The 57,671-nt window shown below is 61.4% G+C and carries 55 protein-coding genes (1 of these 55 running past the window's edge); 45 read left to right on the top strand and 10 right to left on the bottom strand.

From position 1 onward, the window contains the following. The 10 genes from DW171_RS00985 to DW171_RS00940 form a co-directional block, all read left to right on the top strand. Positions 1-999: the 3' portion of an MFS transporter gene (locus tag DW171_RS00985; RefSeq protein WP_118270180.1), read on the top strand. Its footprint begins 201 nt before the window's first position; only the last 999 of its 1,200 coding nucleotides appear in the window; the start codon falls outside the window, past its left edge; its stop codon occupies positions 997-999. Between the two features lie 114 nt (positions 1,000-1,113). Then, positions 1,114-1,968, top strand: a complete 855-nt coding sequence (locus tag DW171_RS00980) for a class II fructose-bisphosphate aldolase (RefSeq protein ID WP_117635577.1) — start codon at positions 1,114-1,116, stop codon at positions 1,966-1,968. Between the two features lie 10 nt (positions 1,969-1,978). Then, complete coding sequence (locus DW171_RS00975) at positions 1,979-2,407, top strand: PTS sugar transporter subunit IIA (RefSeq protein WP_117635576.1); 429 nt, start codon at positions 1,979-1,981, stop codon at positions 2,405-2,407. Between the two features lie 29 nt (positions 2,408-2,436). Then, positions 2,437-2,940: a PTS sugar transporter subunit IIB gene (locus tag DW171_RS00970; protein ID WP_117635575.1), complete on the top strand. Its 504-nt coding sequence runs from the start codon at positions 2,437-2,439 to the stop codon at positions 2,938-2,940. Between the two features lie 64 nt (positions 2,941-3,004). After that, the gene (locus DW171_RS00965) at positions 3,005-3,799 is read left to right on the top strand and encodes a PTS sugar transporter subunit IIC (RefSeq protein ID WP_199408662.1); all 795 of its coding nucleotides are present in this window, start codon (positions 3,005-3,007) and stop codon (positions 3,797-3,799) included. Next, entirely contained in the window at positions 3,796-4,632 is an 837-nt protein-coding gene (locus DW171_RS00960) for a PTS system mannose/fructose/sorbose family transporter subunit IID (RefSeq protein ID WP_117635573.1), read from the top strand. The genes DW171_RS00965 and DW171_RS00960 overlap by 4 nt, the downstream gene beginning before the upstream one ends. 97 nt (positions 4,633-4,729) lie before the next feature. After that, positions 4,730-5,674, top strand: coding sequence for an aldo/keto reductase (locus DW171_RS00955; RefSeq protein WP_117635572.1), 945 nt, complete (start codon positions 4,730-4,732; stop codon positions 5,672-5,674). 71 nt (positions 5,675-5,745) lie between these two features. Then, the gene (locus DW171_RS00950) at positions 5,746-6,756 is read left to right on the top strand and encodes an alpha/beta hydrolase (protein ID WP_158558711.1); all 1,011 of its coding nucleotides are present in this window, start codon (positions 5,746-5,748) and stop codon (positions 6,754-6,756) included. Positions 6,757-6,869: 113 nt separating this feature from the next. Further along, complete coding sequence (locus DW171_RS00945; protein WP_233539062.1) at positions 6,870-7,178, top strand: HAD family hydrolase; 309 nt, start codon at positions 6,870-6,872, stop codon at positions 7,176-7,178. A 211-nt stretch (positions 7,179-7,389) separates the two neighbouring features. After that, positions 7,390-8,094, top strand: coding sequence for a transaldolase (locus tag DW171_RS00940; protein ID WP_199586769.1), 705 nt, complete (start codon positions 7,390-7,392; stop codon positions 8,092-8,094). A 381-nt stretch (positions 8,095-8,475) separates the two neighbouring features. Here DW171_RS00940 and DW171_RS00935 read toward each other — a convergent pair whose 3' ends face one another. The 4 genes from DW171_RS00935 to DW171_RS00920 all read right to left on the bottom strand — a co-directional run bounded on the left by DW171_RS00935 (position 8,476) and on the right by DW171_RS00920 (position 14,354). Next, complete coding sequence (locus DW171_RS00935) at positions 8,476-10,623, bottom strand: Tex family protein (RefSeq protein WP_118270177.1); 2,148 nt, start codon at positions 10,621-10,623, stop codon at positions 8,476-8,478. A gap of 420 nt (positions 10,624-11,043) precedes the next feature. Next, positions 11,044-12,084 carry a Gfo/Idh/MocA family protein gene (locus DW171_RS00930; protein ID WP_118270176.1) on the bottom strand — a complete coding sequence of 347 codons (1,041 nt, stop codon included), beginning with the start codon at positions 12,082-12,084 and terminating at the stop codon, positions 11,044-11,046. 67 nt (positions 12,085-12,151) lie between these two features. After that, the gene (locus DW171_RS00925; RefSeq protein ID WP_117840335.1) at positions 12,152-13,408 is read right to left on the bottom strand and encodes an MFS transporter; all 1,257 of its coding nucleotides are present in this window, start codon (positions 13,406-13,408) and stop codon (positions 12,152-12,154) included. A gap of 64 nt (positions 13,409-13,472) precedes the next feature. Beyond that, positions 13,473-14,354, bottom strand: coding sequence for an SDR family NAD(P)-dependent oxidoreductase (locus DW171_RS00920; protein WP_117635565.1), 882 nt, complete (start codon positions 14,352-14,354; stop codon positions 13,473-13,475). 233 nt (positions 14,355-14,587) lie between these two features. Here DW171_RS00920 and DW171_RS00915 point away from each other — a divergent pair, with 233 nt between their 5' ends. After that, positions 14,588-15,466 carry a LysR family transcriptional regulator gene (locus DW171_RS00915; RefSeq protein WP_233503035.1) on the top strand — a complete coding sequence of 293 codons (879 nt, stop codon included), beginning with the start codon at positions 14,588-14,590 and terminating at the stop codon, positions 15,464-15,466. 309 nt (positions 15,467-15,775) lie between these two features. Here DW171_RS00915 and DW171_RS00910 read toward each other — a convergent pair whose 3' ends face one another. Genes DW171_RS00910 through DW171_RS00900 form a run of 3 tightly spaced genes read right to left on the bottom strand, consistent with a single transcriptional unit; the run spans position 15,776 to position 20,028 of the window. Then, positions 15,776-17,695: an ABC transporter ATP-binding protein gene (locus tag DW171_RS00910; protein ID WP_117716362.1), complete on the bottom strand. Its 1,920-nt coding sequence runs from the start codon at positions 17,693-17,695 to the stop codon at positions 15,776-15,778. Beyond that, the gene (locus DW171_RS00905) at positions 17,688-19,532 is read right to left on the bottom strand and encodes an ABC transporter ATP-binding protein (RefSeq protein WP_233539061.1); all 1,845 of its coding nucleotides are present in this window, start codon (positions 19,530-19,532) and stop codon (positions 17,688-17,690) included. Before DW171_RS00905 ends, DW171_RS00910 begins: the two co-directional genes overlap by 8 nt. Then, on the bottom strand, positions 19,525-20,028 hold the full coding sequence (locus DW171_RS00900) for a MarR family winged helix-turn-helix transcriptional regulator (RefSeq protein WP_118270175.1): 504 nt from the start codon (positions 20,026-20,028) through the stop codon (positions 19,525-19,527). The genes DW171_RS00905 and DW171_RS00900 overlap by 8 nt, the downstream gene beginning before the upstream one ends. A gap of 326 nt (positions 20,029-20,354) precedes the next feature. Here DW171_RS00900 and DW171_RS00895 point away from each other — a divergent pair, with 326 nt between their 5' ends. Together DW171_RS00895 and DW171_RS00890 are read left to right on the top strand one after the other, a co-directional pair. Next, complete coding sequence (locus DW171_RS00895) at positions 20,355-21,179, top strand: PfkB family carbohydrate kinase (RefSeq protein WP_117797594.1); 825 nt, start codon at positions 20,355-20,357, stop codon at positions 21,177-21,179. Next, entirely contained in the window at positions 21,172-21,501 is a 330-nt protein-coding gene (locus DW171_RS00890) for a TIGR04076 family protein (RefSeq protein ID WP_192934641.1), read from the top strand. The genes DW171_RS00895 and DW171_RS00890 overlap by 8 nt, the downstream gene beginning before the upstream one ends. Positions 21,502-21,728: 227 nt before the next feature. Here the strand turns inward: DW171_RS00890 and DW171_RS00885 are convergent, their stop codons facing one another. Together DW171_RS00885 and DW171_RS00880 are read right to left on the bottom strand one after the other, a co-directional pair. Beyond that, on the bottom strand, positions 21,729-22,175 hold the full coding sequence (locus tag DW171_RS00885; protein WP_195404543.1) for a low molecular weight protein-tyrosine-phosphatase: 447 nt from the start codon (positions 22,173-22,175) through the stop codon (positions 21,729-21,731). A gap of 51 nt (positions 22,176-22,226) precedes the next feature. After that, positions 22,227-23,462: an MFS transporter gene (locus DW171_RS00880; RefSeq protein ID WP_233539060.1), complete on the bottom strand. Its 1,236-nt coding sequence runs from the start codon at positions 23,460-23,462 to the stop codon at positions 22,227-22,229. A 161-nt stretch (positions 23,463-23,623) separates the two neighbouring features. Here DW171_RS00880 and idi point away from each other — a divergent pair, with 161 nt between their 5' ends. The 29 genes from idi to DW171_RS00735 all read left to right on the top strand — a co-directional run bounded on the left by idi (position 23,624) and on the right by DW171_RS00735 (position 53,000). Further along, positions 23,624-24,571: an isopentenyl-diphosphate Delta-isomerase gene (gene idi, locus DW171_RS00875; RefSeq protein ID WP_158570986.1), complete on the top strand. Its 948-nt coding sequence runs from the start codon at positions 23,624-23,626 to the stop codon at positions 24,569-24,571. A gap of 243 nt (positions 24,572-24,814) precedes the next feature. Next, positions 24,815-26,272 (top strand): SLC13 family permease, encoded by a 1,458-nt coding sequence (locus tag DW171_RS00870; protein WP_199586767.1) that lies wholly within the window; start codon positions 24,815-24,817, stop codon positions 26,270-26,272. 141 nt (positions 26,273-26,413) lie between these two features. Continuing rightward, on the top strand, positions 26,414-27,901 hold the full coding sequence (locus DW171_RS00865; protein ID WP_118270173.1) for a UbiD family decarboxylase: 1,488 nt from the start codon (positions 26,414-26,416) through the stop codon (positions 27,899-27,901). 33 nt (positions 27,902-27,934) lie between these two features. After that, the gene (locus DW171_RS00860; protein WP_055252424.1) at positions 27,935-28,513 is read left to right on the top strand and encodes a UbiX family flavin prenyltransferase; all 579 of its coding nucleotides are present in this window, start codon (positions 27,935-27,937) and stop codon (positions 28,511-28,513) included. Positions 28,514-28,605: 92 nt separating this feature from the next. Continuing rightward, entirely contained in the window at positions 28,606-29,475 is an 870-nt protein-coding gene (locus DW171_RS00855) for a MerR family transcriptional regulator (protein ID WP_117655373.1), read from the top strand. A 195-nt stretch (positions 29,476-29,670) separates the two neighbouring features. Next, positions 29,671-30,540 (top strand): hypothetical protein, encoded by an 870-nt coding sequence (locus DW171_RS00850; protein ID WP_118270172.1) that lies wholly within the window; start codon positions 29,671-29,673, stop codon positions 30,538-30,540. Between the two features lie 79 nt (positions 30,541-30,619). Next, positions 30,620-31,513, top strand: coding sequence for an aldose 1-epimerase family protein (locus DW171_RS00845; RefSeq protein WP_118270171.1), 894 nt, complete (start codon positions 30,620-30,622; stop codon positions 31,511-31,513). Between the two features lie 207 nt (positions 31,514-31,720). Beyond that, positions 31,721-32,647 (top strand): transporter substrate-binding domain-containing protein, encoded by a 927-nt coding sequence (locus DW171_RS00840; protein WP_117817040.1) that lies wholly within the window; start codon positions 31,721-31,723, stop codon positions 32,645-32,647. Between the two features lie 9 nt (positions 32,648-32,656). Further along, positions 32,657-33,805, top strand: a complete 1,149-nt coding sequence (locus DW171_RS00835) for an amino acid ABC transporter permease (protein ID WP_118270170.1) — start codon at positions 32,657-32,659, stop codon at positions 33,803-33,805. Between the two features lie 22 nt (positions 33,806-33,827). Next, a complete protein-coding gene (locus DW171_RS00830) occupies positions 33,828-34,613 on the top strand; it encodes an amino acid ABC transporter ATP-binding protein (protein WP_118099385.1) in 786 nt (261 codons plus the stop codon). A gap of 72 nt (positions 34,614-34,685) precedes the next feature. Continuing rightward, positions 34,686-36,101 carry a M20/M25/M40 family metallo-hydrolase gene (locus tag DW171_RS00825; protein WP_118270169.1) on the top strand — a complete coding sequence of 472 codons (1,416 nt, stop codon included), beginning with the start codon at positions 34,686-34,688 and terminating at the stop codon, positions 36,099-36,101. 291 nt (positions 36,102-36,392) lie between these two features. Further along, positions 36,393-37,460, top strand: coding sequence for a peptide chain release factor 1 (gene prfA, locus DW171_RS00820; protein ID WP_055252487.1), 1,068 nt, complete (start codon positions 36,393-36,395; stop codon positions 37,458-37,460). Between the two features lie 589 nt (positions 37,461-38,049). After that, complete coding sequence (locus DW171_RS00815; RefSeq protein ID WP_117766723.1) at positions 38,050-39,300, top strand: HemK/PrmC family methyltransferase; 1,251 nt, start codon at positions 38,050-38,052, stop codon at positions 39,298-39,300. A gap of 68 nt (positions 39,301-39,368) precedes the next feature. Next, on the top strand, positions 39,369-39,554 hold the full coding sequence (locus DW171_RS10410; protein WP_089573106.1) for a type II toxin-antitoxin system HicA family toxin: 186 nt from the start codon (positions 39,369-39,371) through the stop codon (positions 39,552-39,554). Then, positions 39,521-40,012, top strand: a complete 492-nt coding sequence (locus DW171_RS00805) for a type II toxin-antitoxin system HicB family antitoxin (protein WP_128620077.1) — start codon at positions 39,521-39,523, stop codon at positions 40,010-40,012. Before DW171_RS10410 ends, DW171_RS00805 begins: the two co-directional genes overlap by 34 nt. A 134-nt stretch (positions 40,013-40,146) precedes the next feature. Continuing rightward, positions 40,147-40,890: an L-threonylcarbamoyladenylate synthase gene (locus tag DW171_RS00800; protein ID WP_117766719.1), complete on the top strand. Its 744-nt coding sequence runs from the start codon at positions 40,147-40,149 to the stop codon at positions 40,888-40,890. Positions 40,891-40,903: 13 nt separating this feature from the next. Next, entirely contained in the window at positions 40,904-42,445 is a 1,542-nt protein-coding gene (gene glpK, locus DW171_RS00795) for a glycerol kinase GlpK (RefSeq protein WP_117766717.1), read from the top strand. 123 nt (positions 42,446-42,568) lie between these two features. Beyond that, positions 42,569-43,216: a uracil phosphoribosyltransferase gene (gene upp, locus DW171_RS00790; protein WP_035138786.1), complete on the top strand. Its 648-nt coding sequence runs from the start codon at positions 42,569-42,571 to the stop codon at positions 43,214-43,216. Between the two features lie 280 nt (positions 43,217-43,496). Beyond that, on the top strand, positions 43,497-43,808 hold the full coding sequence (locus tag DW171_RS00785; RefSeq protein ID WP_117564996.1) for a hypothetical protein: 312 nt from the start codon (positions 43,497-43,499) through the stop codon (positions 43,806-43,808). A 3-nt stretch (positions 43,809-43,811) separates the two neighbouring features. Next, positions 43,812-44,615: a F0F1 ATP synthase subunit A gene (gene atpB, locus DW171_RS00780; protein WP_022094263.1), complete on the top strand. Its 804-nt coding sequence runs from the start codon at positions 43,812-43,814 to the stop codon at positions 44,613-44,615. 124 nt (positions 44,616-44,739) lie between these two features. Beyond that, on the top strand, positions 44,740-44,934 hold the full coding sequence (locus DW171_RS00775) for an ATP synthase subunit C (RefSeq protein ID WP_022094262.1): 195 nt from the start codon (positions 44,740-44,742) through the stop codon (positions 44,932-44,934). A gap of 15 nt (positions 44,935-44,949) precedes the next feature. After that, positions 44,950-45,552, top strand: coding sequence for a F0F1 ATP synthase subunit B (atpF, locus tag DW171_RS00770; protein ID WP_117635548.1), 603 nt, complete (start codon positions 44,950-44,952; stop codon positions 45,550-45,552). Then, on the top strand, positions 45,542-46,018 hold the full coding sequence (locus tag DW171_RS00765; protein ID WP_006235713.1) for a FoF1 ATP synthase subunit delta: 477 nt from the start codon (positions 45,542-45,544) through the stop codon (positions 46,016-46,018). Before atpF ends, DW171_RS00765 begins: the two co-directional genes overlap by 11 nt. Beyond that, positions 46,018-47,616 (top strand): F0F1 ATP synthase subunit alpha, encoded by a 1,599-nt coding sequence (atpA, locus tag DW171_RS00760; RefSeq protein WP_117635547.1) that lies wholly within the window; start codon positions 46,018-46,020, stop codon positions 47,614-47,616. Before DW171_RS00765 ends, atpA begins: the two co-directional genes overlap by 1 nt. A gap of 5 nt (positions 47,617-47,621) precedes the next feature. Next, a complete protein-coding gene (gene atpG, locus DW171_RS00755) occupies positions 47,622-48,530 on the top strand; it encodes an ATP synthase F1 subunit gamma (protein ID WP_117635546.1) in 909 nt (302 codons plus the stop codon). Further along, positions 48,530-49,984, top strand: a complete 1,455-nt coding sequence (gene atpD, locus DW171_RS00750) for a F0F1 ATP synthase subunit beta (protein ID WP_006235717.1) — start codon at positions 48,530-48,532, stop codon at positions 49,982-49,984. The genes atpG and atpD overlap by 1 nt, the downstream gene beginning before the upstream one ends. A gap of 3 nt (positions 49,985-49,987) precedes the next feature. After that, positions 49,988-50,380: an ATP synthase F1 subunit epsilon gene (gene atpC, locus DW171_RS00745; protein WP_006235718.1), complete on the top strand. Its 393-nt coding sequence runs from the start codon at positions 49,988-49,990 to the stop codon at positions 50,378-50,380. 88 nt (positions 50,381-50,468) lie between these two features. After that, positions 50,469-51,752, top strand: coding sequence for a UDP-N-acetylglucosamine 1-carboxyvinyltransferase (murA, locus tag DW171_RS00740; RefSeq protein WP_118270168.1), 1,284 nt, complete (start codon positions 50,469-50,471; stop codon positions 51,750-51,752). Between the two features lie 12 nt (positions 51,753-51,764). Beyond that, positions 51,765-53,000: an LCP family protein gene (locus DW171_RS00735; protein WP_117655380.1), complete on the top strand. Its 1,236-nt coding sequence runs from the start codon at positions 51,765-51,767 to the stop codon at positions 52,998-53,000. Between the two features lie 251 nt (positions 53,001-53,251). On the opposite strand, the gene pepT is transcribed toward DW171_RS00735, so the two are convergent. After that, positions 53,252-54,499 carry a peptidase T gene (pepT, locus tag DW171_RS00730; RefSeq protein ID WP_117766202.1) on the bottom strand — a complete coding sequence of 416 codons (1,248 nt, stop codon included), beginning with the start codon at positions 54,497-54,499 and terminating at the stop codon, positions 53,252-53,254. A 120-nt stretch (positions 54,500-54,619) separates the two neighbouring features. Between pepT and DW171_RS00725 the strand changes: the two genes are divergently transcribed. The 3 genes from DW171_RS00725 to DW171_RS00715 all read left to right on the top strand — a co-directional run bounded on the left by DW171_RS00725 (position 54,620) and on the right by DW171_RS00715 (position 57,505). Beyond that, a complete protein-coding gene (locus tag DW171_RS00725; RefSeq protein ID WP_035138800.1) occupies positions 54,620-55,042 on the top strand; it encodes a metal-dependent transcriptional regulator in 423 nt (140 codons plus the stop codon). A gap of 10 nt (positions 55,043-55,052) precedes the next feature. Beyond that, a complete protein-coding gene (locus tag DW171_RS00720; RefSeq protein ID WP_117766200.1) occupies positions 55,053-55,946 on the top strand; it encodes a homocysteine S-methyltransferase family protein in 894 nt (297 codons plus the stop codon). A 158-nt stretch (positions 55,947-56,104) separates the two neighbouring features. Next, on the top strand, positions 56,105-57,505 hold the full coding sequence (locus DW171_RS00715; protein WP_118270167.1) for a phosphoglucomutase/phosphomannomutase family protein: 1,401 nt from the start codon (positions 56,105-56,107) through the stop codon (positions 57,503-57,505). Positions 57,506-57,671: the final 166 nt, after the last annotated feature.

The following is a 57,671-nucleotide window of genomic DNA, read 5'->3' as shown; positions in this document are numbered from 1 at the left end:
GACAAGCTCGGGCGCCGCCGCGCGGTCATCGTGGCCCTCTGCCTTGCGGCGGCGGTACTCGCTCCGCTGTATTACCTGGCGTCGACGTTCGTCCCGGTCCTTCTCGTAACCTTTGCATTCTCGGCGTTTTTCTCGGGGCTCCTGCCCCTGAGCGACTCCCTCGTCATCGAGCTCGCGGATCGCTCTGGCCTGGACTTTTCTCGCATTCGCATGGGTGGCACTATCGGCTATGCCATCGTCGTCCTGATCGTCGGTCGGCTGCTCGACATGGCTCCTCAAATCCAGTTCACGGTGGTCTCCGCCGCGCTGGTGGTCTTCGCGGCTCACATGTGGCGCCTCCCCGAGGCGGGAATTCGCGCCAATGCCGCGGACGATCCCAAGGTCTCCCACGGAAAGGGCCTCCTCTCGCTGTTCACCAGCAATGAGATCGCCTTCGTCTTGGTCTTCGCCTTCATCAGTTCGGCCGCGATTGGCTTCATCGGGGCGTTCTTGGGCCGCTACGCGGTCGAGCTTGGCGAGGGTCAGAACCTCGTGGGCGTCCTGAGTGCGGTCTCCGCTGCGAGCGAGATCCCCATCCTGCTCGTTTCCTCCAAGCTGGTCAGGCGCTTCGGCGAGATGAACCTCCTGATCTTTTCCTGCTTCATGGCGGCGCTCAGGCTCGTGCTCGTGGGCACCGGCATCGTCCCGGTCATGGTCTGCGGCCAGCTGCTGCAGAGCGTGAGTTACATGACCGTCTACTACTCCTGCGTTACCTACATTGCCAACCACACCTACGAGGATTGTCGCGCTCGAGGTCAGAGCGCCTTCGCGATGGTCCAGAGCGGTCTGTCCGTCGTGGTTGCGAACTTGTTTGGCGGTTGGGCGTGCGACGCGCTCGGCACGCACGCGGGTTTCCTGGCCTTCGCCCTCGCTTCAACGATTGCTGCGGTCGTTGCTCTTGTGACGTACGTGCTGTGGCGTAGAAGCGCGGCGCCACAGCCTGAGGAGGCGGCCGCATAGGCTCCACCGCGCCTCGCAAGCGCCTGCCTGCCTCGCGCTTCGCTTCGTGTTCAACCAGCTGACGAGCTGAGAACTGTCCGATCCAATGATTATTCAGGTGAAAGGAAGACAAAGATGTCACTCATCAAGGTCAACGAGCTTCTTCAACATGCGACCGAGCACCACTATGGCGTGCCCGCGATTAACGTCATCAATACGGAGACCATCCGTTATGCGATCCAGGCCGCCGAGGATGAGCACATGCCCATCATCATCCAGTACTGGCCTGGCTTCGAGGACCACTGCGCCCTCGACATCATCGCCTTCGCCGCCCGCTATTACGCCGAGCGCGCGAGCGTGCCCGTCGCCGTCCACCAGGATCACTCCGCTGGTTACGAGATCGCCGTCAAGGGCGTCAAGGCCGGCTTCCCATCCGTCATGGTCGACGGCTCCTCACTTCCCTATGAGGAGAACTTCCAGCTCACGAAGGACGTCGTCCAGGTCGCCAAGATCTTCGACGTCGACATCGAGGCCGAGCTCGGCCATGTCGGCAACGGCTCTGACGCCAACGACTTCGTGAACAGCGACCACTACACCGACCCGAACCTCGCCGAGGAGTTTGTCGAGGGCACCGGTTGCGGCTCGCTCGCCATCGCCGTCGGCAATGCCCACGGCCCCTATGTCAAGGTCCCGAACCTCGACATGGAGCGCATCAAGGCCTGCAGGGAGGCCGTCAGCGTCCCCCTCGTCATGCACGGATGCTCCGACATCCCCGACGAGCAGCTCCAGGAGGCCGTGAACCTCGGCATGAGTAAGTTCAACATCGCCACGGAGTACTTCCGTTCCATGTACCGCGCCTTCGAGAAGGACATCAACTCCGGTAAGAACGACGGCAACGGCATAGGCCTCCTGATGGACGCCGCCCCCGACATGCGCGCGTTCGTCGTCAGCAAGATCCAGCTTCTGAACCCCAACCACTATTCGCTCTAGGAGAGACTCGATGAAGAAAGTTCTTGTCGCGTCGCACGGCCACCTCGCAAGCGGAATCAGGAGCTCGATCGGAATCCTGACCGGCATGGCGGACATGGTGGAGGCAGTTGACTGCTACGTGGACGACTCTGATTTCACCCCTCGCATCCAGGCCTTTATTGACTCGGTGGGCCCTGAGGACGAGGCCATCATCTTCACCGACATCTACGGTGGTTCCGTCTTCCAGAAGGTCGTCCTTATGGAGCCGGAGAAGCGCGGGATCGTCCACGTCACCGGTATGAACCTCGGCCTCGTGATCGAGACGCTCCTCGGCGCCGAGCCGGTCACGGCAGATTCGATCAAGCAGAGCGTCGAGCTGGCGAGGGCGACGATGCAGGTCGTCGAGCCTCCGAGCAAGGCCGCGGACAACGAGGAGTCCGAGGGAGACTTCTTTGATTAGAGAGTACTAACAAGTAGAGAGAGGAAGCAATGATTGTTCAGGTTCGAGTCGATGACCGTCTGATTCACGGACAGGTCGCCCTGGTGTGGACCAAGGAGCTCAACACCACCAGGATCATCGTCGCCAACAAGCACGCCGTGGAGAGCGACGCCCTTCGCATGACGCTTTCCATGGGTACGCCGGCGGGCCAGAAACTCCTCGTCAAGGACGTTCCGGATGCCTGCCGCATCGCGAACGATCCGCGCGCGGACTCCATGCGCATCTTCGCGCTCACCAACTGCGTGCGTGACGTGCTTGAGCTCGTTAAGGGCGCGCCGGGCAAGATTGAGGGCGTGAACGTTGCCAACGTCGGCCGCTTCGACAAGTCCGATCCGGATAGCAAGGTCGCCCTCAACTCCACGATCATGCTCAACCCGGATGAGCTCGAGGCCGCGAAGGAGCTTTGCGAGCAGGGTATTCCGGTTTTCCATCAGCTTATCCCGTCCAATCCCAAGACTCCTCTCAAGAGTCTGATCGAGGCGGCGGGGAAATAAGGGGATTTGGCCAGGCGGCCAAATGAAATGAAAGAAAGGAAGTCAAATGGTTGGGTTGGCAATAATGGCCTGGTTGACCGTGCTGATTTGCTACGGCGGCAACTGGGTTCTCGGTCAGTGCATGATCGAGCGTCCTCTCGTGGTAGGTCTCGTTGCGGGCCTCCTGATGGGCGACGTCAAGACCGGTGTCATCATCGGTGCCTCTCTCGAGGCGATCTTCATGGGCGCGGTTAACATTGGTGGCGCTATCTCCGCCGAGCCTGTTACCGCGACCGCCCTCGCCGTCGCCTTCACCGTTGGCGCTGGTATCGACCAGGGTGCCGCCATCACACTGGCCGTTCCCGTGGGCGTCGTCACCGCATTTCTCTCGATCTTCATGAACAACGTGTTCCTCGCGTTCTTCGCAGCCACCTTTGACAAGATGGCCGCCGAGGGCAACGAGAAGGGCCTCGCGCTTCAGCACTTCGTTCTCTGGTTCGTTAAGTACGCTGCCTTTGGCCTCATCGCCTTCCTCGGCGTTTACCTCGGCGCTGAGCCCGTTGCCGCCATCGTTAACCAGATTCCGGCCAATGTCATGAGCGGCCTCAACGCCGTGGGTGCCCTCCTGCCCGCCGTTGGTATGGCGCTCCTGCTCCAGATGCTGTGGAGCACCGAGCTCAGCATCTACTTCTTCTTGGGCTTTACGCTCTACCAGTACCTCGGCCTCCCGATGATCGCCATCGCAGTTCTCGGTGTCATCATCGCGGTTGCCTCCGCCCTCCGCGACAAGGAGATCTTCGATCTCACCAAGAAGGGAGTGGCCACCCAGGCCGTTTCCGGCGACTCTGTAACCAGCGACGAGGAGGATTTCTTCGCATGAGCAACCTGACCAAGAATGTGAGCCCTGAAGACAAGAAGATGCTCAACAGCATTTTCCTGCGCTCCTTCTCCGTGTTCGCTTCCTGCGCCGGCGGTTCCGTCAAGGCTGGCGCCGACGGCTGGCTGTACTCCGTCCAGCCCGCGCTTAACCGCTACTACGCCGATGACCCCGAGGCTCGTGCCGACGCCATGAAGCGTCACACGACTTGGTACAACATTACCCAGAACGTCGGCACGTTCGCCATGGGCCTCGTCGCCTCCATGGAGAGGGAGAACTCGCAGCACGAAGACTTCGACACCGAGTCCATCGACGGTATCAAGGTCTCCCTGATGGGCCCGATGTCCGGCATCGGCGACGCAATCTTCTGGGGCGTCCTGCGTGTTATCGCCGCCGGCATCGGCATTAACCTCGCCATGAGCGGCTCGCCCCTCGGCGCGATCATGTTCCTGCTGATCTACAACATCCCGTCGATCCTCTGCCGATACTTCATGACTTACCTCGGCTTCAGCATGGGCACCAACTTCATCTCCGAGATGTACGAGGGTGGTCTCATGAAGCTCATCACCAAGGCGACCTCCACGATCGGCCTGGTGATGATCGGCGCCATGACCGCGGCGAACGTCCAATTCAACACGATCCTGTCCATTCCGGTTCAGGACTCCGACCCCGTCATGATCCAGACCTACCTCGACTCGATCTTCAAGGGCATCGTGCCTCTGGGACTTACGCTCGTCGTCCTCTGGCTCCTGCGCAAGAAGAACGTGAACGTCAACATCATCCTGGTCGGCATCATGGTTCTGGCGCTCGTCCTCGGCCTCGTGGGCATCGTGTAAGGCGGTTTCCGGATCATCCGAAGCCTGTTCAAGGCAATTCCTGGCGGCACGCGATCGAGGACATTCGACGCGTGCCGCCCCATTAGAAGGAGAGAATATGCGCTACACGCACCTCAAGAACTCCGACGTTGACGTCTCCCAGCTCGCCGTGGGCACCTGGGCGATCGGCGGCGACTCCTTTGGTGAGAACGATGACGCCGCCAGCATGTCCGCCATCCGCACCATGCTCGATCACGGCGTCAACCTCATTGACACCGCGCCGTGCTATGGCAACGGCGCGTCCGAGAAGGTCGTCGGCAACGCGCTCAGGGGCGTCGACCGAGAGAGCTACCTGCTCTCGACCAAGGTTGGCCTGATCACCAGCGCCGCCGGCTATGACCGCGACTCTTCGTTCAAGAACATCATGAGGGAGGTCGAGAGCTCGCTGCGCAATCTCCGCACCGACTACATCGACTTCTACTTCGTGCACTGGCCCGACGCCAAGACCCCGTTCTCCGAGACGATGTGCGCCCTCCAGCTCCTCAAGGAGCAAGGCAAGATTCGCCACATCGGCGTCTCCAACTTCACGACCGAGATGATCGAGGAGTGCGAGAAGGTCGCTCAGGTCGACGTCCAGCAGCCGCCCTACTCCATGGTCGACCGCTCCTCCGAGGACCTTATCAAGTGGGGCTACGAGCGTGGCATCGACTCCTTCACCTATGGCTCCCTTGGCGCGGGCATCCTGTCGGGCAAGTTCCGCGAGCTGCCGAAGTTCGAGGAGGGCGATGTTCGTGGCGGCTTCTACGACTACTTCCAGGAGCCCAAGTTCTCGCGCGTCCAGGAGCTGCTCAAGGTCATGGACGAGATCGCCGAGGCTCATGACAAGCCCGTGGCACAGGTCGCCGTGAACTGGAGCACCCAGAAGGAGTACGTGGGCACCGCGCTCGTTGGCGTGCGCACGGACGCCCACGCGATTCAGAACTGCGAGACGTTCGAGTGGGAGCTTTCCGCCGATGAGATGGCCAAGCTTGACGCCAAGCTTGACGAGCTGAAGATCGGCTAGCCATGGGCACCGAGGAGAGGAAGTACCCCACTTCCGAGCTTGAAGTGCTTGAGCGTGGATCTAGGGAGGTCGTGGAGCCCAACGGGCTGAAGCTCCTGCTGAAGCCCGTGCCGGGAGACGAGCGCGAGCGCGTGCTCGATCCGCGCGTCTACGCGCGCGCCCATGCGAAGCTCGCCGCCGGCCCGGCGCCGGCGGGGCCGGTGGACGTGATCGCGTGGCGCTCCGCTCCCAACAAGGAGACCCATGTCGTGAGGGGCTCGAACGTCGCCAAGAAGACCGTCGTCATGAACTTTGGCGACAGGGGCATTCCCCTGCACGTCTTCACGCCCGAGGGCCACGGGTGCGGCTCCGCCGCGCTCGTGTTCATCCACGGCGGCGGCTTCATGGTGGGCAACATTGGCCAGTACGAGAACTGCCTGCGCGACATCGCGGAGCGAACGGGCTGCGTCGCGATCTACCCGGAGTACCGCTTGTCTCCCGAGACGATGTTCCCCGGTGGTGTCGAGGACTGCGTGAAGACGCTCGACTGGCTTGTCGAGCATGCGGATGAGCTGGGTGTCGACGCGACGCGGGTCGCCGTGGCTGGCGACTCCGCGGGCGGAAGCCTGACCAACGCCGTCGTCCTCGACGGGTCCCATGCGGACAGGATCAAGCTCGTGGCCGAGCTGTATCCGCTCGTCGACGGCGGCCCTGTTCCGGAGGAATGGTCCTATGACCTCTATGAGATCGTGAACGACCAGAGGGCCGAGGCTCTGAGCAGGGTGGATCGCATCCGCAACGCCAACGACGACCTGCCAGTGATGTATACCAACGGCAATGCGGAGGAGATGCTCGACCCGAGGGTGTCTGCCCTGTTCGCGGAGGACGTGAGCGCGTTCCCCCGCACGGTCATCATCTCTTCCGAGTATGACTACCTGCGCTATCAGGACGAGCTATTCGCGAAGAGGCTGCAGGATGCGGGCGTTGACGTCACCGCGATTCGCTATCGCGGCTGCGACCACGGCTTCTTCGAGATGTACGGCGTGATGCCTCAGGCTGAGGACGTCTGCCGCGTCATCTCCGAGGAGCTTGCGAAGATCTAGAGGTTCGTCGCGGTGGCCTCCTGGACGAGTGACGGTCCGGCGGGATGCTAGGTGCGTCCCGCCGGACCTTTGCGTTGGCGGGCACGTGTGGGGTTTGCCTCGGCGGTGCCGGATTGACTGGGAGACGCGTTTACCGCCGAGCTTCCAAGCGAGCCCAGCAAGCAAACCGCGAGCTGAGCCCCAAGGGCATCGACAAGGGCGTGGGCGTGGCGCGAGCGCTGGCGTATCTGGGCCGCGAGGGAAATGCGCGCACTTTTGGCTTCGGCGATTCGGGCAACGACCTGGGCATGCTCGCCGCCGTCGAGACGGCTGTTGCCATGGGCAACGCCATGCCCGAGGTCAAGGCGGTCGCCGACTACGTGACCGACGACGTCGCACACGACGGTACCGTCACCGCCATGCGCCACTTTGGGTTGATCTAGCGGGAACCGTCCAATTACCGTTCACCCGCGGCGGGCGGCTCAAATCGGCTCGCCCTGCAAAATCGTTTTGCCGCTGGAGGGTGTGCTCAAAAACGCTAAAGCGTTTATGCCGTTCGCCGAGAAGATAAAAAACCGCAGCTCACGCCTTGATAAACGTAGGTAAAGTGTTTAGCAGTTTAACGCCCATGTGCAAGCGAAAGGAATCAGGCAGATGGCAATCAAGGTGTTCGCTGACGGTGCAAACCTCGAGGGCATGCTCGACATGTACGAGAACGGCAACGTTCAGGGCTTCACAACCAACCCGTCCCTTATGAAGAAGGGCGGCGTGACGGATTACCGCGCATTTGCCAAGGAGGTCCTGGCCCACATCACCGATGTATCCGTTTCGTTTGAGGTCTTTGCCGACGACGTAGAGACCATGGAGGTCGAGGCACGCGAGATCGCTACCTGGGCCGAGAACGTCTACGTCAAGATTCCGTGCGTGACCACTAAGGGCGAGTCCACCGCCGAGCTGGTGCGCAAGCTTTCCGCCGACGGCATTAAGGTCAACGTCACCACCATCTTCACGCCCGCGCAGGTCGACGAGATGGTCGAGGCCGTTGACGCCGAGACGCCGTCCATCATCTCGCTCTTTGCCGGCCGTATCGCCGACACCGGCGTCGACCCCATTCCGTTTATGACGGAGTCGGTCAAGAAGGCCGCCGCCAAGCCAAACTGCGAGGTCCTGTGGGCGTCCACGCGCGAGCTCATCAACATCTACCAGGCCGAGGCCTGCGGTTGCCAGATCATCACGGTGCCCAACAGTATCCTGGCCAAGCGCAAGAACATCGGTCGCGATCCGTACGAGGTCTCGCTCGACACCGTGCGCGGCTTTGCCAAGGATATCGCCGCTTTGGGCTTCCATATCTTGCCGTAACGCGAACACTGGCTGCGCCGCGGGTTGTTCGCCCCGGCCTTTCCTTTCCCTATCGCTCACGCGCTTCGCGAGGGTCGCGCTAGGTAAAGGAAAGGCCGGGGCTGCCGAAACGAGCTTGCCGGCAAGTTAGCACTCGGCTTCCATATCCTGCCGTAGGCAAAGGTACCCCCGCCTGCGACGTGCAAAATTGAGAGTATTCAGCAAGGTAAAGGCTTTTACCAGCTGGTTGAAGCACGGAACAGCCCCCGTTTTGGCTCTGACGACGCTAAAACGGGGGCTGTTTGTGACTATATTGCCTCTGAGGGGCGTTCGGAGCGGCGGAAATTGCAGAATACTCGCGATTTTGCACGTCGCTACAGGGGGTACCCTTGCTTTGGCGGTTTATTTCCCCTGCACCATGGTGAGCGAGATCTTCTTGCGGTCGCGATCGACCTTTTCGACCCACACCTTGACCGTGTCGCCGACGTGCACCACGTCGCTTGGGTGCTTGACGAAGCGGTTGGCCAGTTTGGAGATGTGCACGAGGCCGTCCTGGTGCACGCCCACGTCGACGAAGGCGCCAAAGTCGACGACGTTGCGCACCGTGCCCTTGAGTTCCATGCCGGGCTCCAGGTCGTCGATCGAAAGCGCCGAGCGGCTAAAGACCACCTCGGGCGCGTCGTCGCGCGGGTCGCGACCGGGCTTCTTGAGCTCGTTGACGATGTCGATGAGCGTGAGGGTGCCGCAGTCCAGGTCGCTTGCCAGCGCCGAGATGCTGCCCAGGCGGCGCTCGATATCGGGCACGCCGCCGCGGCTGAGCTCGCTTGCCGCAACGCCGGCGCGCTCCAGGACGGCCGTGGCCACCTCGTAGCTTTCGGGGTGGACGCTTGTCGCGTCGAGCGGGTTCTTGCCGCCGCTGATGCGCAGGAAACCTGCGGCGTTGAGGTACGCCTTGGGTCCCAGCTTGGGGACCTTCTTGAGCTGGCGGCGATCGGTAAAGGCGCCGTTTTCCTCGCGGTAGGCCACGATGTTTTTGGCTACGCTCGGCGTAATGCCCGACACGTAGCCCAGCAGGCTTGCGCTCGCGGTGTTGACGTCGACGCCCACACGGTTGACGACGTCTTCCACCACGTGGCCCAAGGTGCGCGAAAGCTCGGCCTGGTCAAGGTCGTGCTGGTACTGGCCAACGCCGATGGACTGGGGCGGAATCTTGACGAGCTCTGCCAGCGGGTCTTGCAGACGGCGGCCCAGGCTCATGGCGCCACGTACGGTGACATCCAGATCGGGATACTCCTGGCTCGCGAGCTCGGAGGCGGAGTACACCGACGCGCCCGCCTCGTTGACGATGGTGTAGCGAAGGCTGGGCGCCTGCTCGGCAATAAACTCCGAGACGACTTCCTCGGTCTCGCGGCTGGCGGTGCCGTTGCCGATGACGATGGTGTTGACGCTGTCCTTCTTGACGAGGCGGGCGAGCTCGCGCTTGGTGCCGGCGACGTCGTGGCGCGGCTTGGTGGGGTAGACCACGCCGTGGTCGAGCAGCTTGCCGGTCTCGTCCATGACGGCGACCTTGCAGCCGGTGCGGTAGCCCGGATCGAGCGCGAGTACGCGGGCGCCGCGCACGGGGCGCGCCGAGAGCAGGCCTTCGAGATTCTTGGCAAAGACGTTGATGGCCTCGGTCTGGGCGCGAACGGTGAGTTTGGCGCGGGCCTCGCGCTCCAGCGAGGGGGCCATGAGGCGCTTGTAACCGTCAGCGATGGCGGCATTAAAGACGGGAGCAAACACGCCCTGGCGACGGGGCCAGCGGCTGCCGAGGCGTGCCGTAGCGGCAGCGCCGTCGACGTTCACGCGCACGCGGAGCTTGCCCTCACGCTCACCGCGGTCGATAGCCAGCACGCGGTGGTTGGGTATACGGCGCAACGGCTCGTCAAAGTTGTAGTAGGGCTCGTAGGGGGTCTTCTCGGCGGGGTCGGTGGCCTCGACGACGATGTCGGCGGTGTTTTGCGTAAAGGCGCGCAGGTCGGCGACGTTCTCGGGATCTTCGGCCACCGTCTCGGCCACGATGTCGGCGGCGCCGGCGAGCGCCTTCTCGGGCGTGTCGAAGCCGGCCTCCTCGTTGACGTAGTCCGCGGCGGCGTCGAGCGCGCTGCCCTTGGCCGAGGCCTGCATGATGATCATGTTGGCGAGCGGCTCCAGGCCGGCCTCGCGTGCCTTCTGCGCGCGGGTCATGCGCTTTTTGCGGTAGGGCTTGTAGAGGTCCTCGACACGCTGGAGCTGTGTGGCCTCGCGAATCTGTTGCTCGAGCTCGGGCGTGAGTTTGCCCTGGGCGCCGATGAGCAGAATGACGTCCTCTTTGCGCTGCTCAAGATTACGCAGGTAGGACAGGCGCTCGTCGAGCGCGCGCAGGGCGACATCGTCCATGCCGCCCGTGGCTTCCTTGCGGTAGCGCGAGATAAAGGGAATGGTGTTTCCCTCGTCGATGAGCTTGACGGCCGCCTCGACGTTGGCGGCCTTAAGGTTGAGCTCGCGCGCGAGCTGGGCGATAAGATCCATGAAACTCCTTGCGTTTAAGGTGCGTTTGCAGCACAGAGCTACCAAGGATACCACCTGCCACTTCGCTCAAAAAAGACTGTTTTGGCGCGGAACCACGAAAGCGGCCTATCTACTACGTTTGAACCGTGTGGGTCGACCATCCCCCGGTTTTCCGAAAATGCGCAAGCCGTTTACCTGCGGTTTTTATTTCGCGAAATTCGGTATGGATGAGGGTGATTGGTTAAACGTAGTAGATAGGCACATTTCGTGGCGAACGAATCAAGCTAAGGTGCAAAAAGTCCCCCGTCCCAGAAAAATCATTGGCAACGTAGCAAAATGCCCCGCGGGCAGGAGGCTGCTCGCGGGGCAAAGAAGAGGGGCTTATTTGTGGCGGACCGAGGGGCCCGGCATGGGGTTTCTGCCGCGGCCTGTCCTAAGGTGCTACAGCTCGACGAGCTGGCCGGTCTCGGCGGCCTCCTTGATGGCGTTGAGAAGCGTGAGCGTCTTGACGTTATCGGCGGGGGTCACGACGGGCTCGACCTCACGGCGGACAACCTTCACAAAGTGCTTGAGCTGCATCTTGTGCGGCAGCACCGGGTCCACGGCCGGAATCTCCATCTGCAGCGGCTTGTGCCAGTTGGAGGCGCCGTCGTAGGAGAACTGGTGCAGGCGGGGCAGCGAAAGGGCGCCCAAGGTTCCGCCGATAAAGTAGGCGTCGGCGTCGAAGGGACGGTACTGCGGGTCCTCGCGAGCGGTGGCCTCCCAATTCCAGGGGCTGGCGGTGGCATCGGAAATGGTCATGCTCGCGAGCGCGCCGTCGGCAAAGCGGACGTTGACCACGGCGGAGTCCTCGGTCTCAAAACCGCGGGCGGCGCTGGACTGCATGCCCTGGACGGCGACGGGCTCGCCCAGCAGGTAGCGGAGCAGGTCGACGTCGTGCACCAGGTTGACCAGGATCGGGCCGGCACCCTTCTTGCGGCGCCACTCGACATCGAAGTACTCGTCGTTCTTATAGATCATGTAGTGGAAACTCGACACGGTGAGCTTGCCCAACTCGCCGGACTCGATGATCTCCTTGGCCTTGTTCACAAACGGGTTGTGGCGACGGTGCTGACCCACGAGCACGGGCACGCCGGCGGTCTCGGCCTCGGCGGCGAAGGCCTGGGCATCCTCGAGATCGTTGGAGATTGGCTTTTCGACCAGCGGCACGATGTTGCGCTTGATGGCCTCGCGGGCAACGCCCAGGTGCAGGTCGTTGGGGGTGGCGATGATGACGGCCTCGGGCTTGACCTCGTCCATCATCTGGGCGGGATCGGTAAAGAACGGCACGCCGGCGGCCTCGGCCGTGGCGCGGGCGCCCTCAAAGGCGTCGGCGATGGCGACGAGTTCGGCCTCGGGCTCCTCGGTGACAAAGCGGATGTGGTTGCGGCCCATGGCGCCGGCGCCGATAACGGCAATGCGGGCGGGGTTGAGCTCAGACATTTCGACTCCTTAATGCTGGTGGCTTGGAATGTGACAAAGGGACAGCCCCTTTGTCACATCGGTATAACTAGGCGGACTTCTTCTTGCTGTCGGAGACCATCATGTAGACGGTGAGTACGACGGCGATGGCGGCAATCACGATGGCGCCGTAGAAGGACTGCTGGTAGGCGGCGCTGCCGGCCTCGGCGTGATACAGCACAGCGGTGATGGGCTGGCTGATCCAGGTGGAAGCGGCATAGCCCAAGAACATGATGCCGTAGTTGACGCCTATGTTGCTGGTACCAAAGGCGCCACCGGTGAGCGGCGGGTAGATGACGAGCAGGGCGCCAAAGCTAAAGCCGAGCAGGGCGAGCGCAACAAAGAACATGCTCTGCGTAAAGCTCATCGACATGATGACGAGCGCGACGATGGTGACGACAAGGCTGATGAGCAGCGACTTGTAGGCGCCGAGCTTGTCGATGATCTGGCCGAAGGACAGGCGGCCGACCAGGTTGGCGCAGGTGTTGACGGAGACGACCACACCGCCGAGGGCGACGGCCGCAGCGCTCGTGGGGTCGGCGAAGAGCTGGACGGCGGCGATGGAGGCAACCTTGCCCACGAGCAGGGTGCCCGCGGTGGCGGCAAAGGCGAAGGTGACGATGAGGACCCAGAAGCGCGGGGTCTTGACCATCTCGCCCGGGGTGAGGTCGCCGAAGGTGCCGGCGTGCGCGCCGCCCTTGGGGGCCTCGAAGCCCTCGGGCAGCCAACCGGCCTCGGGGGCCTTCAGGAACAGGGCGGAGGCGGCGATCATCACAAAGAAGATGACGCCGAGTGCCTTAAGGGCGCCAAAGATGCCCAGGCTCGGGATGAGCAGCGAGGCGAGCACCGGGGACAGCACGGCGGGACCGGCGGTCGAAGCGGCCAGGGTGATGCCGGAGGCGAGGCCCTTCTTGTCGATGAACCACTTTTGGCCGGTGGTGAGTGCCGGGTTGTAGCCCAGGCCGTTGCCGATGGCGGCGACGAGCGAGAACCACAGGTAGAACTGCCACGGCTCGGTGACGGTGCCGGACATGAACCAGCCCACGCCGTAGCACACGGCGGCAGCGATCACGACGTTGCGCGGGCCGATCTTATCGGAGATGCGGCCGGCGAAGATGCCCGTCACGGCCATGATGGTCTGAAAGACCGGGAAGGCCCAGGTAAGAGCGCTGGACCACTCGGGATAGACGGCGAGCAGGTTCTTGCTCACAACGGAATACAGCGCGATGGAGCTGATGAAGAACATGGTGACGCACGCGGCGGAAAGCACGACGGCGCGACCCTTGTTGGAGTTGGTGGAAGCCATTGGACTCTTTCTAATCGATGCGGGGAGGAGCGGGCGTCACCGCGAGCCTCCCTGTTGGGCTGGCTTACTGGTCAGTCGGCTTTGCGACGCCGGACTCATCGGACCAAAGCTCGACACCCTTGTTCTTGAGGTAGTTGTCGGCAAAGGCTCGGCGACCGCCGGGCTTGGCGGTGAGGTCGCCCATCATATTGGAGAAGCCGCCATCGACCTTGATGGCGTCGCCGGTGGTAAAGTCCGAGCGCTTGGACGCCAGGAACATGACGGCGTTGGCGATATCGCTGACCTCGCCGATGCGGCGCGTGGCGATGAGGCGGCTGCGGCTCTTCTCGACCTCGGGGTCGGCGTAAAAGCTCGCCGACATGGGGGTCTTGACAAAGCAGGGCTCGACGCAGTTGGAGCGCACGCCGTAAGGGCCCCACTCGGCGGCGAGCATCTTGGACATCATGTTGACGCCCGCCTTGGTGGAGCTGTACACGCCCGAGAACGTCTCGGGGGAGTGGCTAGCGACGGTTGAGATGTGCACCAGGCGGCCCTGGCCGGCCTTGATCATCTCGCGACCAAAGCGCTGCGAGGTGATGAAGTAGCCGGTGAGGTTGACGTTGAGCACCTGCTCCCAGTCGCTCAGCGGCAGGTCCTCCATGGCGGCGAAGCGCAGGATGCCGGCGGTGTTGACGAGAACGTCGACGCGGCCGAACTCGGCGATGGTGGCGTCGACGGCGGCCTGAACCTCGGCCTCGTCGGTGGCGTTCATCTTGTAGCCCTCGGCGTGGATGCCAAACTCGGCGGCGAGGTCGGCGGCTGCGGCCTTGACCTTCTCCTCGTCCAGGTCGAGCAGGACGACATTGGCGCCGTTGCGGGCGAACTCGCGGCAAATCTCGGCGCCCATACCGCCGAGCGCGCCAGTCACGGCGCAGACATCGCCCTCGAGCTTAAGCCAATTGCTCATAGGAACTTCCCTTCTTGTGCCTCCCTGTGGGTCGCTCCCATTAACCGACCCACGTGGTTTTCGCTGGTTATCGTATGCTTAGCGTTCGCGCAGGTGAATTGCATATTTGTTAGAATGGCGTTAACCGTAGGTTTACACTGTGCATTGAGGTTTGTTCGCAATTGAGCGTGTGACCTGCGAAAACGACCCCCTGCGGCGCTGTGGGCCCGCGCGTGCGAAAACGGGAGATTGACGTGTACGATCGACGACTTGACGCTATTTCGGCCGCCGCGGAGCTGGGAAGTTTCTCGCGTGCCGCGGCAAAGCTGCGCGTGTCGACCCCGGCGCTCGTCAAACAGGTGTCGGGGTTCGAGGCCGAGTTTGGCATCACGTTGTTCGAGCGCTCGCACTCGGGCGTCAAGGTGACGCCGGCGGGCGCGCTGTTGGTGGACGACGCGCGCTCGATTATGCGCCAATCCGAGGATGCGTTGCGCCGCGCCCGGCGAGCGGCGGGCGATGGCGGTGCGGTGCGCCTGGGCGTATCGATGATGTGCCCGGGGCGCCACACGCTCGCGCTGTGGCCGCAGGTGCACGACATGGAGCCGCGCTTGCGTTTTGAGATTGTGCCGGTGGGGGACCTTTACGATGAGCGCGAGACCGTCATGCGAGGTCTGGGGCGCGAGGTGGATGTGGTGCAGTCGAGTTTTTCGACCCCGCGCTGGGGTGATGCCTGCCAAAAGCTCCGCATTGTCAACGTGCCGTTTTATATCGACCTGCCGCGCACGAGCCCGCTGGCACGCAAGAACCGTATTTCGATCGCCGACTTGGAGGGTATGCGTCTGCGCGTACTGCGCCACGGCAACGACGCCATGGACAGCCTGCGCATTGACCTTTTGGCCGACGGCGGCGTGGACGTGATCGACGTGGATAGCTTCGACTTTGCGCTCTTTAACGAAGCCGAGGAAAAGGGCGACGCGGTGCTCACCTGCGGCGCATGGTCGGGTGTGCACCCGGCCTTTGTGGGCGTGCCGTTCCTATGCGGCCGCGAGGTGCCGGTCTTCTTGCACTACCCGCTCGAGCCCACCCTCCAAGTACAAAAATTCGTCAACGCCATGGCCCAACTCCTCAACTAGCTCATTTGGCGCGGGTAGTCTTTTTGGGACGGGGCTTTTTTAGCTACTTTCGCCGCCCTGCCTGCGCACCCTCAAAGTAGTCAAAAAGCCCCGTCCCAAAAAGACTAACAAAACGAGGCCCTGGCCAAACGGCCAGGGCCTCACTAACTTTTATTCCGTTCTAAACGACGGGCTGACTGCGCGCAGGAGGGCGCCCCGGGGACGGGCGGGGTATTTCCTCCGCGCGCAGTTTCGCAGCGCAGCGAGAATGTTTGAGCGCGGAGGAAATACCCCGCCCGTCCCCGGGGAACCCTCCGTCAGTAACCGTTCCTACTCCAGCTCAAACGCACCCGTGTACAGCTGGTAGTAATACCCGCGCTTGGCGATCAGCTCGTCGTGGTTGCCGCGCTCGATGATGCGGCCGTGGTCCAGGCAGATGATCGCGTCGGAGTTGCGCACGGTGGACAGGCGGTGCGCGATGACAAACGTCGTGCGGCCCTCCATGAGTTTATCCATGCCCGCCTGCACGATAGCCTCGGTGCGGGTGTCGATGGAGCTCGTTGCCTCGTCCAGAATCATTGCCGGCGGATCGGCGACGGCAGCGCGGGCGATCGAGATCAGCTGGCGCTGGCCCTGCGACAGCTGGGCGCCGTTGCCGGTGAGCATGGTGTCATAGCCGTCGGGCAGGCGGGTGATAAAGTCGTCCGCGCCCGCGAGCTTGGCCGCCGCGATGCACTCCTCGTCGGTCGCATCCAGGTTGCCGTAGCGGATGTTATCCATCACGGTGCCGGTGAACAGGTTCACGTCCTGCAGCACGACGCCCAGGCTTCGGCGCAGGTCGGCCTTGCGGATCTTGTTGACGTTGATGCCGTCGTAGCGGATCTTGCCGTCGGCGATGTCGTAGAAGCGGTTGATGAGGTTGGTGATGGTCGTCTTGCCGGCACCGGTGGCGCCGACAAACGCGACCTTCTGGCCCGGCTTGGCAAACACGGACACGCCGTGCAGCACCTCGTGGTCGGGCGTGTAGCCAAAGTCGACGTTGTCCATGACCAGGTCGCCGCGCAGCGGTACGTACTCGATCTCGCCGGTTGCGCGGTGCGGATGTTTCCACGCCCACATGCCGGTGTGGTGGTCCGCCTCCTCGAACTCCCAAGTCTCGGGGTTCACCTGCGCGTTGACGAGTGTCACGTAGCCTTCGTCGGCCTCGGGCTTCTCGTCGATGAGCTCAAAGATGCGGTCGGCGCCGGCGAGGCCCATGACCACGGCGTTGATCTGCTGTGAGATCTGGCCGATCTGTCCGCAGAACTGCTTGGTCATGTTGAGGAACGGCACCACGACGGCGATGGACAGCGCCATGCCCGAGATGCTCAGGTTGGGCACGCCCAGCGCCAGGAAAATGCCGCCCGCCAGTGCGACCAGCACGTAGAGCAGGTTGCCCAGGTTCATAAGGATGGGCATGAGGATGTTGGCGTACATGTTGGCCTTCTGCGAGACCTCGAAGAGCTTTTCGTTGCGCTCGTCAAAATCGGCCTCGGCGGCAGACTCGTGGCAGAACGCCTTGACGACCTTCTGGCCGTTCATGACCTCCTCGATATGGCCCTCGACCACGCCGAGCTCGGTCTGCTGCGCAATGAAGAAGCGCGCGGAGTTGGAGCCGAGCAGCTTGGTCATAAAGGTCATAAAGGCGACGCCGGCGATGATGACCAGGCACATCCACACGCTGTAGTACAGCATGATAAAGAACACCGTGACGATGATGATGATCGTCATGAGCAGGTTGGGCAGCGACTGACTGATCATCTGGCGCAGCGTATCGATGTCGTTGGTGTAGTGGCTCATGATATCGCCGCGCTGGTGCGTGTCGAAGTAGCGGATCGGCAGGTCCTGCATGCGGTTGAACATCATCTCGCGCAGCTTCTCGAGCGAGCCCTGCGTGACGATAGCCATGGCGCGGTTCCAGAAGAGTGAGGACAGGACACCGACGCCGTAGATGCAGGCGAGGGTGGTCACGAGCTGCAGAATCTTGGGCTGTGCGGCTTCCCAATCGCCCGACTGCCACGATTCGCTAATAATCTGCAGGGCGCTCTGCAGGAAGGTCGCGCCGATGGAGTTGATGATGGCGCAGAGCACCACGCCGGCGACGACAAGGGGCAAAAGCACGGGATAGAAGCCAAAGAGCGTCTTGATGAGGCGCGACATGGTGCCGCCCTTACGGTTGAGCGCGCGCTCGGCGGTCGTTGCCTTACTCATGTGCCTCGCCTCCTTCCTGGGTCTGAGCTTGCGTTGCGGTCATGTCGGTGTTGTCTGCCGCCGTGTTCGCGTCGCCAGAGACGTCGTCGGCGTCTTGCGTACCTTCGGCAGACATCTTGTTTTGCGAGGTAAAGGTCTCGCGGTAGATTTCGCTCGTCTTAAGCAGCTCGTCATGGTTGCCGATCTGCGCGATTCGGCCGCCCTCCATGACGATGATGCGGTCTGCGTCCTGTACGGAGCTGATGCGCTGGGCGATGATGAGCTTGGTCGTGTTGGGCAGATAGCTTGCCAACCCTGCGCGGATCTTGGCGTCGGTCTTGGTGTCGACGGCGCTGGTGGAGTCGTCCAGGATCAAGATCTTGGGGCGACGCAGCAGGGCGCGTGCAATGCACAGGCGCTGCTTCTGACCGCCCGAAACATTAGAGCCGCCCTGTTCGATCCAGGTGTCGTAGCCCTTGGGGAAGCCGTCGACAAACTCATCGGCGCGGGCCAGATGTGCCGCCTCGCGGACTTCCTCGTCGGTGGCGTTCGGGTCGCCCCAACGCAGATTCTCGGCGATGGTGCCGCTAAACAGCACGTTTTTCTGCAGCACCATGGCGACCTGGTGGCGCAGTGCGTCCAGGTCGTAGTCGCGCACGTCCATGCCGCCCACGCGCACGGTGCCTTCGGTGGCGTCGTACAGGCGGGCGATGAGGTTGACGAGCGTGGACTTGGCCGAGCCGGTGCCGCCGATGATGCCGATGGTCTCGCCGCTCGTAATGTGCAGGTCGATATCGTCGAGCGCCTGGCGTTTCGCATGCGCGGAATACTTAAAGCTCACGTGGTCAAAGTCGATGGAACCGTCGGCAACCTCGAGCACGGGCTCGGCGGGATTGGCGATCGTGGGCTCGGCGGCCAGCACCTCGGCAATGCGGTGTGCCGATTCGTCGGCCATGGTCACCATGACAAAGATCATCGACAGCTGCATCAGGCTCATGAGAATCTGGAAACCATAGGTAAAGGTCGAGGAGAGCTGGCCCACGTCGAACAGCGTGCCCTGGCTCGTGATGATGAGCTTGGAGCCCAGGTAGATGATGACGACAAACGCGCCGTTGACGCAGATGTTCATCATGGGGTTGTTAAAGGCGAGCAGCTTCTCGGCGCGGGTGAAGTCCATCTGGACATCGCGCGCGGCGGCCGCGAACTTCTCCTTCTCAAAGTCTTCGCGTACGTAGCTCTTAACCACGCGCATGCCGGTGACGTTTTCCTCGACGGACTCGTTAAGGGCATCGTACTTGTGGAACACGCGCGAGAAGATGGGGCGCACCTTAAAGATGATAAAGAACAGTCCAAAGCCCAGCAGCGGAATGATGACCAGGTAGACCATGGCGACGCTGCCGCCCATGATAAACGCCATGGTAAAGGCGAAGACCAATACCAGCGGCGCGCGCACGGCGATACGGATGATCATCATAAAGGCCTGCTGAACGTTGTTGATGTCGGTGGTCAGGCGCGTGACGAGCGATGAGCTCGAGAACTCATCGATGTTGGCAAAGCTGAACGTCTGGATCTTGTAGAACAGGTCGTGACGCAGGTTCTTGGCGAAGCCGCAGCTCGCATGGCTGCAGGTGACGCCTGCCGCGGCGCCAAAAGCAAGCGATGTCAGCGCGATGAGCACCAAAAGGCCCGCGGTGGGAAGCATCTCGGCTACGGTGGCGCCGTCTTTGATGGCGTCGATCAGGTTGGCGGTGATAAATGGAATCAGCATCTCGCAGAGCACCTCGCCAAGCACGAGCAGCGGCGTGGCAACGGTGACTTTCATATAGCCGCGGATGCTTCCCATGAGGGTTTTAATCATCCAGTTTCTCCCAGGTTACACGGATTTTCTCGAGCATTTCGGCGAGCTGCTCGCGCTCGTCGTGGGTGAGGGCACTAAAGGCTTGCTCTCTAAAGCGAATGCGGGCCGCCTGGTCGATGCGGGCGTTTTCCCGGCCGGTTTCGGTCAGGCGAATGGTGAGCTGCCGTCGATCCTTGGGGTTACGGCTGCGCTCGATGAGGCCGTTGAGCTCGAGCTTGGACAGGATCTCGGAAAGCGACCCCGGCTTGAGGTCAAAGTGCATGCCGAGTTCCTGCTGCGACATCTCGCCGCCGGGTTGCTTGGCCAGCAGGCAGATGATGGGCGCCTTGCCGGACACGCCTCCGCCATGAAAATGCATGTAATGGCCGCAAAAGCCCAGGCCGCTCAGGATGCGCTTGGCGAGTTTGTCTTCGGCGCTGACCGCTTCGGGTATGTCTACCGGTTGCGACGGGTCACCGCCGGGCTCATGCGGAAGGACGAGTGGTTCAACACACATATCTAAGCTTCGCTCCTTTCTTTAGTTAGGTAGTTGAATTGTTTTGTGCCTAACCAATTTAGGAGCACGGTAAATAAATGTCAAGGTACCAAACTTATTATGTTCGAGCGGCACTTAGGGACGTTCCTTATGTGCCGGCATTTGGGGACACTCCTTGTGTCGACTAGTCATTTAAGAACGTCCCCAACGACTAACTTCCTCCTTCCCGTAACCTTTCCGCAACAATTCGTCCTCTGCGGTGCCAGCGCCCGTTCACAACGTCCCCTGCGCTACACTTAGTCGCACTGTGGCGCTGCCGCGCCGCGCCCGAAACAAGGGAGACCCTCATGAAGAATACTCAGCTGCTGCTGATTAACGATATGTGCGGCTACGGCAAGGTCGCGCTTTCCGCCATGCTGCCGGTGCTGTCGCACATGGGTTACCGTATCCACAATCTGCCGACGGCACTTGTGTCCGACACGCTCAACTACCCCAAGTTCTACATCCACGACACCACCGAGTACGTGCGTCAAAGCCTCGCTATCTGGGAGGAGCTCGGCTTTGAGTTCGACGCCATCTCGACCGGCTTTATCGTGACCGAGGAAGAGACGCGCATCATCTCGGACTTTTGCCACCGCCGTGCGCAAAAGGGCACCAAGGTGTTCGTCGATCCCATCATGGGTGACAACGGCAAGCTCTATGCCGGCGTGCCCGAGTCCACGATTGGCCTCATGCGGCACCTGCTGGAGTGCGCAGACTACGCGGTGCCCAACTACACCGAGGCCTGTCTGCTCGCCGATACGCCTATTGCAGAGCAGATCACGCCCGATGAGGCCCGCGCCCTTGTGGACGCCGTGCGCGAGTTGGGTGCCAAGTCGGTGGTCATTACGAGCGCCGTGGTCAATGGCACGAACGCGGTTATCGGTTACGACCATGTAGCGGGGGAGTACTTCACGATTCCCTTTGAGCTCATTCCGGTCTATTTCCCGGGTACGGGCGACACGTTCTCGGCAGTGCTCGTCGGCCGCGTTATGGCAGGTTGGAGTCTGCAGCGCGCGACGTCCGATGCCATGCGCGTGGTGGCCGAGCTTATCGAGCGCAATGCCGATCAAGAGGACAAGTCGGCCGGCCTGCCCATCGAGGCCTGCTTGGACGTGATCGACCATGAGTAATGCTGGCGAGGGCGGCGTCAAGCCTGCGGGCGAGAACAAGCCGCTCGGCGCGCCGCGTGGCAAGCGTCCGCGTATCCGCGTGAGCTGCGTGGACCAGCTAGGTGCGTGCCGCTGCCACCATGGTCACAAGCCGGGCGACGTTTTTGACTTCGACCGAGACCGCGGCAAGATGTGCGCCATGGCCTGCCATGTGGGCTTTCCCTATATCGATATCCTGCGCTATGGCGGAACCGTGCCTGGCAACGAGCCTGGTACGGCAAAGTTCTGCTGCCCCGAGGTCGATACCCTCAACGTCTGGCTTGCCGAGATCGTCGACGAGTAGTTGAGCGTGGATTATCTCCCGCCGAGAAAATGAGCGTGGATTTTCTCCCGTTTAGAGCGCACTTGAACGCTCAAAGTGGGAGAAAAACCACGCTCGATTTGTATATGGGAATTCCGACTTCGCTTATGCCTATGCTTAGGCGTTGTCGTCGTTGTGCTGTGCGCGAGTAAGGTCAAATTTCTACATTTCATCCGATTTATGGCTCTAAAAACTCTGCATTTCATCGATTACAGCTGCTCGAGCATAGCAGTGCAACCGTCGAGTACGCCGCGGTAGGTGGCATCGAAGTTGCCGGTGTACCAGGGATCGGCCACGTCGCCGGGGCGCTCGGTCCAATCGAGCAAGCGCGTAATCTTGCCGTAGGGGTCGTCGCCAAAGATGCGACGCAGGCCGCGCGCGTTCTCAGCATCCATATAGACAATGTGATCCCAGTCGCCATACTCTGCTCGACGCACCTGGCGGGCACGGTGCGCAACGACGGGAATCCCGACTTCGCGCAGCTTGGCGACCGTGCCATGATGCGGCGGGTTGCCGATCTCCTCAGTTGAGGTCGCTGCGGAATCGATGACAAACTCCGCCTCGCGCCCAGCGCGGCGCACGAGCTCGGTAAACACCGACTCAGCCATCGTCGAGCGGCAGATGTTCCCATGGCAGATAAACAGTACACGTTGCATATGCGGTTTCCTTTCGATCGCCATCATCGAGCTCGAGTATCGCATCTGCGCTTACGCCCTCGCTCGCTTGCGCTCCCAGCGAGCCAGCTTAATCGTCACCAGCGTAAGCGCCCAGGCCACAAGCGAGAACGCGGCACCAACCGCGCCAACGTAGGCAATGCCAACGCTGCTCACCACGGCGCCGCCTACTGCGGTGCCAAACGAAATGCCGACGTTAAACGCCATGGGTTCTACCGAGCTCGCGAGTACCATCGATTTGGGATGGCGGCTGCGTGCCACGTCCATAAAGTGCGTGATGCATGAGACCGAGAACAGGTACATGAGCATCGCCAGGCTAAAGACAAAGACCAGCGCGAGCGGCATGGTGCCGCCCACGGCAAACAGCCCGAGTAACGCCGCGGCCTGCAGCACAAACGTCACAAGCAGTGCCTTCATGCCAAAACGCGCGTCGATCCATCCGCCCAGGATGTTCGAGATCAGGCAGAACACGCCGTAGGCCATAAGCGTGGTGCTCGCCTGAACGGTTCCCATACCCAGCACCTGCTCAAGATAAGGCGTCACGTAGCCGTAGAATACGTAGACCGAGCCCACGCCAAACAAAAAGATGAGCATGCCGGTGATGATGCTCGGCTCGCGTAGCAGACCCGCCTGCTCGCGGAAGGTGGCGGGCTCATCGGTCTGCCCAGCGCGCGGCATAAACGCCACGAGCGCTCCGCAGATTAGAACGGCAAAGGTCAGCGTGCCGTACATGGCCATGTGCCAATCGAGCGTGTCGGCCACAAACTTGCCGATCGAAGTGACAAAGACCATCGCCACGGAAAACGCACCGTACACCACCGAGATGGCAAGCGAAGTTTGCTGCGGGGACAGCAGCTCGGGGATGTACGTCACGCCCACGGCGAGCAGTGCGCCCGAGACAGAACCCAGGACAATGCGCGAGATAAACAGTACCTGGAAGTTGGGCGCCAACGCCATGACCAGGTTGCCGAGCACAAAGACGATGCTGTAGCACACGAGCAGCCGGTAGCGGCGGAAGCGTCCCGTGCTGAGCGCAAGCACTGGCGTAGCGATGGCGTAGACGAGTGCGAACACGCTGATGAGCTGGCCCGCTGTGGCAAGCGAGATGCCGAGCTCCGTCGCCAGGTCGCTTTCGATGCCGATGACCACGAACTCGGAGCAGCCGAGCGAGAATCCCAACAGCACGAGCAGCGCCAGGCAGAGCTTGGTGCGCGCGGGGGAGAGCGCGGCGGCGGTTGACTTACTTTTAGGCGTGGTTGCGGCGGTCAAGGTTGTAACTCCAATGTCGCATTAATAAGCGGGATTCAATCCCTGCAACTCTAACAGAATGCGTCAGGTGCCTGCCCCCTTTGTCGCAGACTGCGCTTGCCTGTATAGTCGCAATACAGGTGAAGATGGTCTCAGGTACATCGCGGGCGACAGGAGATCCCATGGGTATGCACACGACAAAGGTTGCAGTGGGCGAGGGCAAGTTTGCGCTCGAGGCCCAGCTGACGGTGACACCGCGAGGCATGGCGGTCTACGCCTGCTCGCCGGAATTTGCGCACCTGGGCGCCACGGCACAGGCCATTCCGCGTCCCGAGCCCGGCCGTACGGCGACGGTGAGCATCCTGGCCGTTCCGTGCCATCGAGACGAGATCCCGGCGCACGATATCGCAGCGGCGCTGGCCACGCGCTTTAGTGTGCCGGTAGTTGCAAGCACGGGTTTTCATGTTGAACAGGCGAGCGGGGACGACCTGAAGCGCATGCTCGATACCACCAAGGAACTCATCGCCGCGCTCGAGGAGGCCGCAGCCCGCATTCTGCGCGCCGGCTGGGATGAGGGCGGCGCAGGCGCCGAGGTCGTGGCGGTCGATGCCGCGACCGGCGAGGCGCTTGGCCCCGTCGACCGCATCGAGGCCCATACCGGCGAGGGAATCTTGCATCAGGCATTTCTGACGCTTCTGGTCGAGGGCCAGGGCGAAGACGCGCGCCTGCTGCTCTGTCGTCGCAGCCCGCTCAAACGCCTGTGGGGCGGGGTGCTGGCCGATGGCTGTGCCGGCCATCCGCTCCCCGGGGAAGACGTCGCGGCCGCCACGGCACGTCGCATCAACGAAGAGCTTGGCATCACGCGCGAGCCCGATCAGCTCAAGCACCTCGGACACGTGGTGTACCGCGAGGACCACGGCGACGGCCGCTGCGAGTGCGAATGGTGCGAGGTGTTCGTAGCCCATGTTGAGCCGGGCGAGCTGCATATCAACCAAGAGGAGATCTCGGAGGTGCGCCGCGTGGCGCCCTCCGAGCTCAAAGGCTATCTGCAGGGTCACCCCGAGCAGCTGGCCCCCTGGCTCCGCGAGGCTCTGGAGGTCCCCTCCATCCGCACAGCCCTTGCTATGTGAAAAAAGACAGTCCCGTTGCCACATCCAAACCGTCGCAACATTCGACGAAAATCTCGAAAACGAGGAAAAGCGTCGAATGTTGTGATGGTTTTTGTCCAGGGGATCGCTTCTCATCCAAAAAAATCCGCTTGACTGTATTGCCACAACACAGCGCAACGTAAGGGGTGTCCGATAACGGGCGCCCCTTTTTAAGTGGCAACGTGGCCGCGAATCCGGAGCGCCCCCAACAAGAAAGGTGGGGAGATGGAAGCGGAAAAGAAGGCGTTTAAGATCACCAAGCGCGAAATTGGCTTTGTGCTGGGTATCGTTGTCTTTTTGCTGGTGAAGTTTCTTCCTTTGGTGGAGCTGAGCTCGACGGTCGAGCTTACGGCCGGCGGTCAGACCTGTCTGGCGTTGACGCTTGCCACGGTGGTGTTCTGGGCGTGTGGCGTGGCACAGCCGGGCTTTGTGGGCCTGCTCTATTGCGCGCTGCTCGTTCTGTTCAAGGTGTGCGTGGACGACACGGGTGCCGCGAGCATCTCGGCGACGGTCGCCTCCACGTTTAGCTCGTGGACCAAAGCCACCATGTGGCTCGTCATCGGCGCCTACCTCATCGCCAGCGCGGTCAAGGAGTCGGGCCTGGGCGAGCGCATCGCCTATGCGTTTATGCTCAAGTTCGTGCGCGATGCCAAGTCGCTCATCATCTCAATCTTCGCGCTCACCTTTGTGCTGTCGCTGCTGATCCCGCATCCGTTCCCCCGCGCCTTCCTCATCCTCGCCGTCGTCTCGGTCATTGCCGAGTCCGCCGGCTACGGTGACGACGACCGCGGCAAGCTCGGCTTCCTCGTGTTTGCCGCTGCTGCCCCGGGCTCCATGTTCTTCCTGACGGGCGACTCCACGCTCAACCCGCTCGTCGCGCAGTACAGCGCCGAGGCCGGCGGCATGGGCCCGTCCTTTGTCGACTGGTTCCTGTACATGAGCGTGCCTATGCTGGTCGCGCTGCTGTGCACCCTGTTCCTGGGTCTCTTCCTCTTTAAGCCCAGCAAGGAGCTCGTCTACGATCGCGAGCAGATCGTGGCCAAGCAGGCCGCGCTCGGCAAGCTCTCCGTCAAGGAGATCCGCACCATCGTGTGGCTTGTCATCGCCATCGCGCTGTGGCTTACCGTCTCGGGCGATTACATCGGCTGGGTGACACTTGCCATCGGTGTCGCGCTCGCCATGCCCATCATCGGCGAGGTTCTCACTCCTGCCAGCTGGAACGCTGTCGACATCAAGTCCCTCATGTTCCTGACGGCCGCCATGGCCGTGGGTTCCGTGGGCGGTGCCACCGGCATGAACGCCTGGATCGCCGATGTCGTGCTTCCCAGCTCCGTGCCCGAGAACATCTTCCTGTTCGCCCTGCTCGTCGCCGCGCTTTCCATGATCATCCACATGTTCATGGGCTCGGTCATGGCCGTGCTCGGCGTGTGCGTGCCGGCGTTCATCAGCTTTGCGGCCGGCTCCAGCGTGAGCCCGCTCGCCGTGGCGCTCATCGTCTTTACGTCCATCAACATCCACTACATCCTGCCGTTCCATAACCTGCCGATCCTTATCGGCGAGGGCAAGGACGCTGGCGGCTACACCTCCAAAGAGGCTATGCGCATGGGCATTCCCCTCACTGCGGTCGTCTTTATCGTCGTGCTGGTCGAGGCCGCCTGGTTCCACCTCTTTGGCCTGATGTAAGCAGTCGAGTGCTTGGCTGTAATTAGCCGAGTGCTTGAACTGCGAGTGCCCGAGCGCCCCATCTATGAGCGCTGCGGCCCCATTACGTTACCAAGCCGGCGGCACTCCCGCCGCCGGACACTCTCCCGAAAGGAGCACGCTATGTCCACTACCGATGCTTCCCAGATCCACGATCTGCGCTCCGCGCTCGACTTTTTGCGCGAGATGCCGGGCCAGCTGCTCGAGACCGACACCCAGGTCGACGCGGACGCCGAGGTCTCGGGCGTCTATCGTCGCGTCGGTGCCGGCGGCACCGTTATGCGTCCGACCAAAGAGGGCCCGGCGATGGTCTTCAACAACGTCAGGGGCTTTGACGATGCCAAGGTCTGCATCGGCATGCTTGCCAGCCGCAAGCGCGTTGCCGCCCTGCTCGACCTCGACGAGGAGCACCTGGGCCTCGAGATCGGCAAGCGCTTCGAGAACCTGATCGCGCCCGAGCAGATCGCCGAGGGTGCGCACGTCGACTGCCAAGAGGTCGTGTACAAGGCGACCGACGAGGGCTTTGACCTGCGCAAGATCGTTCCCGCTCCCACCAACACGCCCGTCGACGGCGGCCCCTACATCACCATGGGCCTCGCTTATGGCACGAGCCCCGACGGCTCCCAGTCCGACGTGACCATCCACCGCTTCTCCTGCGTCGACAAGGACAAGCTCGCCATGTGGATCACTCCGGGCAGCCGTCACCTTGGCGCGTTCTTTGACGAGTACTGCCAGCGCGGCGAAGACATGCCCATCTCCATCTCCATCGGTCTGGACCCCGCCGTGTACATGTGCTGTGGCTTCGAGGCGCCCACCACGCCGCTCGGCTTTAACGAGCTGCAGATCGCCGGCGCCCTGCGCGGCCACGCCGTCGAGCTTGCCGACTGCGTCACCGTTCCGCAGAAGTGCATCGCCAATGCCGAGTATGTGCTCGAGGGCTACCTCATGCACGACGAGACCATCAACGAGGACGTCAACGGCCACGGCTACGCCATGCCCGAGTTCCCCGGCTACACCGGTGGCGCCAAGGTCTGCCCGGTGATCAAGATCACCGCCGTCACCACGCGCGTCAATCCCATCATGGAGAGCTGCATCGGTCCCTCGCACGAGCACGTGTCCATGGCCGGCATCCCCACCGAGGCATCCATCTACAAGATGGTCGAGACCGCCATCCCGGGCCGCCTGCTCAACGTCCACGCTGCCCCCTGCGGCGGCGGCAAGTTCGTTGCCATCATGCAGTTCAAGAAGTCGAGCAAAAATGACGAGGGCCGTCAGCGCAACGCCGCCATGCTCGCCTTCTCGGCATTCTCCGAGCTCAAGCACGTCATCCTTGTTGACGAGGATGTCGATATCTTCGATATGAGCGACGTGATGTGGGCCATGACCACGCGCTTCCAGGCCGACGTGGACCTCATCACCATCCCCGGTTGCCACTGCCACGTGCTCGATCCGTCCAACGACCCCGCGTTCGACCCCACGATCCGCGAGCACGGCATCGCCTGCAAGGCCATCTTCGACTGCACGGTCCCGTTCGACCTCAAGAAGAACTTCATTCGCTCGCAGTTCATGGAGATCGACACAGACAAGTGGGCCAAGGAGATTGCTTTCTAGTAAGTAGCCCTACCAAGTAGTTAAGGAGCCGTCATGCCTGAGTCTTCTGTCCGTCCCCGTCGCATTGTCGTTGGCGTGTCTGGCGCCAGCGGTGCCGCGCTGGGTCTTGAGTGCCTCAAATGCCTGCGCCAGGCAGGTGCCGAGTCGGCGCTTGTCGTCACGCGCGGGGGAGAGATCACCATCGAGCAGGAGCTCGGCATGACGCTCGACGAGTTTGCCACGCATGCCGATGTGGTCTACGACAACAAGAACATCGGCGCCGCCATCGCAAGCGGCACCTATCCGGTCGACGGCATGATCGTGGCCCCGTGCTCCATGAAGACGCTCGCCGGCATCGCGAGCGGCTACAGCGACAATCTGTTGCTGCGTGCGGCCGACGTGCAGATGAAAGAGCAGCGCCGCCTGGTGCTCATGGTGCGCGAGACGCCCTTCAGCGCCATTCATGTCGACAACATGGCGCGCCTTGCGCGCGTACCGGGCGTCATGCTCATGCCGCCCATGCTCACGTTTTACAACGGCCCCGCCACGCTCGATGACGCGGTGCACCACATCGCCGCCAAGGCGCTCGAGGCCGTCGGCGTGTCATGCGCAAACTATAAGCGCTGGTCATAGGCGTCTTTAGGGTAGGATACGAGTAGTGTTTGAGCCCGCTGCCCCTGTGGGCGGCGGGCTTTGTGCGCAAAAAGGATGTGTCGGGAGGACCTATGCAGACGGGCATGTATGCGATTAGCGAGATGGCGAGTTTGTTTAACGTTTCGCGCCAAACGCTCATCTACTACGACAAGATCGGCCTGTTTAAGCCCGCCGTGGTTAACGAAAAAGGCTACCGTTTCTATTCGCCCACGCAGATCCCGCTCATGCGTCTGATCTGCATGCTGCGCGACCTAGGGCTCGAACTCGATGAGATCGACCGCCTAGCCTCGACGTTCGACATTAGCGAGATGACCGACCACCTGCGCTCGCGGGTGCAGGCGCTCGACGAGCAGATTGCCGGGCTCAAAGCCGAGCGTGCGAGCGTGCAGGAGCGTCTGAGCTTTTACGACGAGGCAGTTTACTGGCGCGAGCGCGAGGGCAAGCCGGAGCTCAAGCAGTTCGAGCGCCGCTTCGTGGTCTTTGAGGAGTTTCCAGGCGATATCGAGCGCGGCCGCTCGATGCTTCACCCCACGCTCATGCGGGCCATCCTGCGCATGCGTGCGCTCACGGGCACGCGCCCTATGCGCGGCTGGGGTGCCATGCTGCGTCGTGAGGCGCTGCATTCCGACGACCCTATCGCCGGCGCGGGCTCCTTTGCCGTGCTGCCGCGCGGTGTCGAGGAACTGCTGCCGAGCGATCCCGCCGAGCTGGCAGAGATCGGCATCGAAGTGCTGCCCGAGGGCACATACCTGTGCATGAGCCGCTGGGGTATGCCGTACGAGCCCGAGGGCATCCGCGCCATCGTTGCCTGCATGGACGAGCACGCGCTCCAGCCCGTTGGCAACGCTTTCGACTTTTGCTACCTCGATACCACGAGCTACGACGAGTCCCACCAAGAGGACTTTTGCTGCATCCAAATCCCCGTTACCCTCCAGATGTGACAAAGGGACAGTCCCTTTGTCACATTCGCGGCATGGCTGCCGCCCAAACCATCACAACATTCGATGAAAATCTCGAAAACGAGGAAAAGCCTCGAATGTTGTGACGCTTTTCCTGTCTGTGCCGGCGAGCTCCCGTGTCATCTGGGGGTATAAGGCTAGCAAGTGTTTATTTGCGAGGCCAAGGGGGCGCCCCGTATGGATATCGATAACTTTGAATGGTGGTATAGCGAGGGCGAGGCTCCGGACGAAGAGTGGGACGAGCCCGCGCCGTGTGACGTGTCGAGCGACGAGGGCGAGACCGGCAACGATGCCGGTGTCGAGCCTGAAGCCGCCTCCGATGCCGCCGAACCCCTAACCTTTGAACAGGCTTGGGCCCAGGCCGAGGCCGACGAGGCGAAGGCCGATGCCACGGCCACGCTCGGCGAGCCGGCTGATATGTCGATCTCGCCGGCAAAGACCCCACAGCCGCGCCATACCATCGACCCCGGCAGCACGGCATCCTTCAGCATACTCGACGTGCCCGCGCAGGGTGCCCAGGCGCCCGCCCCCACCCATCGCCCCAACCTGGCTCGCGAGGAAGACGCGGGCCGTCGCTCTCCGCTCGGCCCCATTCTCATCGCCTTTATGGCCGGCGTTATCGCTTGCTCGGCGATCGGCAGCATCTGGGGTCATGTCGAGCAGCAGCGCCAAGACGCCGCCAAGGTCGAGATGTCTGTCGAGCAATCGCTCAGCCGCACGCGCTCGGTGCATGTGTCGGTCGAGGTTAAGGACGGTGCGACATGGGACACCGCCCGCGGCGACAGCCAGATGCTCGTCCATATCGTGGGTCGCACGCTCAAGGGACAAGCAATCGACGAGTATCAATACGTCAATTCCGAAGGTGACGGTATCGAGCTCAAGCCCGGCGACTACGAGCTCACGGTCGATGAGCCGCCCGTCGCCACCGACGGCACGCGTTACCGCGCCTCAAAGCGCATGGTTCCGGTGAGCTTTAATTCACAGGCGCCCGATACGGTCGATAGCACGCCACAGGGCGGGTTTGACCTTTACGCTATTGCTCAATAACTGCGCCTGACGCTCAACCCCGCCGCCAAGAGTGGGACAATAGCCCTCGACACTGTTGTTTACTTTTGGAGGAAGTAGCATGTCTACCGTCACCACCATCAAGCGCGGCGGCCTTACCGCGGCCATCGATTCCATGGGCGCCCAGCTCACGAGCCTTGCCCTCAACGGCAACGAGTATCTGTGGCAGGGCGACCCGGCCTTTTGGGGCAAGCACGCGCCCATTCTGTTCCCCATTGTGGGCTCGCTGCGCAACAACACGGCGACGTCTGCGGCCGGCACCTGCGAGATGCCGCGCCACGGACTCGCGCGCATCGTCGAGCACAAGCTGGTCGAGGTCTCCGAGGACGGCTCGTCCGTCACCTACGAGATCACCGATACGCCCGAGTCGCTCAAGGCGTTCCCCTTCCACTTTAAGCTCAACATGACCTATGCCCTAACCGGCGACGCCACGCTTACCCAGACTTTTGCCGTCACCAACACCGGCGACGTGGACCTGCCGTTCTCGGTGGGCGGCCACCCCGCATTTAACGTGCCTGCCCCCGGTGCCGAGGACGAGGCATTCGAGGATTACGAGCTGGCGTTTACCGAGGCTTGGACTAACGAGGCCCCCATCATCACGCCCGACGGTCTTATGACGTTCGAGGGTAGCTACAAGGCTCCCGATAACTCGGACGTGCTGCCCATTACGCACCGCAGCTTCGATAACGATGCCATCATGTTCACCGATGCCCCGGGCTCCACGCTCACGCTGCGCGGTCGCAAGTCGGGCCACGGCGTCAAGATCGACTTTGAGGGCTTTAAGTACATCGGCGTGTGGTCTGCCGCCAACGACGCTCCGTTTGTGGCGCTCGAGCCCTGGACCGGTCATACCACCATGGACACCGAGGACGACGTCTTTGAGCACAAGGTCAACACCATCACCTTGGCTCCCGGCGCTACCGATAAACGTAGCTTTAGCGTCACCTTGCTCTAGATGTGACAAAGGGACAGTCCCTTTGTCCCTTCCCGCCCGCTAAGCCTCCCTGCCACATCCGGCAGGGAGGCTTTTTGGTAGGTAGCCATTGGGGATGTTCTTAAACGACTACTGTGTGTCTATTAATTTTTCGCGCACATGCCGCGTTGCTGGTTGCGGGCGTATATCCTGTCTTATTGTCAGCAAAGCAAAACAGGAAGGCATCAGATGCAACCTCGACTACAGCGCGACGCGCAGGCCCAGCCGGTGTGCAGTCGTCGCATCTTCTTGGGTAGCGCCCTCGCTGCGAGCGCAACCGTTGTCGCCGGCGCGCTTGCCGGCTGCCAGCGTCCGTCCACACTCAAGGTGGTCCAGCCCACGACGGGCGGCGGTCGCGATGACCTGTCCGATTCCGTTATCGGCAAGGATAAGATCCGCATTGGCATGGAGGCGGCCTACGCCCCGTACAACTGGCAGGTTTCCGAGGCCAGCGAGTTCACCATTCCCATCGACAACGTGCAGGGCGCCTATGCCGATGGCTACGACGTGCAGATCGCCAAGATCGTCTGCAAGGCCCTCGGTGGCGAGCCCGTTGCCGTCAAGCAGAGCTTCTCGGGCCTTATCGATTCGCTCAACAACGGCCAGATCGACCTCATCATCGCCGGCATGAGCGCTACGCCCGAGCGTGAGGAGTCGGTCGGCTTCTCCGACCCGTACTTCATTGGCTACTTTGGCCTGTTCGTAAAAGAGGGCTCGCCCTACCAGAACGCCACCAAGCTCAGCGACTTCAGTGGCGCCACGGTGCTCGGCCAAAAGGACACGATGCTCGATACCGTCATCGACGAGATTCCGGGCGTTGTGCACAAAAACCCGGTCGATTCGGTCCCCACGGTGTTCTCGAATCTGCTGCAGGGCACGTGCGACGCCGTGACCTACAACACCGAGAACGAGAAGGGCTATATGGCCCAAAACCCGGGCATTGTCCCCATTCATTTTGCCGAGGGCGAGGGCTTTAAGCAGGAGGTCGCGGCAAACGTCGGCTGCCGCAAGGGATCGGACAAACTGCTCAAACTTATCGATAAGACGCTCAAGGGCATCAGCCAGGAGGAGCGCGACCAAATGTGGGACGCGTGCCTCGACCGTCAGCCGGCATAGGGAGGCAGCATGAAAACCATCAATCGTCTGGCCTCCTTTATCAAGGCCGACCACCGTTATGTGTATCTGGGCACGAGCGCTATCGCGGCGCTCGGTCTGGCGTTTAGTCAGCGCAACCCCACGCCGCTGAGCTTCTTGGCGCCCACGGGTGTTTTCCAGGACTGCCTCTGGGCGATTCTGTGGGCTTGGATTGTCGTATCGGCGGCAGCGCTCGTCACCAAGCTCATGCATTGGAATGACTATCGCCAAAAGTCGCCGTTTGCATCCGAGCGTTGCCGTCGCGGCGCGCGCCTGGGCAGCTATGTCGTGGTTGCCATCGCGGCGATCTTCTTCATCGACCGCTGCGTCATGTCGTTTATCGACCTGGTACAGGTGAGCATTGTCTCGGACTCCAACCCCAGCGACTTTTTGTCGAGCCTGGTCTACATGACCTACAAGAGCGGCGACTTCTTCATTCGCGGTATCGAGATCACCATCGCGCTTGCCACCTTCGGCACGGTCATCGCCTTCTTCTTGGCGCTGCTCTTTGTGTTCCTGCGCATTCAGACGTTTGACCGCGTGGATAACGATCTGGTGCGCTTCTTTAAGAGCATCGGCCGCGGCTTTGCGACCGTTTACTCCACCATCGTGCGCGGAACGCCCATGATGGTCCAGGGCCTGCTCATCTATTACGCGGGCTTCACCGTTTTGCGCGGCATGGGCTTCGAGACCGCCCAGGCCAACCAGATTTGGAGTACCTTCACTGCCGGCCTCGTCACCATCTCGCTCAACTCCACCGCCTATATGATGGAGGTCCTGCGTGGCGGCATCGAGTCCATCGATCCCGGCCAGGCCGAGGCGGCGCGCTCGCTGGGTCTGTCGCAGTGGCAGGCCATGCGCAAGGTCGTGTTCCCCCAGGGCATTAAAAACGCGATTCCGGCGCTCACCAACGAGCTCATCATCAACATCAAGGATTCGTCGGTGCTTTCGGTCATCGGCGTGTTTGACCTCATGTACGCCACCACCACCGTCGCCGGCGTGTACTACCGCCAGATGGAGGTCTACTGCGTGGCTCTCGTGGTCTACCTGATCCTGACGCTCGTGGCGAGTCGCCTGCTCGAGGCCTTTGGCAAAAAGCTCGGCGCCGAGGCCCCGGCAACGCTGCCCAGCTCCAACTAGGCTCAAGACGAGGAGAATCATCATGGCAGATACCGCCACTACCGGCGTTGCGGCCGCCGCACAGACAAATGAGCCGCTTATCCGCGTCGAGGGCCTGCGCAAGAGCTTCGGCTCGCTCGAGGTGCTCAAGGGCATCGACCTGTCCGTTAACCCCGGCGAGGTCGTCACCATCATCGGCGCCTCGGGCTCGGGCAAGTCGACCTTCCTGCGCTGCCTCAACCTGCTCGAGACCCCGGACGCGGGCCACATCTGGTTCCACGGCCAGGACCTCACGGCCGAGCGCTGCAATATCAATAAGCTGCGCGAGGACATCGGCATGGTGTTTCAGGGCTTTAACCTGTTCAACAACATGGATGTGCTCGACAACTGCACGCTCGCGCCCGTCACGCTCAAAAAGATGAGCAAGGCCGAGGCCGAGAAAGTCGCGATGGAGCATCTGACGAGCGTGGGGCTCGAGAAGTTCGCGCACGCCGCCGTGGGTCGCCTGTCCGGCGGCCAAAAGCAGCGCGTGGCCATCGCCCGTGCCCTGTGCATGAATCCGCAGATCATGCTGTTTGACGAGCCGACCTCCGCACTCGACCCCGAGATCGTGGGAGAGGTGCTCGAGGTCATGCGTAAGCTCGCTGCCGACGGCATGACCATGGTGGTCGTCACGCATGAGATGGCCTTTGCCCGCACGGTGTCCGACCGCGTGGTCTTTATGGACAAGGGCGTGGTGCTCGAGGATGCGGCACCGGCCGAGCTCTTCGGCAATCCCAAACACCAGCGCACCCGCGAGTTCCTCTCTCGCTATCTCGAGGACAAATAACCGACCGCAAACGCTTACGTTGCAGGGCCGCTCCCGTGGGGCGGCCCTCGTCATCACAATCGAAAGGATGTCATGGCCGAGGTTTGGCGCTTCTTTGCGCATGAGGACGATTTTGCCGATATAGACGAGGCCGGCGCGTGCGAGCGCCTGGGCCGCGTGCTGTCGTTTCCGACCATTTCGAGTATGGATGCCGAGGCGGTGGACCGGGAGCCGTTCGACGATCTGCGCGCCTATATGCAGCAGGCGTGGCCGCGCGTGTTCGAGGCGGGCGAGATCGAGCTCGTCGACCATTCGCTGCTCGTGACGCTTACCGGCTCCGACCCTGCCCTTAAGCCCGTTATGCTCATGGGCCACATGGACGTGGTTCCCGTGGTACCCGGCACCGAGGACGATTGGACGCATGCCCCCTTTAGCGGACATGTGGACGACACCTACATTTGGGGTCGCGGCGCCATCGATATGAAAGACCAGGTCACAGGCATTCTCGAGGCGGTTGAGTATGCGCTGGCCCATGGCTGGGAGCACGAGCGCACCCTGCTGCTGGCTTTTGGCCAGGACGAGGAAACCACGCAGTTCGGTGCGGGTGCCATCGGCCGCGTGCTCGAGGAACGCGGCATTGAGCTTGAGTGCCTGATCGACGAGGGCGACTACCGCATCGTTCCGGCTGCCGAGTACAGCGCGGGCGAGGGTTGGCTCATGCACGCCGACCTGGCTGAGAAAGGTTATGCCGACATTGTGCTCAAGACAAAGAGCGCGGGCGGACATTCCTCCAACCCCTACGGTGGCACTTCGCTCGAGGTGCTGAGCCGCGCCATCGCCGCAATCTGCGATATCGAATGGCCGACGCGCGTCACGGACCTGCTTGCCGCACAGCTCGTCGGGCTGGGGCTCTACACGGCCGATGAAATTGCCGCCAACAAGGACACCATCGTGCGCGAGTGCCTCGCCAGCAAGAAGCTCTATCCGCTCGTGACCACCACCTGTGCACCGACCCAAATCGAGGGCGGTAGCACCGGTGCTAACGTGATGCCGCAGGATATGTGGGCCAACATCAACTTCCGCATGCTCGAGGGCACGAGCGTGGCCGACGTTGTGGCGCGCTGCCGTGAGGCGGTTGCCGGGGCGGACCTTGCCGGTCGTGTCGAAGTGGAGCTGGGCCCCGGCAGCTCCGAACCCTCGCCGTCCCCGCGCATCGGTGGTCCCGGCCTCGAGGCGGTTCGCTCCATCGCCGCCCGCTATTTCCGTGATCCAAAGGGGACGGAGGAAAACGGATCATTCGAGCCAGTGGCAATTGTGCCCTCGACTGTGATTGGCGCGACCGACGCTGCCAACTACCAGAGCATTTGCCCTGAGTGCATTCGCTTCTCGGCCTTTGTGGTCGACGATGACGAGTGCGACCGCGGCGTCCACGGCACCAACGAGCGCATCACCCGCCGAGCCTACCTCCAGGGCATCCGTTTTCTCATCTCCCTGCTCCAAACGCTCTAGAATTCGACAAAGCGACAGTCCCTTTGTTAGCCGTTGGGGACGTTCTTAAACGACTAGTCGTAAAGGAACGTCCCTAACGGCTACGTCCGCTCATTCCGTGCGGGTTATATGCAGGTTTGCCTGCGCACGCTATCATGTATGGGTTAGACCGCAACTATGTACCCCATACGCGAAGGGATGCGCATGTATCTGAAGATCGACATGTTCTAGCCGGGCTTACCCCCGCATCGGCGCCCCGCGCCCCATCAATTCTGCCGATTTTCACCTTCACGCATATAAAGGAGTCCCGCCATGCGCGACAAGCTCGAAAAGATTATCAAGGCCTACGAGGAGCTCGAGAAGAAGCTCTCCGACCCGGCCGTCGCCTCCGATATTAAGGAGTTCACGCGTCTCAACAAGGAGTACGCGCACCAGTCCGACCTCATCGCCGCCTCGCGCGAGTACATCGGCGCGCTCGATGACATCGAGGCTGCCAAGGAAATGCTCCACGATACCACCGATGCCGATGAGAAGGAGATGCTCCAGATGGACATCTCCGAAAACGAGGCCAAGCTTCCCCAGCTCGAGGAAGACATTAAGTACATGCTCATCCCGAGCGACCCCAACGACGACAAGAACACCATCGTCGAGATTCGCTCCGCCGCCGGTGGCGATGAGGCAGCCATCTTTGCCGGCGACCTGTACAAGATGTATCAGCGTTTCTGCGAATCGCGCGGCTGGAAGACCACTGTGCTCGATTCCAGCCCCAGCGAGGCCGGCGGCTTTAAGTCCATCGAGTTCAAGGTCGAGGGCGACCGCGTCTACTCCGTCATGAAGTTCGAGTCCGGCGTGCACCGCGTCCAGCGCGTCCCCAAGACCGAGTCCCAGGGCCGCATTCAGACCTCCACGGCTACCGTCGCCGTACTTCCCGAGGCCGAGGAAATCGACGTTCAGATCAACCAGTCCGACTTGCGCATCGATACCTACTGCGCCTCCGGCCCTGGTGGTCAGTGCGTTAACACCACGTATTCCGCCGTGCGCATTACCCACCTGCCCACCAACACCGTGGTGCAGTCGCAGGAACAGCGCTCCCAGATCCAGAACCGCGAAGTCTGCATGCAGATGCTGCGCGCCCGTCTGTACGAGATGGAGCTCGAGAAGCAGCAGGCGGAGCTCGGTGCCGAGCGCCAGAGCCAGATCGGCCACGGCAACCGTTCCGAGAAGATCCGTACCTACAACCAGCCCCAGGACCGCGTGACCGATCACCGCATCGGCTTCAACTCCACCTACAACGGCGTCCTCCTGGGCGACCAGCTCGGCACCGTCATCGAGGCGCTCGCCGCCGCCGAGCGTGCCGAGAAGCTGGCACAGGCCGTGTAGGTTACGCGGTTTTACAAACCGCGTAACGACTCGACGCTGCGCGCCGCCCAGAGCGACAATTTGTCATTCAAAAGGCAAGGCATGACCAGAAGGTCTATGCCTTGCCTTTTTCATGCCAACTTGTTCGCTCTGGGCGGCGCTCGCTGACATTGCCAAAACATCGGCGTTTCCTTGGTTGTCAAATGATCCGTAGGGAGTCATTGGTGACATTGCCTTGATATTTTATTCAGTCGGCTGTGATGTCATTTGAGCTGCTTACCTGCTTAAGGTAATTGACGGCATAAGTCCGCTATCGAAAATATTGCTCAAAATATCGTTCAAGAAGTCGCGGAGCGATTTTTGATGGGTCGTGCGTCAAGCGATGTGGCAAGTTCTTGGTTAGATATTGGTCAGTTTTGGGGCAACCTTGCCAAAAGCTTGACGAATGCAAATCTAGACGTCGACGAACGAACACTTTGAGCGAGCTCGGTACAAAATTCTGGGCTGATTCTCGATAATCGCCTTCAATCGTCCCTTGCCAAGCGCTGGCCTCGCTTACAATCTGCTCCGACATTCGCGCGCCGCCCGGCGCTTAAGAGGGGAGGACCCCATGGCAAACGAGATCTGGACCATCAAGCGTTGTCTCGAGTGGACCAAGGAGTACCTGGCCGAGCGCGGCGAGGAGCACCCCCGTCTTTCTGCCGAGTGGCTGCTGTGCGCCGCCACGGGCCTGGCGCGCATTGACCTATATATGCGTATGGACGAGACGCTTAACGCGGCCCAGCTCGAGACCATGCATGCGGCCGTCGTTCGTCGCGCCAAAGGCGAGCCGCTACAGTACATTACCGGCAGCACGCAGTTTCGCATGATTGACGTCGCGTGCGCTCCCGGTGTGCTCATTCCGCGCCCCGAAACCGAGATGCTCGTCGAGGAAGTCCTCAATTATCTGGATGCCGAGGTGCTGAGCCCCGAGGCTGCTGCCCGTCAGCGTGTTGAGCTGCCTTGGAACGATGAGGTCGAGGAGGCACGCAAGGCCGAGGCCGCGCTGGCAGACGAACGGGCGACTGCCGAGCGCCGTGCCGCTAACCTGACGGCTGCCGATGAGGCGGCGCTAGGCGGCGACGTACTGGGCAGCCGTGCCTATGCCGAGGAACTGGCCGATCGCGAGGCCGAGGAAGCCGCCGCGCAAGCAGCAGAAGCCGAAGCCGCGGAAGCCGCCGAGCCCGAGCTCGACGAATGCGGCATCGCCATCGAGGGTGCCGACCAGGAGACGGTTTCAGCTCAGGATGCCGCTGCGCCTGCCCCAGCCGAGCCCCGCACTGCCCGCGTTCTCGAGGTCGGCTGCGGCACGGGCTGTATCTCGCTCTCGATCGCCTGGGAGCGTCGCGGCCACGTCACCTGCACTGCTACCGATATCGAGCCGCGCGCCATCGACCTTGCTACCAAAAACCGCGATGCGCTTGGCCTCACGTCCGATGAGGTCGCCTTCAGCCTCACGAACCTGGTGAGCTCCATTCCCCGTGAAGAGTGGGGCACCTTTGACGTACTCGTCTCCAACCCGCCCTACATCCCCACCGATGTCATGCGCTCGCTGCCGCACGAGGTCAAGGACTTTGAGCCCGATCTGGCGCTCGAGGGTGGCGCCGACGGCCTCGATATCTTCCGTCGCCTGCTCAACGCGGCGCCCTACATGTTGCGCGCCGGCGGCCTCTTTGCCTGCGAGCTCTACGAGGGCGCGCTCGACGCTGCGGCCGAGCTCTGCCGCCAAGCGGGTCTGTCGGACGTGCGCATCGTCCACGACCTCACCGATCGCCCCCGCATCGTCCGAGCCATCGTCACCGAGCCCAAACAGCGCCAGTAATATTTATTAACTGGTTAGCAAAAACTATAAATTAGTTTATAATTAGGACGGCTGAAAGAGGTCGGCCCATGCAACCTCCTACCTTTCGGGAAATCATTGCCCTACTCAAGCACGATGGATTCGTGAAGGTCGCGCAAGTCGGTAGTCATGCTAAGTATGTTTCTGGTGACCGTGTTGTCACCGTGAACGGCTCTGGTGGTGATCGACCAAAGAAGGGCACGTGGGCAAGTATTCGTCGCCAAGCTGGATGGTAGTTGGAGGCAAAATGAGGCAGCGATTTACCTATGACTGCGTTCTCATAAAAGAAGACGACGGTTACTGCGCTAGCTTCCCGCAGATTCCCGGCGCCTTTGCCGATGGCGATACGCGCGAAGAAGCGATTGCCCATGCTACCGAGGCACTGATGGCGTTTTTGGCCGACGACCTCAACAACGGTTTGACTCCGGCAGGGTACGAACGCTCGGCCGAGGTCGTGGCCCTTTCAGTCGAAATCGACCACGAGGACGCTCGGGAAGCGGCGTGCCGAACATTTAAAGACGCAGCGCTGGACCTCAAAGTCTCCGCTCCGCGGATTACCGCGCTGGTCAAAGCCGGCAAACTCGATGTTGAACTCGTCGACGGCCGTCGGATGATAACGATAGACAGTATCGAGCGTTACGCCGCCCAAGAACGTCACGCCGGAAGACCAAAGAAGTTCGTAGCCGTCCAATAACCCCCTTACTTTCACCGACTACTAGAGCCGCTCACCAAACCAACATGCGCTCTGGGCAAATAGATTGAACGTTTCGTGCGAGAATGCCCCACAGTAAACAAACTTGCACCAGAGCGTAAGGGGCTGGCATACACATGCAGACGGTCTATCGGGTATACGAGGGAGCGCGCGAGCCGCATCGGCTTGCCGTCGAGCACACGGCCGAGGTGCTCGGCTGTGGCGGTCTGGCCCTGATCCCGACCGAGACCGTCTATGGTGTCGCTGTGGCAGTTAACGCCTTTTCGGACGCCGCACCCCAAGACACAAGCGAATCCCCCTCGTGGCCGCGCGACCCGCAAGCCACCGTCAATGGCGCCGCGGTCCCTGCGCTCGGTACCGGCTACCGCCGCATCTTCACTCTCAAGCAACGTGAACTCACGCAAACCGTCGCTTGGCTGGTCGATGGCGTCGAAGCGCTCGACCGCTATGGCGTGGATATCCCTAACGAGGCCCGCGTGCTCGCCCGACGATGCTGGCCGGGCGCCCTGACTATCGTGGTCAAGGCGGCCCCCTGCGTGCCGACCTTTATGCGCGCCGCCGACGACACGGTGGCACTTCGCGCTTCGGCCTCGCCCGTGGTGCAGGCGCTCATTCGCGCCTGTGGCAGCCCCCTTGCCTGCACCAGCGCCAACACGCACGGTGCGCCCTCGCCGGCAAGCTTTGCCGCCGTCGAGGGTCGCATCCTGGAGGGGGTCGATGTTGCCGTCGACGCCGGTGAGACCCCGTGTCGCGACGCCTCGACCATCGTGTCGTTCCAGCACGGCGGGCTCCAGATCCTGCGCCAAGGCGCACTTCCCGCATCAGAGATCGAACGGGTCCTGTCCGACCCGATGCAATAGAAAGGTGTAAGCGATGTCGTTGAATCTGGGCAGCCTGGGCATGGAAGATGCCTCGTTTAACTTTGGCGGTTCCTACATCATGGCGCTCGACTGCGGCACCACCTCGGTACTTGCGACCATCGTCGACGAGTACGGATGCATCGTCGCGCAGGCACGTCGCAGCGTCAAAACCAGCTTCCCACGTCCCGGTTGGGTAGAGCAAGACCCCATGGCGGTCCTTGCCAGCCAGATCGCCGTCATGATGGAAGTCCAGTTTAAGAGCGGTATCCACTCCGACCGCATTGCCGCCATCGGCATCTCCAACCAGCGCGAGACCACGGTGGTCTGGGACCGCGTGAGCGGTCAGCCGATCTATAACGCCATCGTATGGCAGTGCCGCCGTACCGCGCCGGCAATCGACGCGTTGGTTGAACAGGGTTGCGAGGAGCTGGTGCGCTCCCGCACGGGACTCACGCTCGACCCGTATTTCTCGGCCTCCAAGGTACAGTGGATTCTCGACAACGTCGACGGCGCACGCGAGAGCGCGGCGGCGGGCGACCTCATGTTTGGCACCATCGACACCTGGCTCATCTACAACCTCACCGGCGGCCAGGTCTTTGCCACCGACTACACCAATGCCAGCCGCACGGCACTCTTTAATATCTATACGCTCGATTGGGACGACGACCTGCTGGCGCTCTTTGACGTTCCACGTTCCATGATGCCCGAGGTTCGCTGGAGCTCGGGTGACTACGGCCGCGTCGCGAGCGACATCATGACCAACATGCCGCCCATCATGGGTGTGGCGGGCGACCAGCAGGCGTCGCTGTTCGGTCACTGCTGCTTCCATCCCGGCCAGACCAAAAACACCTATGGCACGGGCTGCTTTATGCTCATGAACACCGGCGACGAGATCGTCGAATCCAAGAACGGTCTGGTCTCCACCATCGGTATCGCTGCGAACGGGAAGATCAGCTATGCGCTCGAGGGCTCCATCTTTGCTGCCGGTTCCACCATGAACTGGCTTCGCAACAACATGGGCATCATCTCGAGCGTGAGCGAGTCGGCACAACTCGCCGCTTCGATTAGCGACAACGAGGGCTGCTACTTCGTTCCCGCCTTTGCGGGTCTGGGCGCTCCCTGGTGGGACCCGCATGCCCGCGGTATCGTGTGCGGTCTGACCGGCGCCTCGAGCCGTGCGACCATCGTACGTGCCGCCTGCGAATCCATGGCATATCAGAGCTACGACGTGCTGCGCGCCATGGAGCAGGACGTGGGGCTTTCGATCGAGCGCCTGTCTGTCGATGGCGGTGCCTCGCGCAACGAGTTCATCATGCAATTCCAGGCCGACCTGCTGGATATTCCCGTGCTGCAATGCGAGACGGTGGAGACCACGGCAATCGGTGCCGCGTACTTGGCGGGTCTTGCCGTCGGCTATTGGGAAGACCTGGAAGAGCTGGAGCAAAATGCCCAGATCGTTAGGACCTTCCTTCCCCACATGTCCGCCGAGCGCCGCGAACAAAACCTTGCGGGCTGGTGTGATGCAGTCAGGCGCTCGCTCAGTACCGCACAGTAGGGCTGCGATGGGCTGCTCGATACAACAAACCGCTAAACTAATGCATGGCGTGCGGCGGCAACATTGCTGCGCGCCTTGTCAGCAAGGCCGTTTTGCGGCCGCAACGAAAGGGGCAATCAACCCATGACCGTCACCTACGATGCGTCCCGTGTGACGCTTGTCGATCACCCGCTCGTCCAGCACAAGCTGTCGATCCTGCGCGACAAAAACACCGGCACCAACCAGTTCCGTCAGCTCGTGCGCGAACTCGCGCTTTTTGACGGCTACGAGGCCATGCGCGACCTGCCTATGGAAGACGTCGAGGTCGAGACCCCTATCACCACCGCAACGTTTAAGCAGCTCGCCGGCAAGAAACTCGCCATCGTGCCCATCCTGCGTGCGGGCCTTGGCATGGTCGACGGCATCCTCGACCTGGTGCCCTCCGCTCGCGTGGGCCACATCGGCATGGAGCGCGACGAGGTCACCCACGAGCCGCACGAGTATTACTGCAAGATGCCCAAGGATATCGACCAGCGCATCTGCCTGGTCGTCGACCCCATGCTCGCCACGGGCGGTTCGGCCGAGATGGCCATCAGCTACCTGCGCGGGCGCGGTGTCAAGGACATCCGCATGCTGTGCATCGTCGCGGCCCCCGAGGGCCTCAAGTCGCTGACCGAGAAGGATCCCGATGTACATATCTATACCTGCGCCATCGACGACCATCTCAACGAGGCTGCCTACATCGTTCCCGGCCTCGGCGACGCCGGCGACCGCATCTACGGCACGCTCTAGTCGCTGGGCTAAACGGCCGCGGCTGCAAATACGAAGAAACGGTGCGCGCGGACGAACAAAAGGCGACCGCGCGCACTCCTGTTAACGGACGTTTTGCCCTGCAGGGTTCGAGAAAAACGTATTACCGTACCTGCGGCATAAAGAAGGTCTTAAGAAAACGAACAGGTGCGTATTAACCGATGCTTTTTCGGTTGTACTTTAGCGATTGGCTCGTACAATAGTCACCAATGTTTGGCGGGAACTGTTCTGTGAAGCGTTAAAAAGGAAAGTGAGGACGCCAGTGTTTCAGATAGCCGATCTGCTCGCTATCGTTGCAGGCGCCATCGCGGGCGCAATTGCCTTCCTTCCCTTTGTCTTTACGCTCAAGCCGGTTCTTGACGATAAACAGAATGCGGACATGCTCAAGGGTATGGTGAGTCTTGCGGTCTCGGCAATCGCCCTGCTCGTCTTTACCTTGGTTGTGTTTGTGTTGTTCGGAGAGGCATTTCGCATGTTCCTCCTGGGCGAGGCGATCGGCTTCGTGGCCTTTATGGCTGCCTGCACGGTTCGTGTCGTCAAGGCGCTGCGAGATCCTCATGAGGTCGAAAGGTAAGTCGTGGAAATTTTTGAAAAGCTGCCTGATGAGATTAATCATCTGGTCAGCGAGTTCAGCTCCACCCCTGTCGTGGGCGATCTGAGCTGCGGCATCACGCAGTACTCGTTTTGGCTGATCGTCTCCACGATCGTGCTCCTGATCGTCCTGGCCGTGTTCAAGAAGAAGCAGACCCTGGTCCCCAAGGGCTTCTTCGTCAACGGTTTCGAGTACATCATCGAGTACGTCGAGAACGATATCGGCAAGGGCGTCGTGGGTGAGAACTGGAAGAAGCACTTCCCGTTCCTGTGCTCGCTTTTCCTGTTCATCCTGATCAATAACATGATCGGCCTGATTCCGGGAATGAAGCCCGGCACCGGCGCAATCGGCTCCACCGCCGCGCTCGCCATCTTCGCCTTCGTGTATTTCATCTACTACGGATGCAAGGCTCACGGCGTGATCGGCTACATCAAGAGCCTCGCCCCGCAGGGCGTAAGCTTCCCGATGAACGTGCTTGTGTGGGTCGTCGAGCTTTTCTCGACCTTCCTGCGTCTCATCACGCTTGCCGTCCGTCTGTTCTGCAACATGTTCGCAGGACACGTGGTCATGGGCTCGTTCGCCATCATGGCGAGCATGTTCATGCAGCCGCTGCTTCAGCAGGTTTCCGCGGCCCACGCCGTTGGCGCCCTGCCTTCGCTAGCCTGGCTTGCCATCCTCATCCTGATCTATGCGATCGAGCTTGTGGTCGGCGCCATCCAGGCTTACGTCTTCACGGTCCTTACCGCCGTGTATGTCTCCGAGGCAGAGGAGGTCGCGGAGGAGGAGTAGCCTTCCGCTCGCGCCTTAAAGGTAAGCAATTCGTTAAACCGCCGGTGCCCGTACCCATGGAGCCCGGCAGTTATAAAAAAGGTTATCCTGCGTGAAATAAGACACGCACGACAAAGGAGGAATCGTGGGAGTTATCGGTTACGGTCTCGGTGTTATCGGCGCTGGTCTTGCTATCGGCCTGTCTGCTCTGGGTGCTACGGGTGCTATGGCCCGTCAGCCTGAGGTCCAGGGCCGCGTGTTCACCGTCTTCATCATGGGCTCCGCCTTCGGCGAGGCTCTGGCTCTGATCGGCTTCGTTGTCGCGCTGATCGTTAAATAGCACGGAGCGTCAAGTATGAATCTTTCATCCCAGAAGAGCGCGATCGCACTCTCCGCGTCCGCGGCCGCGCTGCTCATGCCGGTTTCCGCGTTCGCCGAGGACGGCGCTGCCGGTGCGGACATCCTCATCCCTAAGATGGCGGAGTTCATCCCGGCGCTTATCGCCTTCCTGATCATCTGGATCGTGCTGGCCAAGGTCGCCCTGCCGGGCATCATGAAAACCATGGAGGAGCGCGGCAAGAAGATCGAGGAGAGCCTCGACGAGGCCGAGAAGACCAAGCAGGAGGCTATCGCCAAGCGCGCTGAGTCCGACTCGATCGTTACCGACGCCCGTCGTCAGGCTGCCGACATCGTTCTCGAGGCCCGTAAGGACGCCGAGTCCGAGCGCGCCCGTATCATCGAGGCTGCTCACAAGGAGGCCGAGGAGATCATCGCCAAGGCCCACACGACCGTCGAGGACGAGCGCAAGTCCATCTACGCCGGTGCCGCGAGCTCTATCGCCGACCTGTCCGTTGCCGTCGCCACCAAGATCGTGGGCGAGGCACTCGAGGACGAGGCCGAGCAGAAGAAGCTCATCGAGCGCTACATCCAGGAAGCAGGTAGCCTGAATGCCGACTAGCCGCTATCAGGACAAGGTGCTCGAGACCTACGCGCGCTCCCTTTTGGAAGCCGCCAAGGCCGAGAACCATGTATTCGAGGACCTCGAGATGATCGAGCGTCTGGCTAGCGCCAGCCCCGAGATCATCGCTGTGCTCGACACCATGTCCAAGCGCGACCAGCTCGACCTTCTTCCCAAGGTGGCAGCTGCCTTTAAGTATGTTGCCGAGGAAGACGAGGATGTAGTGGGCGTGACCGTCACCACGGCGATCCCGCTCGACGACGAGCTGCGTCAAACCATCACTAAGAAATGCGAGCAGGACTTCGGCCGCAAGGTATTCCTTATCGAGCAGGTCGACCCGTCTATCGTGGGCGGCCTGGTGCTCGAGGCCCGCGGCGAGCGTCGTGACATTTCCGTCAAGACGCAGCTGCGCATCGCGCAGGAGACCCTCGCAAACTCTGCTAATTCGTACGGAGGTGAAGCCTAATGTCCGAAACCCTCAATGCCCAGGATATCGCCAAGAAACTGCAGGAGCAGCTCACGAGCCTCTCCGCGACGGTCGATACGCATGAGGTTTCAACGGTCGACGAGGTAGGCGACGGTATCGCGCGCGTCTCCGGCCTCAAGAGCGCCATGGCAGGCGAGCTTCTGGAGTTCAAGAGCTCCGATACCGGTGAGACCGTCTTCGGCCTTGCCCAGAACCTTGACCGTGACGAGGTCGGCGCCGTTCTGTTCGGTGCCGTCGACGCCATCAAGGAAGGCGACGAGTGCCGCACCACTGGCCGCATTATGGATATCCCTGTGAGCCGCGCCATGCTCGGCCGCGTCGTCAATCCGCTCGGCCAGCCTATCGACGGTTTGGGTGACATCGTCGCCACGCACCGTCGCCCCATCGAGTTCAAGGCCCCCGGTGTCATCGACCGTACCCCGGTGTGCGAGCCGGTTCAGACCGGCCTGCTGGCCATCGACTCCATGGTGCCTATCGGCCGCGGTCAGCGTGAGCTCATCATCGGCGACCGTAAGACCGGTAAGACCGCCATCGCCATCGACGCTATCCTCAACCAGCGCGGCAAGGGCATGGTCTGCATCTATGTCGCCATCGGCCAGAAGGCCTCCACGGTTGCCAACATCCGCGAGACCCTCGCTCAGCACGGTGCGCTCGACTACACCATCATCGTTTCGGCCACCGCTGCCGATTCCGCCCCTATGCAGTACATCGCGCCTATGGCCGGTGCCGCTATCGGCGAGTTCTTCATGTACAACGGCGAGGACGGCAAGCCCGCCAGCGAGACCAACCCCGGCGGCCACGTGCTCGTCATCTACGACGACCTGTCCAAGCAGGCTGTGGCCTACCGTCAGATGTCGCTGACGCTGCATCGTCCGCCCGGACGCGAGGCCTATCCTGGCGACATCTTCTACCTGCACTCTCGTCTGCTCGAGCGTGCCGTCAAGATGTCCAAGAAGAACGGTTACGGCTCCATGACGGCACTGCCGATCATCGAGACCCAGGACGGCGACGTCTCGGCCTACATTCCGACCAACGTCATTTCCATTACCGATGGTCAGATCTACCTGCAGTCCGAGCTCTTCTTCCAGGGTCAGCGCCCGGCAGTCGACGTGGGCATCTCCGTGTCCCGCGTCGGTGGCGATGCGCAGACCAAGGCCATGAAGCAGGTCGCCGGCAACCTCCGTCTGGACCTCGCTTCGTACCAGGAGCTCGCTGGCTTTACGCAGTTCGGCTCCGACCTCGACGAGGCTACTCAGAAGCAGCTGACCCATGGTGCTCGCATGACCGAGCTCCTGAAGCAGCCGCGTTACAAGCCGTTTGAGGTTGGCGAGCAGATCGTTACGCTGTTCGCTGGCAACGAGGGCTTCCTGGATGACCTGGAGATCGCCGACGTGCTGCCCTTCCGTGCCGAGCTCATCGAGTACATGGACAATGGCTTTGGCTCGCTGCTCGACAAGGTTCGCGCCAAGAAGATCGATGATGACACCAAGGCTGAGCTCTTGCGCGTCATCGGCGACTTCAAGCAGCAGTTCATGGCCAAGCACCATTCGGATGTTTCTGGATCAGAGGAGAACTAAGCCCCATGGCCAACCTTCGCGACATTAAGAAGCGAATCTCCTCGGTTACCACGACCAAGCAGATCACGCGCACGATGGAGATGGTCTCTACGGCCAAGATCCGTCGTGCCCTCGATCGCTCCAAGCAGGCCGAGCCCTATAAGGAGGCGCTGACCGACGTCATGTTGACGGTCGCCGGCGACGCCTCCTGTTCGGGCACCGATCCCATGCTGCAGAAGCATGAGAGCGTCAAGCATGGCCTGATTGTCGTTATTGCCTCGGACCGCGGCCTTGCCGGCGGTTTCAATACGACGGTGGAGCGCACGGCCGAAAAGCTCGCCGCTTCTTGGGCGAACGACGGCATCGAGTGCGAGATCATCGCGTGCGGGCGTAAGCCGGTCACGTATTTCCGTGACCGCGCAAACGTTGTCATGCACTTTGAGGGCAACTCCTCTGAGCCCGATTTCAATCAGGCCCGCATGATTTCCTCTCATATCTGCGATGCGTATCGTGCCGGTGAGCTTGACCGTGTCGAGCTTGTCTACCACCACGCCAAGAACCGCGTGGATCAGGAGCTTCGCGTCGAGCATCTGTTGCCGCTCGACCCCGAGATGATCGCTATGGCCCACGGTCCGCGTAAGAACGAGACCGACGCCCCTAAGCGCATCTCGTCCACGTTCGAGTTCGTGCCCTCTCCCGAGCATGTTCTCGGCAAGCTTGTGCCGTCTTATATCCTGACGGTCATCTACCAGGCCCTGATCGATTCGGCGGCTGCCGAGCAGGGTGCACGCCGCAAGGCCATGCACTCCGCGACGGAAAACGCCACCGCGATCATCTCGACCCTTACCCGCACGTATAGTCGCGTGCGCCAGGCTTCGATCACGACCGAGATCAACGAGATCGTCGGCGGAGCCTCAGCATTGGAGGAACAGTAATGGCTAATAACACCGTAAAGCTTGCGGTCGAGGAAGCCACCAAGAAGACGACTGCCGGTGATGGTCGCATCGTGCGAATCATCGGCCCTGTCGTCGACGTCAAGTTTGACGGCGCGGTGCCCCCGATCTACAACGCGCTCACGGTCGAGGCCGAGACCCCGATCGGTCATCTGAGCACGATCCTTGAGGTCGAGAGCCAGCTTCCGGGCGGCGTCGTCCGCACGGTCGCCATGTCCTCGACCGACGGCCTGCAACGCGGCCTCATCGCCACCGATACCGGTGAGCCCATGAAGATGCCCGTTGGTCCCAAGACGCTCGGTCGCATTTGGAACGTCATGGGCAAGCCCGTCGACGGCAAGCCCATGCCCGAGGTGGAGGAGTTCTACCCCATCCACCATGCAGCGCCCCGCTTTGACGAGCTCACCACCAAGACCGAGATCTTCGAGACCGGCATCAAGGCCGTCGACCTGCTCGAGCCCTACATCCGTGGCGGCAAGACCGGCCTGTTCGGCGGCGCCGGCGTCGGCAAGACCGTTCTGATTCAGGAGCTTATCAACAACCTCGCCCAGGAGCACGGCGGCACCTCGGTGTTCACCGGTGTCGGCGAGCGTACCCGCGAGGGCACCGACCTGTTCCTCGAGATGAGCGAGTCTGGCGTTATCGACAAGACCTGCTTGGTTTATGGTCAGATGAACGAGCCGCCTGGAGCGCGTCTGCGCATCGGTCTGGCCGGCCTTACCACCGCTGAGTACTTCCGCGATCGCGGCCAGGACGTCCTGCTGTTCATCGACAACATCTTCCGCTTCTCCCAGGCGGGTTCCGAGGTTTCCGCACTGCTGGGCCGTATGCCGTCCGCCGTTGGTTACCAGCCCACACTGGCTACCGAGATGGGTGACCTCCAGGAGCGCATTACCTCGACCAAGACGGGATCCATTACCTCCGTCCAGGCTGTCTACGTCCCCGCAGACGACCTGACCGACCCGGCGCCTGCCACGACGTTTACGCACCTCGACGCTACCACGGTTCTTTCGCGTAGCATTTCGTCGCTCGGCCTGTTCCCGGCTATCGACCCGCTCGCGTCTTCCTCCGACGCTCTCGATCCCTCGATCGTCGGCGAGGAGCACTACCGTGTCGCCGTCAAGGTCCAGGAGCTCCTGCAGGAGTACTCCGACCTTCAGGACATCATCGCCATTCTGGGTATGGACGAGCTGTCCGAGGAACAGCGCCTTACGGTCAACCGTGCCCGTAAGATTCAGCAGTTCCTCTCGCAGTCCTTCCACGTCGCCGAGAAGTTCACCGGTAACCCCGGTGTCTACGTCCGCGTCGAGGATACCGTCCGCTCTTTCGCCGAGATTGTCGACGGCAAGGCCGATGACCTGCCCGAGCAGGCTTTCCGCTATGCTTCCACGATTGAGGACGTGCGCGAGCGCGCCCGCAAGATGGGGGAGAAGTAGGTTATGCGTATCCGCATCGTGTGCCCCGTGAGCTGCGCCTATGAGGGCGACGCTGCGTTTGTGTCGATTCCGTCCACGGATGGCGAGTTTGGCGTTCTGCCTGCTCACTCCAGCGAGATCTGCACGATCGACCGCGGTTACGTTCGCGTTTCCGATAAGGCCATGGGCACTGTCGACCACACGTTTGCCGTGGCCGGCGGCTATGCCCAGGTTGCGGACGATGTCGTGACCGTTCTCGCCGAGCGCGCTTGCGATTTGGCGACCGTCGATGCCGACAAGCTTAAAGCTGATATTCAAGGTTTTGAAGAGAAGCTGGGTAATTTGTCGGAGGATGATGCACGCCGCGCCTACCTCTATAATGAAATCGCATGGTGTAAGCTCAAGCTTGCCCAATAGTCAAACGATTTAGCGTTCGACCATTTGCGAACACATCATGCCCGGGATGGCTTGGCCACCCCGGGCATGCTTTTTGAAAGGGTAGACCTTGGATATTATCCGCGTTGAGGGTGGCCACGCCATCGGAGGCTCCGTGCCCGTCTCGGGTGCTAAGAACTCCGCGCTCAAACTCATGGCGGCAACGCTTCTGGCGCCGGGCAAGACGACGCTGCAGAACGTGCCCGATATTTCCGATGTCCACGTGATGGGCAAGGTGCTCAAGGGCATGGGCGCTACGATCGATGTTCTCGACGAGCACACGCTCGAGATCGATACCTCTCAGGTCGATTCCTGGGAGGCTCCCTATGAGCTCGTCGCTAAGATGCGTGCTTCCACCGCCGTCATGGGGCCCCTGCTGGGTCGCTTCCATCGCGCCAAGATCGCCATGCCGGGCGGCTGCAACCTAGGTGCCCGCAAGATCGACATGCATATTCTGGGTCTCGAGGCCCTGGGCGTCGAGTTTGATACCGCCCACGGCTACATCAACGCCAGCGCGCCTCAGGGCCTGCGCGGTACCACCGTCACGCTCGAGTTTGCCAGTGTCGGTGCGACCGAGAACCTCATTATGGCATCCGTGCGCGCGCAGGGCACCACGGTTATCGACAATGCCGCCCGCGAGCCCGAGATCGTCGATCTCGTCAACATGCTCAACGAAATGGGTGCCAAGATTGTTGGCGCCGGTACGCCTGTCGTGACCATCGAGGGCGTGGAAGAGCTGCATCCTGTTACCCATCGCGTAGTGGGCGACCGCATCGAGGCCGGTACCTTTATCGTCGCCGGTGCGTTGATGGCAGACGATCGCGGTGTCGATGTCACGGGCTTTTGTCCCATTCACTTGGGTATGGTGCTCAAGAAGATGGAGCTCATGGGTATCGACTGCGAGCGCGTCGAGGATGGCGTCCATGTGAACCGTGCCGAGCGTATCAAGCCTGTCGACATCCAGACGCTTCCGTTCCCCGGCTTCCCGACCGACATGCAGGCACAAATTATGGTGCTCTCCGCCCTCTCCGGCGGCAGTTCCGTTATTACCGAGAACATCTTCGAGAATCGCTTTATGTTTGCCTCTGAGCTGGTGCGCATGGGTGCCGACATTCGTATCGAGAGCCATCATGCCATGATTCATGGCGTCAAGGGCTTCTCGGGTGCACAGGTTACCTCGCCCGATCTGCGCGGCGGAGCGGCCCTCGTCGTAGCGGGCTTGATCGCCGACGGGACGACCGAGGTTTCGGCTATCCATCACATCAAGCGCGGCTACGAGCAGTTTGTCGAAAAGCTGCAGGCGCTTGGCGCGCATGTCGAGCATGCTACCGTCCCCGATCCCGTCATCTACTAATACAGGTTGCCTATGTTTAATAAAAAGCCCCTCGCGGATACCACCACCCGAAGACCCTCAACTGGTGCGCAGGCCAAGATCTACAGTCGCGATAACGTGGCTCGCTATTCCGAGCGCGCTCGTCAACGTCGCCGTAGCCACACGATTCGTCACGTCGCGCTCATTGTCGTGCTTGGCGTGCTGCTGAGTGCCACTACCGCTGCCGGCCTGTGGTTTGCCACCATTATGGGCAAGCTCGGCGATTCTAATGTCATTACTGACAATCTGCGTCGGGTTCTGGTTGACACCGATGAGGCAAAGGATCCGTTCTACGTGCTGCTTCTTGGCACCGACGGCCGTCCGGGCGAGGATACGTATCGTGCCGACTCGATTATCCTGGCACGCATCGACCCCACGCAAAAGCAGGCGACGCTCATTTCCGTTCCGCGCGACACCAAGGTCGAGTACAAGGGCGAGACCATGAAGATCAACGCCTGCCATACCGTTGGCGGCGCCGAGGCCATGGTCGAGGCGGTCAACGAGCTGTGCGGTGTTCAGATTTCCCACTATGCCGAGGTTAGCTTCGACGGTATGCAGGCGCTGATTGATTCGGTTGGCGGTATCGACATTAACGCAACCGATGATGTTGACGACCCCGAGCACCTGGATATTAAGATTACCGCTGGCCAGCAGCATATGGACGGTGCCACCGCCCTTACCTATGCCCGCTGCCGCTACACCTATGCCGACGGCGATTACACGCGCATGCGCCACCAGCGTCAGGTGCTTGGCGCCCTTGCCAACCAGATTCTCAATAACTTCGATGCCACGAAGATCTTTGGCCTGGTTAATTCGCTGTCCGATATGCTCGTGACCGATATGAGCGTTCAGGATATCGTCTCTACGGTCAACGCCATGCGCGGTATGGATGTCGACGGTATCTACTCGGCCAACCTGCCTTCGTACGCCGACGACAGCACCATGATTGACGGTGTGAGCTACGTCTTTGTCTACGAGGACGAGCTCAAGGAAATGATGGAGCGCGTCGATGCCGGCAAGGATCCCAAGGGTCCCAACACCATGGGTCTTTCCGACGGCTCCAGCTCTACGATCGGCGACCTCAGCAACAACACGTCTGACGACTACGCAAACGGCACCGCAACCTCATCGGTCAGCTCTGACGATTCCGATGGCTCAAGCGATTCGAGCGATTCGGACTACTACGAACAGCCCACCGGCGACGGCAACGGTTACGAGGCCAACTACTAAGTTACGGCGTTTTACCAAACGCCGTAACGACTCGACGCTGCGCGACGTCCAAGGCGACAATTTGTCATTCAAAAGGCAGGGCATGACCAGAAGGTCAATGCCCTGCCTTTTTCATGCCAACTTGTTCGCCTTGGACGTCGCTCGCTGACGTTGGCTCAACCTGCGATGTTGACTACTCCCCTTGTATCAAAAACCGCCCCGTTCTCTGTAGAGGACGGGGCGATTCGTCTTTTGGGCTTATGCAGCCAGGCTTATGCGAAACGGGCGACGAGCTCCTGCAGGACGTCGGTCATCTTGACGAGCGAACTGACCGGGACAAACTCGTTGACGCCGTGGTAGCAATAGCCGCCGGTGGAAAGGTTGGGGCAGGGCAGACCGCGGAACGACAGCTGCGCGCCGTCGGTGCCGCCGCGAATCGGCAGCACTTGGGGCTCAACGCCGCAGGCAAGGTAGGCTTCCTTGGCAACATCAATAAGCTCGGGATAGTCACGAACGATCTCGGCCATATTTCGATACTGCTGCTTAATCTCGACCGTCACGCGCTTGTCACCCAAGCGCTGGTTGAGCATCGAGGCGGCGGCATCAATAAGGTCGAGTTTCTGCTGGAACTTGGCTGCGTCATGGTCGCGGACGATATAGCGCGCTGTGGCGTGATCGACGGTTGCAGATACACCCTCAAGGTGATAAAAGCCCTCGTAGCCTTCCGTATACTCCGGGCGCTGCACGTAGGGGAGCAACGCGTTGAAGTCGCAGAACAGATTGCCTGCGTTAACCATACGGCCTTTGGCGTCGCCCGGGTGGATGGACTGGCCCTCAAAGCAGACGGTCGCCTCAGCGGCATTAAAGCACTCCCACTCCAGCTCGCCGATGGGGCCACCGTCGACCGTGTAGGCATACTTGCAGCCAAAGGTATCGATATCCAACAGCTCGGCTCCGTGGCCGATCTCCTCGTCAGGGCAGAAGCAAATGCCGAGTGCGGGATGGGGCAGAGAAGGGTCCTGAGCGATACGCGCGACAAGCGACATGATCTCGGCGACGCCTGCCTTGTCGTCCGCGCCCAGCAGCGTGGTGCCATCGCTGCAGACCAGGTCCTCACCCGCGAGGTCGTTCAGGGCGGGAAGCTTGGCGGTACTCATGGCAACGGGCTTACCGTCAACCGTGCCGCAGACCAGGTCGCCGCCTTCGTAGTGCACGATGTGCGGCTTCACGCCGGCGCCCGGTGCAACTTCGGTGGTGTCGAGATGGGCGATCAGGCCCAGGGCGGGCTTGTCCTCAGCGCCCACACTTGCGGGGATATGCGCGCAGACATAGGCGTGCTCGGTCACGTGGGCATCTTCCGCACCAAGCTCGCGCAGCTCTTCAGCCAGCACGTTGGCAAGGTCAAACTGAACGGCGCTCGAGGGTACCTGGTCGCAGTTTGCATCCTCGGACTGCGTGTTGATCTGGACGTAGCGCAAAAAGCGCTCGAGGACATCGGGGTTCGTGGTGGTGTTTTCCATAAAGACCGCTCCAATCTTGGTCGTCGTGTGCAACAAGAACTCTAGCACGGTATGCCACGGCATACCGCGACGCTTGGATGGGGTAGAATCAGCCAATGAATGCAGAAGGGACGGAAGATCATGGATACGACAAATAGCTCGCGCGAACTACATCTGACGGTGGCGAACGAAGACTACTTGGAGTGCATGGTTCGCATTGAAAGCGAAGAGGGGGAAACCAACGGCGTGCGATCGGTCGACATCGCGCAGCGCCTTGGCGTCTCCAAGGCATCGGTCAATAAAGCGGTTTCGGCGCTCAAAGCATCCGAACTTGTCGAGCAATCGCACTACGGCAAGGTAGTCCTGACCGATCGCGGCCGCGAGGTTGGTACGGCTATCTGGTACCGTCATCGCCTCATCCGCACGTTTTTGGTTCAGGAGCTTGGTGTCGAATTTGAGCGAGCCGATTCCGAGGCCTGCATGATGGAGCATGCGCTATCCGAGGACACGATGAACCGCTGGCTCGCCTATCTCGAAAAGCAGGGAATCAGCGTCGAGGAATAGCGGGATATATATGGATACGAGTTATTACAACCGCTTTGGTGCCGAGGAACTTACGCGCCGCTTGTCGAGCGAGACCTTGTTGGCGCAGGGCCCCATGGGCAGTGTTCTGTTGAGTGAGTACGATGCCGCCGACATTCCACCGGCGTTTTGGAATCTGGCAGAGCCGCAGACCGTTTCTCGTATTCATCGCTTGTATGTCGCCGCCGGCGCGCAGGTGCTCATTACCAACACCTTTCAGGCATCGAGCTATGCCCTCAAGCACGATCAGATTGCGCCGTCCGTGGCGGAGGTCAATCGCGGGGCCGTCGACGATGCCCGCCAGGCGCACCCTCAGCTGCTACTGGGCTCGATGGGCCCGATCGGTATTGAGTGGTTTGCCGAAGACTCTGTCGAGTATCGTGAAATCCGAGGCATTGCGCGCGAACAGGCGCACGCCTTGCTCAATGCTGGTGTTGACGGTCTGCTGATCGAGACGGTGACGTCTATCCGTAATTTGCAGCCCACGCTTGCCGGCGCCCGAGATGCCGCCGACGGCATGCCTGTCCTGGTGAGTTTTGTCGTTGACGATAAAGGCGACCTGTTGGGCGATGGCCTCAACATCGAGGCAGCCGTTTTGTACGCCGAAAAACACGGCGCAAACTCGGTTGGTGTTAATTGCTGTTCGCTTGCGGCCGCGAACGCGGCGGTGCCCAGGATGGTTGCATCGGCGACTACTCCCGTCACGGTGCGTCCCAACGTAGGCGATCCGGTCCAGACTCAGGATGGCCCCGTATGGCACGAGAACCCCGAAGCTTTCGCGCGCGCATGCATCGAATGGAGACATGCCGGTGCCGCAATGGTGGGCAGTTGCTGTGGAACCACGGCAATCACTACGGCAGCGATGGCCGAGGCGCTCGATATATAAAGGGCAAAACCGCTCCATACGGGGCGGTTTTTTTATTGCCTGCATGTCCTCGGCAGCATTTGCCCAAATGGTGAATGCTGGTACCGGCAGGTTGCCGGGTGCGTGCTGCGGGTATACCTCATGCGTACCATGATCCAAACACTGCGAGGTGTCTGCGCGTGTGCGCGATAATTCATTTTGGAACTGACGGTTGGCGCGCTCGCGTCGATGAGGACTTCACTGCCGATAACGTTGCCCGTATCGCCGATGCCGTCGGCGAGTTGTGGCAAAAGACCAATCCGGGCAAAACGGTATATATAGGGTTCGACACTCGGCCCTTAGCGCGCGAGTTCGCTGAGCTTGCGGCAGGCGTGCTTGCCGCTCACGGATTGGACGCAGTGCTCGCATCTCGGCCTGTTCCGACCCCCGCCCTTACGTGGGCGGCGGCGTATGACGGCGAGGCCTGCGGTGCGCTCATGGTGACGGGATCCCATCATCCGCAGGGGTATCTGTGCCTTAAGCTGCGCATGGGAGATGGCTCGACGGCCAATCAGGATGTCATCGAAGAGCTCGAAGAGACTATGGCCCCCGAGCCGATGGGGATCGAGGAACGCTATCGCACCGCGGATATTATTCCTGACTATATGCAGGCGGTGGCATCGTTTGTCGATGCCGAGGCCATTCGAGCCGCTCACCTGCGTGTGGTAGTTGACCCCATGGGCGGCGCGGCCCAGGGATATCTTGCCGACCTGCTGCGGGAGCTAGGCGTCGAGGTGCACGAGATTCATGCCGGACAGTCGTCCGATCAAGAGGACATTTGCCCCGACCCTGTTGAGCCGTGGGTGGACGCTTGCGAGCGTGCGGTTGTCGAGGACGGGGCGTGCGCAGGCCTGGTGACCGACGGCGATGCCGACCGTATCGGTGCGGTCGACGAACGCGGTAGATATATTCATCCGCATCAGATCATGGCGCTCGTTTTGGGCGACTTGGTTCAATTTCGTAATTTGGAGGGGCGCGTCGTCGTCAATCTTTCGTGCTCGACGCTCGTGCGTCGCATTGCCGAGGCGCTTGGCTGCCGCGTGACCGTCAAACCAGTCGGTTTCAAATATATAGCGGCAGAGATGAAGAAGGGCGGCGTCCTCATGGGCGGCGAAGAAGCCGGTGGTATCGGCATCGCCGCGCATATGCCCGAGCGCGATGGAATCCTCGCCTGTCTGATTCTGTGTGAGCTTATGGCAAAGACGGACGCGCCTTTGGGCGTTCTGGTCGACCAACTCGAGGACAGTTTTGGTAAGACGAGTTACGGTCGACGCGATTTGCGCCTTGAGGCCGAAGATGCCGAAACGTTACGAACGCTGCTGCCGGGCGTAAACCCCAAGTCGATTTGTGGCAAGGTGCCGCAAAACGTTAGTCATATGGATGGCTTGCGTTTGGCATTCGAGGATGACACGTGGCTGCTGGTCCGTCCTAGCGGGACCGAACCAGTGGTGCGCGTCTACGCCGAGGGGTTCTCGGTGGAAGAACGTGATGAGTTGCTCGATGCTGGCTGTGCTTTAGCTAGGGGAACGTATCCGCTTTAACCATGAGACTGCCTTATATAAAGAGATGCTCGGCGAGCGGTAGTTAACGGCTGGCAAACGTTAGTCGGATTCCAAACTGTGTAGGAAATGTGTACGCCCAGATTCCCGCCCACGGCGCCCCTCCGGTCTGGCAATATATCTCCTTGCCGCGCGGCCCGGTCGGACC

Source organism: Collinsella sp. AM15-2, assembly GCF_003471985.1.
GTDB lineage: Bacteria > Actinomycetota > Coriobacteriia > Coriobacteriales > Coriobacteriaceae > Collinsella.
This window is presented reverse-complemented; position numbering and strand designations above follow the sequence as displayed.

Bases quoted from the DNA above. Each gene is read 5' to 3' on its own strand.
- DW171_RS00725 (WP_035138800.1), top strand. From the start codon at position 54,620: ATGGATACGACAAATAGCTCGCGCGAACTACATCTGACGGTGGCGAAC.
- DW171_RS00920 (WP_117635565.1), bottom strand. From the start codon at position 14,354: ATGAGCAATTGGCTTAAGCTCGAGGGCGATGTCTGCGCCGTGACTGGC.
- DW171_RS00960 (WP_117635573.1), top strand. From the start codon at position 3,796: ATGAGCAACCTGACCAAGAATGTGAGCCCTGAAGACAAGAAGATGCTC.
- DW171_RS00910 (WP_117716362.1), bottom strand. From the start codon at position 17,695: ATGAGTAAGGCAACGACCGCCGAGCGCGCGCTCAACCGTAAGGGCGGC.
- DW171_RS00800 (WP_117766719.1), top strand. From the start codon at position 40,147: ATGCAGACGGTCTATCGGGTATACGAGGGAGCGCGCGAGCCGCATCGG.
- upp (WP_035138786.1), top strand. From the start codon at position 42,569: ATGACCGTCACCTACGATGCGTCCCGTGTGACGCTTGTCGATCACCCG.
- DW171_RS00865 (WP_118270173.1), top strand. From the start codon at position 26,414: ATGTCCACTACCGATGCTTCCCAGATCCACGATCTGCGCTCCGCGCTC.
- DW171_RS00830 (WP_118099385.1), top strand. From the start codon at position 33,828: ATGGCAGATACCGCCACTACCGGCGTTGCGGCCGCCGCACAGACAAAT.
- DW171_RS00850 (WP_118270172.1), top strand. From the start codon at position 29,671: ATGGATATCGATAACTTTGAATGGTGGTATAGCGAGGGCGAGGCTCCG.
- atpA (WP_117635547.1), top strand. From the start codon at position 46,018: ATGTCCGAAACCCTCAATGCCCAGGATATCGCCAAGAAACTGCAGGAG.
- prfA (WP_055252487.1), top strand. From the start codon at position 36,393: ATGCGCGACAAGCTCGAAAAGATTATCAAGGCCTACGAGGAGCTCGAG.
- DW171_RS00840 (WP_117817040.1), top strand. From the start codon at position 31,721: ATGCAACCTCGACTACAGCGCGACGCGCAGGCCCAGCCGGTGTGCAGT.
- DW171_RS00815 (WP_117766723.1), top strand. From the start codon at position 38,050: ATGGCAAACGAGATCTGGACCATCAAGCGTTGTCTCGAGTGGACCAAG.
- DW171_RS00905 (WP_233539061.1), bottom strand. From the start codon at position 19,532: ATGATTAAAACCCTCATGGGAAGCATCCGCGGCTATATGAAAGTCACC.
- DW171_RS00890 (WP_192934641.1), top strand. From the start codon at position 21,172: ATGAGTAATGCTGGCGAGGGCGGCGTCAAGCCTGCGGGCGAGAACAAG.
- DW171_RS00900 (WP_118270175.1), bottom strand. From the start codon at position 20,028: ATGTGTGTTGAACCACTCGTCCTTCCGCATGAGCCCGGCGGTGACCCG.
- DW171_RS00870 (WP_199586767.1), top strand. From the start codon at position 24,815: ATGGAAGCGGAAAAGAAGGCGTTTAAGATCACCAAGCGCGAAATTGGC.
- DW171_RS00925 (WP_117840335.1), bottom strand. From the start codon at position 13,408: ATGGCTTCCACCAACTCCAACAAGGGTCGCGCCGTCGTGCTTTCCGCC.
- atpC (WP_006235718.1), top strand. From the start codon at position 49,988: ATGCGTATCCGCATCGTGTGCCCCGTGAGCTGCGCCTATGAGGGCGAC.
- DW171_RS00895 (WP_117797594.1), top strand. From the start codon at position 20,355: ATGAAGAATACTCAGCTGCTGCTGATTAACGATATGTGCGGCTACGGC.
- DW171_RS00735 (WP_117655380.1), top strand. From the start codon at position 51,765: ATGTTTAATAAAAAGCCCCTCGCGGATACCACCACCCGAAGACCCTCA.
- glpK (WP_117766717.1), top strand. From the start codon at position 40,904: ATGTCGTTGAATCTGGGCAGCCTGGGCATGGAAGATGCCTCGTTTAAC.
- DW171_RS00940 (WP_199586769.1), top strand. From the start codon at position 7,390: ATGGCAATCAAGGTGTTCGCTGACGGTGCAAACCTCGAGGGCATGCTC.
- DW171_RS00860 (WP_055252424.1), top strand. From the start codon at position 27,935: ATGCCTGAGTCTTCTGTCCGTCCCCGTCGCATTGTCGTTGGCGTGTCT.
- atpG (WP_117635546.1), top strand. From the start codon at position 47,622: ATGGCCAACCTTCGCGACATTAAGAAGCGAATCTCCTCGGTTACCACG.
- DW171_RS00935 (WP_118270177.1), bottom strand. From the start codon at position 10,623: ATGGATCTTATCGCCCAGCTCGCGCGCGAGCTCAACCTTAAGGCCGCC.
- DW171_RS00720 (WP_117766200.1), top strand. From the start codon at position 55,053: ATGGATACGAGTTATTACAACCGCTTTGGTGCCGAGGAACTTACGCGC.
- DW171_RS00835 (WP_118270170.1), top strand. From the start codon at position 32,657: ATGAAAACCATCAATCGTCTGGCCTCCTTTATCAAGGCCGACCACCGT.
- DW171_RS00955 (WP_117635572.1), top strand. From the start codon at position 4,730: ATGCGCTACACGCACCTCAAGAACTCCGACGTTGACGTCTCCCAGCTC.
- DW171_RS00885 (WP_195404543.1), bottom strand. From the start codon at position 22,175: ATGCAACGTGTACTGTTTATCTGCCATGGGAACATCTGCCGCTCGACG.
- atpD (WP_006235717.1), top strand. From the start codon at position 48,530: ATGGCTAATAACACCGTAAAGCTTGCGGTCGAGGAAGCCACCAAGAAG.
- DW171_RS00965 (WP_199408662.1), top strand. From the start codon at position 3,005: ATGGCCTGGTTGACCGTGCTGATTTGCTACGGCGGCAACTGGGTTCTC.
- DW171_RS00825 (WP_118270169.1), top strand. From the start codon at position 34,686: ATGGCCGAGGTTTGGCGCTTCTTTGCGCATGAGGACGATTTTGCCGAT.
- DW171_RS10410 (WP_089573106.1), top strand. From the start codon at position 39,369: ATGCAACCTCCTACCTTTCGGGAAATCATTGCCCTACTCAAGCACGAT.
- DW171_RS00930 (WP_118270176.1), bottom strand. From the start codon at position 12,084: ATGTCTGAGCTCAACCCCGCCCGCATTGCCGTTATCGGCGCCGGCGCC.
- DW171_RS00765 (WP_006235713.1), top strand. From the start codon at position 45,542: ATGCCGACTAGCCGCTATCAGGACAAGGTGCTCGAGACCTACGCGCGC.
- idi (WP_158570986.1), top strand. From the start codon at position 23,624: ATGGGTATGCACACGACAAAGGTTGCAGTGGGCGAGGGCAAGTTTGCG.
- atpF (WP_117635548.1), top strand. From the start codon at position 44,950: ATGAATCTTTCATCCCAGAAGAGCGCGATCGCACTCTCCGCGTCCGCG.
- DW171_RS00845 (WP_118270171.1), top strand. From the start codon at position 30,620: ATGTCTACCGTCACCACCATCAAGCGCGGCGGCCTTACCGCGGCCATC.
- DW171_RS00980 (WP_117635577.1), top strand. From the start codon at position 1,114: ATGTCACTCATCAAGGTCAACGAGCTTCTTCAACATGCGACCGAGCAC.
- DW171_RS00970 (WP_117635575.1), top strand. From the start codon at position 2,437: ATGATTGTTCAGGTTCGAGTCGATGACCGTCTGATTCACGGACAGGTC.
- DW171_RS00975 (WP_117635576.1), top strand. From the start codon at position 1,979: ATGAAGAAAGTTCTTGTCGCGTCGCACGGCCACCTCGCAAGCGGAATC.
- DW171_RS00855 (WP_117655373.1), top strand. From the start codon at position 28,606: ATGCAGACGGGCATGTATGCGATTAGCGAGATGGCGAGTTTGTTTAAC.
- pepT (WP_117766202.1), bottom strand. From the start codon at position 54,499: ATGGAAAACACCACCACGAACCCCGATGTCCTCGAGCGCTTTTTGCGC.